Source organism: Leifsonia virtsii, assembly GCF_030433675.1.
In the GTDB taxonomy this organism is placed as follows: domain Bacteria; phylum Actinomycetota; class Actinomycetes; order Actinomycetales; family Microbacteriaceae; genus Leifsonia; species Leifsonia virtsii.
Window position 1 is genome coordinate 1 of sequence record NZ_JAROCB010000006.1, and the last position, 57,069, is coordinate 57,069.

At 65.5% G+C, this 57,069-nt stretch carries 52 protein-coding genes, 2 pseudogenes and 1 riboswitch (1 of these 55 only partly in view); of the genes and pseudogenes, 21 read left to right on the forward strand and 33 right to left on the reverse strand.

Translation table 11 applies throughout. The features are described 5' to 3' along the window. Positions 1-198 (forward strand): annotated as a pseudogene (locus tag P5G59_RS19115) (single-stranded DNA-binding protein); the annotation flags it as partial. Positions 199-291: 93 nt separating this feature from the next. Here the strand turns inward: P5G59_RS19115 and P5G59_RS19120 are convergent. Together P5G59_RS19120 and P5G59_RS19125 are read right to left on the reverse strand one after the other, a co-directional pair. Then, positions 292-2,511 (reverse strand): cell wall-binding repeat-containing protein, encoded by a 2,220-nt coding sequence (locus P5G59_RS19120; protein ID WP_301220616.1) that lies wholly within the window; start codon positions 2,509-2,511, stop codon positions 292-294. Positions 2,512-2,607: 96 nt separating this feature from the next. Further along, positions 2,608-2,826, reverse strand: coding sequence for a hypothetical protein (locus P5G59_RS19125; RefSeq protein WP_301220617.1), 219 nt, complete (start codon positions 2,824-2,826; stop codon positions 2,608-2,610). Positions 2,827-2,929: 103 nt separating this feature from the next. Between P5G59_RS19125 and P5G59_RS19130 the strand changes: the two genes are divergently transcribed. Both P5G59_RS19130 and P5G59_RS19135 read left to right on the forward strand, forming a co-directional pair. Next, positions 2,930-3,451: a hypothetical protein gene (locus P5G59_RS19130; protein ID WP_301220618.1), complete on the forward strand. Its 522-nt coding sequence runs from the start codon at positions 2,930-2,932 to the stop codon at positions 3,449-3,451. Positions 3,452-3,580: 129 nt separating this feature from the next. Then, positions 3,581-4,828 carry a hypothetical protein gene (locus tag P5G59_RS19135; RefSeq protein WP_301220619.1) on the forward strand — a complete coding sequence of 416 codons (1,248 nt, stop codon included), beginning with the start codon at positions 3,581-3,583 and terminating at the stop codon, positions 4,826-4,828. A 137-nt stretch (positions 4,829-4,965) separates the two neighbouring features. On the opposite strand, the gene P5G59_RS19140 is transcribed toward P5G59_RS19135, so the two are convergent. The 12 genes from P5G59_RS19140 to P5G59_RS19195 all read right to left on the reverse strand — a co-directional run bounded on the left by P5G59_RS19140 (position 4,966) and on the right by P5G59_RS19195 (position 18,653). Further along, positions 4,966-5,706, reverse strand: coding sequence for a hypothetical protein (locus P5G59_RS19140; RefSeq protein WP_301220620.1), 741 nt, complete (start codon positions 5,704-5,706; stop codon positions 4,966-4,968). Then, a complete protein-coding gene (locus P5G59_RS19145; RefSeq protein WP_301220621.1) occupies positions 5,703-7,712 on the reverse strand; it encodes a hypothetical protein in 2,010 nt (669 codons plus the stop codon). The genes P5G59_RS19140 and P5G59_RS19145 overlap by 4 nt, the downstream gene beginning before the upstream one ends. A gap of 5 nt (positions 7,713-7,717) precedes the next feature. After that, a complete protein-coding gene (locus P5G59_RS19150) occupies positions 7,718-9,337 on the reverse strand; it encodes an RCC1 domain-containing protein (protein ID WP_301220622.1) in 1,620 nt (539 codons plus the stop codon). After that, a complete protein-coding gene (locus P5G59_RS19155; protein ID WP_301220623.1) occupies positions 9,334-10,137 on the reverse strand; it encodes a hypothetical protein in 804 nt (267 codons plus the stop codon). Before P5G59_RS19155 ends, P5G59_RS19150 begins: the two co-directional genes overlap by 4 nt. A 50-nt stretch (positions 10,138-10,187) precedes the next feature. After that, positions 10,188-10,574, reverse strand: coding sequence for a hypothetical protein (locus P5G59_RS19160; RefSeq protein ID WP_301220624.1), 387 nt, complete (start codon positions 10,572-10,574; stop codon positions 10,188-10,190). Between the two features lie 72 nt (positions 10,575-10,646). Then, positions 10,647-11,117, reverse strand: coding sequence for a prepilin peptidase (locus P5G59_RS19165; RefSeq protein ID WP_301220625.1), 471 nt, complete (start codon positions 11,115-11,117; stop codon positions 10,647-10,649). Beyond that, positions 11,110-12,297 carry a type II secretion system F family protein gene (locus P5G59_RS19170; RefSeq protein ID WP_301220626.1) on the reverse strand — a complete coding sequence of 396 codons (1,188 nt, stop codon included), beginning with the start codon at positions 12,295-12,297 and terminating at the stop codon, positions 11,110-11,112. Before P5G59_RS19170 ends, P5G59_RS19165 begins: the two co-directional genes overlap by 8 nt. Before the next feature lie 16 nt (positions 12,298-12,313). After that, the gene (locus tag P5G59_RS19175; RefSeq protein WP_301220627.1) at positions 12,314-13,369 is read right to left on the reverse strand and encodes a type IV pilus twitching motility protein PilT; all 1,056 of its coding nucleotides are present in this window, start codon (positions 13,367-13,369) and stop codon (positions 12,314-12,316) included. Then, positions 13,366-14,571, reverse strand: a complete 1,206-nt coding sequence (locus P5G59_RS19180; RefSeq protein WP_301220628.1) for an ATPase, T2SS/T4P/T4SS family — start codon at positions 14,569-14,571, stop codon at positions 13,366-13,368. Before P5G59_RS19180 ends, P5G59_RS19175 begins: the two co-directional genes overlap by 4 nt. A gap of 77 nt (positions 14,572-14,648) precedes the next feature. Beyond that, on the reverse strand, positions 14,649-17,309 hold the full coding sequence (locus tag P5G59_RS19185; RefSeq protein ID WP_301220629.1) for a hypothetical protein: 2,661 nt from the start codon (positions 17,307-17,309) through the stop codon (positions 14,649-14,651). Positions 17,310-17,532: 223 nt separating this feature from the next. Then, positions 17,533-18,375: a hypothetical protein gene (locus P5G59_RS19190; protein ID WP_301220630.1), complete on the reverse strand. Its 843-nt coding sequence runs from the start codon at positions 18,373-18,375 to the stop codon at positions 17,533-17,535. Beyond that, positions 18,372-18,653: a hypothetical protein gene (locus tag P5G59_RS19195; RefSeq protein ID WP_301220632.1), complete on the reverse strand. Its 282-nt coding sequence runs from the start codon at positions 18,651-18,653 to the stop codon at positions 18,372-18,374. The genes P5G59_RS19190 and P5G59_RS19195 overlap by 4 nt, the downstream gene beginning before the upstream one ends. A gap of 296 nt (positions 18,654-18,949) precedes the next feature. Between P5G59_RS19195 and P5G59_RS19200 the strand changes: the two genes are divergently transcribed. From P5G59_RS19200 to P5G59_RS19230, 7 genes are all read left to right on the forward strand, one after another. Then, positions 18,950-19,609 (forward strand): helix-turn-helix domain-containing protein, encoded by a 660-nt coding sequence (locus P5G59_RS19200; RefSeq protein WP_301220633.1) that lies wholly within the window; start codon positions 18,950-18,952, stop codon positions 19,607-19,609. Between the two features lie 8 nt (positions 19,610-19,617). After that, on the forward strand, positions 19,618-20,139 hold the full coding sequence (locus tag P5G59_RS19205) for a hypothetical protein (protein WP_301220634.1): 522 nt from the start codon (positions 19,618-19,620) through the stop codon (positions 20,137-20,139). Beyond that, positions 20,139-21,104, forward strand: coding sequence for a hypothetical protein (locus P5G59_RS19210; RefSeq protein WP_301220635.1), 966 nt, complete (start codon positions 20,139-20,141; stop codon positions 21,102-21,104). The genes P5G59_RS19205 and P5G59_RS19210 overlap by 1 nt, the downstream gene beginning before the upstream one ends. Beyond that, on the forward strand, positions 21,101-22,240 hold the full coding sequence (locus P5G59_RS19215) for an alpha/beta hydrolase family protein (protein WP_301220636.1): 1,140 nt from the start codon (positions 21,101-21,103) through the stop codon (positions 22,238-22,240). Before P5G59_RS19210 ends, P5G59_RS19215 begins: the two co-directional genes overlap by 4 nt. Before the next feature lie 156 nt (positions 22,241-22,396). Beyond that, positions 22,397-22,645, forward strand: coding sequence for a hypothetical protein (locus P5G59_RS19220; protein WP_301220637.1), 249 nt, complete (start codon positions 22,397-22,399; stop codon positions 22,643-22,645). Between the two features lie 595 nt (positions 22,646-23,240). Continuing rightward, positions 23,241-24,887, forward strand: a complete 1,647-nt coding sequence (locus P5G59_RS19225; protein WP_301220638.1) for a hypothetical protein — start codon at positions 23,241-23,243, stop codon at positions 24,885-24,887. Positions 24,888-25,076: 189 nt separating this feature from the next. Further along, entirely contained in the window at positions 25,077-26,015 is a 939-nt protein-coding gene (locus tag P5G59_RS19230) for a ParA family protein (protein WP_301220639.1), read from the forward strand. 527 nt (positions 26,016-26,542) lie between these two features. Here the strand turns inward: P5G59_RS19230 and P5G59_RS19235 are convergent. The 8 genes from P5G59_RS19235 to ligD form a co-directional block, all read right to left on the reverse strand. Next, positions 26,543-27,043, reverse strand: a complete 501-nt coding sequence (locus P5G59_RS19235; protein ID WP_301220640.1) for a hypothetical protein — start codon at positions 27,041-27,043, stop codon at positions 26,543-26,545. A 392-nt stretch (positions 27,044-27,435) separates the two neighbouring features. Continuing rightward, the gene (locus P5G59_RS19240) at positions 27,436-28,770 is read right to left on the reverse strand and encodes an APC family permease (RefSeq protein WP_301220641.1); all 1,335 of its coding nucleotides are present in this window, start codon (positions 28,768-28,770) and stop codon (positions 27,436-27,438) included. A gap of 932 nt (positions 28,771-29,702) precedes the next feature. Further along, positions 29,703-30,485, reverse strand: a complete 783-nt coding sequence (locus P5G59_RS19245; RefSeq protein ID WP_115697618.1) for an MgtC/SapB family protein — start codon at positions 30,483-30,485, stop codon at positions 29,703-29,705. 40 nt (positions 30,486-30,525) lie between these two features. After that, positions 30,526-31,776, reverse strand: coding sequence for a magnesium transporter MgtE N-terminal domain-containing protein (locus P5G59_RS19250; protein WP_301220642.1), 1,251 nt, complete (start codon positions 31,774-31,776; stop codon positions 30,526-30,528). A gap of 35 nt (positions 31,777-31,811) precedes the next feature. Beyond that, a complete protein-coding gene (locus P5G59_RS19255; RefSeq protein WP_115697616.1) occupies positions 31,812-33,443 on the reverse strand; it encodes an Nramp family divalent metal transporter in 1,632 nt (543 codons plus the stop codon). A gap of 239 nt (positions 33,444-33,682) precedes the next feature. Beyond that, positions 33,683-33,852: riboswitch (M-box (ykoK) riboswitch) on the reverse strand. A gap of 468 nt (positions 33,853-34,320) precedes the next feature. After that, the gene (locus P5G59_RS19260; RefSeq protein ID WP_301220643.1) at positions 34,321-36,663 is read right to left on the reverse strand and encodes a tyrosine-type recombinase/integrase; all 2,343 of its coding nucleotides are present in this window, start codon (positions 36,661-36,663) and stop codon (positions 34,321-34,323) included. Between the two features lie 154 nt (positions 36,664-36,817). Then, complete coding sequence (locus P5G59_RS19265; RefSeq protein WP_301220644.1) at positions 36,818-38,035, reverse strand: tyrosine-type recombinase/integrase; 1,218 nt, start codon at positions 38,033-38,035, stop codon at positions 36,818-36,820. Between the two features lie 94 nt (positions 38,036-38,129). Then, the gene (gene ligD, locus P5G59_RS19270) at positions 38,130-39,617 is read right to left on the reverse strand and encodes a non-homologous end-joining DNA ligase (RefSeq protein ID WP_301220645.1); all 1,488 of its coding nucleotides are present in this window, start codon (positions 39,615-39,617) and stop codon (positions 38,130-38,132) included. A 344-nt stretch (positions 39,618-39,961) separates the two neighbouring features. Between ligD and P5G59_RS19275 the strand changes: the two genes are divergently transcribed. Beyond that, a complete protein-coding gene (locus P5G59_RS19275; protein WP_301220646.1) occupies positions 39,962-40,726 on the forward strand; it encodes a DUF5677 domain-containing protein in 765 nt (254 codons plus the stop codon). A 105-nt stretch (positions 40,727-40,831) separates the two neighbouring features. On the opposite strand, the gene P5G59_RS19280 is transcribed toward P5G59_RS19275, so the two are convergent. Beyond that, positions 40,832-41,176 carry a hypothetical protein gene (locus P5G59_RS19280; RefSeq protein ID WP_301220647.1) on the reverse strand — a complete coding sequence of 115 codons (345 nt, stop codon included), beginning with the start codon at positions 41,174-41,176 and terminating at the stop codon, positions 40,832-40,834. Positions 41,177-41,410: 234 nt separating this feature from the next. On the opposite strand from P5G59_RS19280, the gene P5G59_RS19285 reads away from it, so the two are divergent. The 4 genes from P5G59_RS19285 to P5G59_RS19300 all read left to right on the forward strand — a co-directional run bounded on the left by P5G59_RS19285 (position 41,411) and on the right by P5G59_RS19300 (position 43,515). Continuing rightward, positions 41,411-42,031 carry a hypothetical protein gene (locus tag P5G59_RS19285; RefSeq protein ID WP_301220648.1) on the forward strand — a complete coding sequence of 207 codons (621 nt, stop codon included), beginning with the start codon at positions 41,411-41,413 and terminating at the stop codon, positions 42,029-42,031. 75 nt (positions 42,032-42,106) lie between these two features. Continuing rightward, a complete protein-coding gene (locus P5G59_RS19290) occupies positions 42,107-42,421 on the forward strand; it encodes a hypothetical protein (protein WP_208042430.1) in 315 nt (104 codons plus the stop codon). Positions 42,422-42,598: 177 nt separating this feature from the next. Then, the gene (locus P5G59_RS19295) at positions 42,599-43,021 is read left to right on the forward strand and encodes a hypothetical protein (protein WP_301220649.1); all 423 of its coding nucleotides are present in this window, start codon (positions 42,599-42,601) and stop codon (positions 43,019-43,021) included. A gap of 257 nt (positions 43,022-43,278) precedes the next feature. Then, positions 43,279-43,515 carry a hypothetical protein gene (locus P5G59_RS19300; protein ID WP_301220650.1) on the forward strand — a complete coding sequence of 79 codons (237 nt, stop codon included), beginning with the start codon at positions 43,279-43,281 and terminating at the stop codon, positions 43,513-43,515. A gap of 87 nt (positions 43,516-43,602) precedes the next feature. On the opposite strand, the gene P5G59_RS19305 is transcribed toward P5G59_RS19300, so the two are convergent. After that, positions 43,603-44,253, reverse strand: a complete 651-nt coding sequence (locus tag P5G59_RS19305) for a hypothetical protein (RefSeq protein ID WP_301220651.1) — start codon at positions 44,251-44,253, stop codon at positions 43,603-43,605. Between the two features lie 34 nt (positions 44,254-44,287). Next, positions 44,288-44,638: a hypothetical protein gene (locus P5G59_RS19310; RefSeq protein WP_301220652.1), complete on the reverse strand. Its 351-nt coding sequence runs from the start codon at positions 44,636-44,638 to the stop codon at positions 44,288-44,290. Positions 44,639-44,740: 102 nt separating this feature from the next. Between P5G59_RS19310 and P5G59_RS19315 the strand changes: the two genes are divergently transcribed. The 3 genes from P5G59_RS19315 to P5G59_RS19325 all read left to right on the forward strand — a co-directional run bounded on the left by P5G59_RS19315 (position 44,741) and on the right by P5G59_RS19325 (position 46,252). Then, on the forward strand, positions 44,741-45,022 hold the full coding sequence (locus tag P5G59_RS19315) for a hypothetical protein (RefSeq protein WP_301220653.1): 282 nt from the start codon (positions 44,741-44,743) through the stop codon (positions 45,020-45,022). A 68-nt stretch (positions 45,023-45,090) separates the two neighbouring features. Next, positions 45,091-45,915 (forward strand): DUF2188 domain-containing protein, encoded by an 825-nt coding sequence (locus tag P5G59_RS19320; RefSeq protein WP_301220654.1) that lies wholly within the window; start codon positions 45,091-45,093, stop codon positions 45,913-45,915. Between the two features lie 43 nt (positions 45,916-45,958). Further along, positions 45,959-46,252 carry a hypothetical protein gene (locus P5G59_RS19325; protein WP_301220655.1) on the forward strand — a complete coding sequence of 98 codons (294 nt, stop codon included), beginning with the start codon at positions 45,959-45,961 and terminating at the stop codon, positions 46,250-46,252. A gap of 3 nt (positions 46,253-46,255) precedes the next feature. Here the strand turns inward: P5G59_RS19325 and P5G59_RS19330 are convergent, their stop codons facing one another. Continuing rightward, positions 46,256-46,975 carry an RES family NAD+ phosphorylase gene (locus tag P5G59_RS19330; RefSeq protein WP_301220656.1) on the reverse strand — a complete coding sequence of 240 codons (720 nt, stop codon included), beginning with the start codon at positions 46,973-46,975 and terminating at the stop codon, positions 46,256-46,258. Then, positions 46,972-47,364, reverse strand: coding sequence for a hypothetical protein (locus P5G59_RS19335; RefSeq protein ID WP_301220657.1), 393 nt, complete (start codon positions 47,362-47,364; stop codon positions 46,972-46,974). The genes P5G59_RS19330 and P5G59_RS19335 overlap by 4 nt, the downstream gene beginning before the upstream one ends. 29 nt (positions 47,365-47,393) lie before the next feature. On the opposite strand from P5G59_RS19335, the gene P5G59_RS19340 reads away from it, so the two are divergent. Continuing rightward, positions 47,394-48,839, forward strand: coding sequence for a relaxase/mobilization nuclease domain-containing protein (locus P5G59_RS19340; RefSeq protein ID WP_301220658.1), 1,446 nt, complete (start codon positions 47,394-47,396; stop codon positions 48,837-48,839). An 18-nt stretch (positions 48,840-48,857) separates the two neighbouring features. Continuing rightward, complete coding sequence (locus P5G59_RS19345; protein WP_301220659.1) at positions 48,858-49,739, forward strand: hypothetical protein; 882 nt, start codon at positions 48,858-48,860, stop codon at positions 49,737-49,739. Positions 49,740-49,784: 45 nt separating this feature from the next. Here the strand turns inward: P5G59_RS19345 and P5G59_RS19350 are convergent. The 6 genes and pseudogenes from P5G59_RS19350 to cmtR form a co-directional block, all read right to left on the reverse strand. Then, positions 49,785-50,075 (reverse strand): annotated as a pseudogene (locus tag P5G59_RS19350) (integrase core domain-containing protein); the annotation flags it as partial. Positions 50,076-50,187: 112 nt separating this feature from the next. Further along, complete coding sequence (locus P5G59_RS19355; protein WP_301220746.1) at positions 50,188-52,089, reverse strand: bifunctional copper resistance protein CopD/cytochrome c oxidase assembly protein; 1,902 nt, start codon at positions 52,087-52,089, stop codon at positions 50,188-50,190. A 508-nt stretch (positions 52,090-52,597) separates the two neighbouring features. After that, positions 52,598-53,869: a sodium:proton exchanger gene (locus tag P5G59_RS19360; RefSeq protein ID WP_301220660.1), complete on the reverse strand. Its 1,272-nt coding sequence runs from the start codon at positions 53,867-53,869 to the stop codon at positions 52,598-52,600. Positions 53,870-53,907: 38 nt separating this feature from the next. Next, positions 53,908-54,468 (reverse strand): signal peptidase II, encoded by a 561-nt coding sequence (locus P5G59_RS19365; RefSeq protein ID WP_301220661.1) that lies wholly within the window; start codon positions 54,466-54,468, stop codon positions 53,908-53,910. Between the two features lie 25 nt (positions 54,469-54,493). Next, positions 54,494-56,407 carry a heavy metal translocating P-type ATPase gene (locus tag P5G59_RS19370; protein ID WP_301220662.1) on the reverse strand — a complete coding sequence of 638 codons (1,914 nt, stop codon included), beginning with the start codon at positions 56,405-56,407 and terminating at the stop codon, positions 54,494-54,496. Then, entirely contained in the window at positions 56,407-56,766 is a 360-nt protein-coding gene (gene cmtR, locus P5G59_RS19375) for a Cd(II)/Pb(II)-sensing metalloregulatory transcriptional regulator CmtR (protein WP_301220663.1), read from the reverse strand. Before cmtR ends, P5G59_RS19370 begins: the two co-directional genes overlap by 1 nt. Positions 56,767-56,919: 153 nt before the next feature. Here cmtR and P5G59_RS19380 point away from each other — a divergent pair, with 153 nt between their 5' ends. Continuing rightward, positions 56,920-57,069 carry the 5' portion of a TFIIB-type zinc ribbon-containing protein gene (locus P5G59_RS19380; protein ID WP_301220664.1) on the forward strand. It continues 120 nt past the right edge of the window, so only the first 150 of its 270 coding nucleotides appear in the window; the start codon lies at positions 56,920-56,922; the stop codon falls past the right edge of the window.

The window sequence follows — 57,069 nt, forward strand, 5'->3', positions numbered from 1 at the left end:
CGCTCCTACGAGACGAAGGAAGGCGAGAAGCGCACCAGCATCGAGCTCGAGATCGACGAGATCGGCCCGTCGCTGCGTTACGCCACCGCTCAGATCACCCGCGCCCAGTCGTCCGGCGGCCCAGAGGCCAACGCACCAGACGAGGAACCCTGGGACCGTTGGAACCAGGCACCATCAGACGAGCCGCTTCCGTACTGAGTGAATAACTGGAAGGGTCCAAGCGCCCGGTGCCCAACGGCACCGGGCGCTCCTTCATGAGCGCCTCGGGGTATCAGATAGGCGCGTACCGACTCAGAACCCGCTGAAGCAATAGAAGAACCGGAAGTAGGTTCCGTTCAGGTTGTAGGTCCAGGGGAAGCTGAAGTCATAGGTCTCGTAGGCGTTGCCCTGGGGGCCGGGATCGTGAGCTCCGAACTGGACCGGGTCGGTGCACTGTGCGAACGGCACGTAGTAGCTGTTCAGGCCCACGTAGGCGGCCTGTGACGGCTTGTCCGGGATGGGCACAGCCCCGGAGGTCGCGCCACCGATGTTGGCGCCGCAGGCGCTCAGGTTAGCCACCTCTGTACTGAGCGACGCGTTGCCTCCAAGCAGGGTGACGCTCTTGATGCCCCAGCTCTGGATGTCGGCCAAAGTGCGCTGCGGGATGCACCAGCCGGGCACCGTGAACAGCGCCGAACCCTCCTTCGCTGCCAACGCTCCCCCGGCCAGCGCGTCGGGGAAGTTCAGTCCGTTGGCCAAGTACACGTTTTTGGGCGGGTTCGCTGCGCTGTACTTGCCCTCGTTAAGCATCTGCGAGGTGGCGAAGCGGTCAGAGCCATCGTTCTCGGTCACGTTGGCGATGCTGCGCAGATCGTTGACCAGGTAGGGCGGCATGCTGATGCCCCCACCCGCCGTGACGATATTGAAAGGTGCCATCGAGCGGATCAGGTTCATCGTCTCTGCATCGATGTGCCCCAGGTTGGTGTTGATCAGCACCACCGGCGAACTGGTGGACCCGGAGATAGCGGAGGCGGACAGCGCGTCGGGGAAGTTCAGGCCCGAGGCGACGTACACGGTGTCGTTGTTGCCAGGGAAGGCGTAGGAGAGCAGAGCCTTGTTGGTGGCAAACCGGTCCCCGCCGGTGACGCGGGTGATCGACGGAGCCAGTTTGGAAAGCGCGGAGTACACGCTGCCGCTCACGCTGTTCGGACCGCCCACCACGACGATCTGGCTGGGATGGAGTCGCCGTATCTCCGCTGCGGTGGCATCAGGAAGGGACCAGCTTGTGGTGAGGAGCAGCGGGCCGCCCTGCTTGACCGCGGCAGGGCCGGCGCCCAGCGCGTCGGGGTAGCCCAGACCGGAGGCGACGTAGACCACCGGCGCGGTACCGGGATAGGACTGTTGGGAGATGCTCACCGCAGTGGTGAAGCGATCCCCTCCACTGACTCGCGCGGTCGTCGGCGGCGTCGTGGAGGCCAACGTAAGTCGAGTCACCGATGCGGAGCCGCCGTTGGCGACCAACGCCGCGTTCCCAGTCGGCGAGATGGCGATGTCCCGCGGGTACTTGCCGGCGGCGAGCGGAGCGCCCTCCTTCATCCTGGCCAGGTTGATCACCGAGACGGTGCCGGCGACCAGGTTGGTGATGTAGGCGCTCTGGCCGTCGGGAGTCAGCGCCAGCTGTCCTCGGTCGGCTCCGCCGTTGGGCGTGGGGAAGTAGGTCGCAGGGGCGTAGCTGATTGTCTGGATCACGCGAGCGCTGGCGACGTCGATTACCGACAGCGAGGCGGTGTAGGAGTTGCTGGACGCGCCCTGCTCCGAGACGTATGCCTTGCTCCCGTCAGGAGAGAACTTCACGTCCTGCGGATACCAGGGCAACGTGATCGTGCCGGTGACCGTGTTGCTCGCCGTGCTGATCGCCGAGATGGTGGAGTCCACGTGGTTGAGCGCGTACAGCTGGGTGCCGTCAGGTGATAGCGCCAGTGCCGTGGGCCACTCACCCACCGGGATGGTAGCGGTGACGGCATTGCTGCTCAGGTTCACCACCGACACCGTCTTGGTCCCCTGCTGAGTGGTCCCCGGCGAGCCATTGCTCACGTAGGCGGTCGAACCATCAGCGGTGAGTGCGATCCGCTCGGGATACTTGAACCCAGTGATGGTGGCAGTGACCGTCTTGGTGGCGGTGTCGATCACCGAGACGGTGTGGCTGCTGTAGTTGGCCACGTAAACTCTGGCGCCGCTCTTGCTGACGCTCACGCCGTGGGGGTTGATCCCCACCGGGATGGTGGCTGCAACCTGCCCGGTGTTCGGGTTGATCACCGACACGCTGCCCGGGTTCTCCGCGTCGAGGTCGTTGGTGACATACGCGGCCGAGCCATCAGGCGAGAACGCCACCGACGCAGGATTGTTGCCCACCGTGAAGGTTCCCGTGTCGGCGCTGGCTGGAGCCGAGGCAATCACTCCTGCGACCAGCAGCAGCGCGGTGGCAGCGATGATCGAGCCTGCCTTGGACAGCGAACCTGTCAACGGTTGCACGTGGGCCTTCCTGTGAGACGAGCAGCTCTCTCCGTCTGCTCTCGAATGATTCTGATGGCGTACTCGAGTGCGGGGCACGTTCGCGGCCTTCGAGACTCAGGTCTCGGAGTCAGCTTCGCTTGTCGGTGCCTCTCCCGGAATCGGCTCCCCCAAGACCTTGCTCGCGCGAAGCAGTCCCGCCGTTCGCAAGAACGGCGATGGCTTCTCCTCCGCGCGCTGCGCGGCGCGCTCGATGAACGCCTGCTGCACAGCGCTCATTCGCACATGGTTGTCGGCGGAAAGCCGCTCATCGTCCTTCTTCGGTGGCCGTGGCATGACGCGAGTATATCCGTAGACCAAAAACGTTGACACTATTCGAGTTATTGGTCTACGGTTTCGGTTATTGGTCTACAGAAACGAAAGGAAGGGGCCACCACGGATGACAGCACACACGAAGATCGCCGAGCCGCTCCCGGGTCGTGGAGGGGCTATTCAGCTCGTCCATTACTTCCCGACTCGTGATGGCTGGTCCTCCGAGATCGTGGAGGGGAAGTACCTCTCGGCTACTACCTCGACGATCAGGATCAGACGCGACGACAAAACAGTGGATTTGGACCGCCGACAGTGGGCGGTCTGCATTTCGGATCCGCCGATCGAGGCTGCCCCTGCGGGTGATGCGCCGAAGTCAACGGCGGAGACGACCGCCGACCCGTTGGCACCCGCGCCCTCCTGCCCGGCCGTTCGTACCCGTTTCGTGGATGACCCCGACGTCGAGGACATTCGGCCGGTCGGGTCTCACGGGAAGCAGCGGGCCGGCACGCGCCGGTGCGGGCAGTGCGGCGCCGTGGTGACGGTAACGCAACGACTTGCTGGAGGTGAGCCGGCTTCCGCCTGGCTCTACGAGGCGCACACCGTCCCGCGCACGGACGCCGAGCAGGAAAAGGAGTCCGCTACCGCCTGACGACCTTACCGACCCCGGACCAGCGACCGAGAGTGAGAACAAACCACCTCGGTCTCACCACAGCATCAGCCCGCTTCGGGCGAATCCGTGAGCGCCGAGCGCTCTAACCTAACCAAGGGGGAAATCACCTTGAGCACTGAGAACACCGAGGCCGCGCGTCCGCGAGGTCTGAACCGGCTCTGGACAGGGGCACACTCGCATCGCGGGTCCGCGATCGCGGCGGGTGCGAGCGCTGTGGTCATCATCGCGGCGGCCGCCGTCGGCATCCCGGCGGGCATCAGCACCGTGCAGCACTCCGACGCCGATGCGGCCTATCAGGCTGCCCGCGTTAAGGCGGTCACGCAGTACCGGCAGGACCTCAAGGCGCAGAAGGAGTTTGCCACCGCTCTCGCGGCCGCCGGTGCCCTACAGAAGCAGCTGACGCAGATTCACGACGAGGCCAAGGCCGGGAAGTACCTGCCGGATGCGCAGGTTAAGGCGCTGGATGCACAGCTCGCTCAGTTGAAGATGTACGCCGCCTTCAAGGCCGGAGCTCCGGTCCAGGACCCGCGCCCAGCTGGTAAGCCGTCCTCGACGACCGCGCAGCTTCGGAGTGAGACAGCACGGCTGACGGCGCTGTTCGATCGTCAGGCCGGTGCGGCGGGCAACACGCTGAAGGGCGGCCCTGGGATTACTGCCCAGGTCAAGACGACCAATCGAGCACTCGCTCAGATCGTCACGGGCCTGGACAAATCGGCCAACGTGGCCGCCGTCCCCGCCCTCGATGTCGACGCGAAGGGCATCATCACGGCATTGGCGAAGGCGGGTCAGGGCGAAAAGGACGCACTGGCGAATGCTGCGGCCGCGGCGAAGAAGGCCGTGACGGACGGCAAGAGCCCTGCACCTCTGCTGCTGGACTTCCTGGCCAAGGCCAAGGCAGTGCACGACTCGCATGACAAGACAGTCGCGGCAGAGGCGGCAGCGGCAGCGCAGGCCGCGGCCGAGGCGGCTGCTCGGGCTGGTCAGTCCAGCTACACAGATCCCAGCACGGGAGAGGTTCGCCAAACCCCACGCGGGAGCGGCGGCGGCGGCCGTGGCGGATCGGGCGGCGGAGGTTCCACCGGTGGCGGAGGTTCCACAGGGGGTGGCGGTTCTGCCGGCGGCGGCGGTTCCACGGGCGGTGGCGGCGGCGGTGGCGGCTATACGCCTCCGCCGGTGGACCACACCCCGCACGTCAACGCGGGCGGCGCATACACGCCCGGCTGCGATGGAGCCTTCAGCTACTCGCAGACCACCTCGAGCGGCGGGGCGATCAGCATCAACGTCGGCTACCCGTACAGCTACAGCACGTTCTCGACCTCCGACGGGTGGGGCCTCTCGGTCTACGCTTGCATCTAGGCCGCATCCCTCCCCCTTGGGATGCTCTCGGCGCCCCGCCCTCCCCCGGGCGGGGCGCCGCTTTTTCTCGTCCACACGCCAGAACCCCGCGAGCTTGATGAGCCCGCGGGGTTCTTCCGATGGTCTGGCGTTCGCGCTTAGGGAGCCACGGCCGCGACCATCACCACCGTGCGGCCGTCCTCCGTCGACGCCGACGCGAACGACACCTCAGTGCCTGTCGACGCCAGCAGCAGTTGCCGCACGTCCGCGGGGCCATCCTTCTGCGCAGAGCCGAACAGCAGGATCTTCTCGTCGATGCCGCCGGCGCCGGCGATCAAGGCGACTGGTCTCCCGCACAGCGTCGTGACGCCGAACGCAGACTTCCCGTCGTAATCGTGAGTATGTTCGCGCACCCAGCTCTCCATGCACGTGTCGGGCACTAACGTCGCGGCGACGGGTTGTGCCGCGGATCCGCTCACCATCGCGCGCGCCATCAGCAGGTCCTTCGTGAAGGAGTCGGCGAACAGCGCCGTCGTCGAGCGCGCCGGCGATGCGGGATCAGCCGCACCTGCCGGCATCGTGCGGTTGGCGGCCACCTGCGGCTGCGGTGGCGGCGTGTAGGCCGCCTCCGGGTCCTGACCGGACTTCGCGTTCGCCTCCTCGCGCTTCTTCTCGTCGGCCGCCGCCTCCTGCCTCATCTTCAGCTCCGCGGCCGCGCGTTTCTCCTTCGTCTCGCCGACCGGGTGGTGCTGCGCGTACACACGGTCGGCCGCCGACTGGGCACCCAGCGCGCCCACGCCGAAGAAGAGACCTCCTGCGGCGATCGCCACCGCGGCGGCGGCTCCAGCCACCGTGAAGGCTTTCCCCCGCGGCGACATTCCCTTCCTGTGCGCGCTCACGGGAGCACCGTCACCGTCACGCCCGCACCGACCGGACTCATCGGACTGACGTATCCCCACGGAGTGGCGCAGTTGTACTGCGCGTTCGTGTACGTCACGTTGCGGGCTACCGCGTTGGGAAGCTGCCAGTAATCCCCGAACCCGAAGTTGTGCCAATACTGGCCGCCGCCCCAGTCGGTGGACATCCAGCCGTTCGAGTTGAGGTTCGATCCGGCGGCGCAATAGGTGACGTAGTTCACCGCGAGCGACGAGCAGCCGCTGGGGGCGTTGCACGTCGAGTGCGTCCAGTAGACCGGGGCCGTGTACGTGTAGATGTTGTAGGCATTCCACACCGGCGCGCCGGGCTGCGCCATGGGGGTGATCCACTCGCGCGATTGCACCTGCACGACGGGGCTGTAGAGCCCGGTGGGCGACGCGCATCGGGTCTGAAGCCCCATCCCGTAGGGGTAGCCCTGGAGCGCGTATGAGGGCCCCCAGTTCACCTGGGTGAGGTTCGCGGTCCACGGGCCCTGGTACTGAATGGCGTTGTTGTACGTCTTGCTCGTGGTGCCTGCATGGTTCTCAAGCTGCGACGCCTGCAGCGTCGTTCCCGCCGGGCACGTGCCGGTGAAGTTCCACTTCACATTGCCCGAGACGTAGTTGCCGTTGTAGCCCGTGCGTGTGTAGGTCATGTTGGCCCCCGCGGGGGTGGTCGGCCAGGCCGTGGCGATCGTGGCGGGCGCTGACTTCACGACGTCCTGGCTGACGGTCGCGTTGACCCAGAACGTGATCGTGGCACCGTACGTCGTACCGGTCGTAAAGGTCATCGTTGCGGTGAGCGCTGTGGTGTTGGCCATGTCGTTGTCGGTGCCGAAGTTGGTCGCCCACTCCGGCCGGTACATGGTCGAGAGGCTGGAGACCGCCGACCAGCTGAGAACATACTGCTCGGGCGTGGCGCCCTGCTTGACGGTCAGTAGAGGCGTCGGCACCGATTGGTGATAGTCACGCTGATCCTGCACGGTCATGCTGTTGTCGCCGCAGGATGCAACGGCAAGGACGGTGCCCTCGCTGCCGTTCTGCACGCCTGCGAGTTCCACGGCGTATGCGGCTCCCGTGAGCGGGACCACCGTGATGGTGGAGACTGGCGGCAGGCCGGTGGGGGCGGTGGGGGTGTAGGTGATGGTCAACGTGGTGGTTCCTGCCGCGCAGACGCCCCCGGTGATGGTGATGGTGGCACCTTCTCGGACGCCGGAGTAGGCGGCTCCCGCGCTCGTCGAGCGTCCGATCCCGGTGATGGTCAGCTGTGACGGCGCGACGACGGGTGTCGCCGGGGGGACGTAGTGAAGACTCGGGTCCGCCTGCGGCACGTTGGTGATCCGGGTGGTGCCGACGTACTGGCGGCTCTTCGCGTACGTGCCGACGCGATCGGCAGCGGTCGAAAGGTCCAGGGTGACGCGGTAGGGGCGCAGGTCCGTCCAGTCGGCGTCTGAGACGGTGGAGGGGCGGGATCCGCTCGCGAGGGTGGGGTTGCCGGCGATGTCGAAGGTGATCGTTCGGCCGCCGAGGTTCTCCACGGCGAAGGTCACCGTGCTCAGCTCCCCTACCTCGAGCGTGCCGTCGGTGCTTGGGAAGGTCGCCGCCGGGGTGCTGGCCGTGCAGGCGCCCGCCGTCGTCGTCTCCTTAGTGAAGACTGCCTTGTGGCCTCCTGCTTCGCCCGCCTCCCACACCTTGACGCCGCAGCTCCCGGCTGCGGTGGTTGTGAGGATGGCGATCGCACTATCGCCTAGGCCTTTCACCACGGTTGAGGCCTGCACGTCCTTCTCGAACTGCAGGCTATTGACGTTATACCGGCCGTTGGTGGCGGCCGTGGCGGAGACTGACGCGATCAGCGTCGCGACGACGACGAACAGTATCGCCGCGACGGTGAAGACCTTGACGCCGATTGGGAGCGCCACAACCTCCTCGCGAAGATTCAGCTCGCCGCGACGGTCGGTCAGCAGGGTGCGGAGGTGAGTTCTGAGCTTCATGTCGTTCACTTCCAGGTCGGGGCGGTGAAGCCGTCGGGTCGGGGCATGCGGATGGGCGTTCCGGGGGTCGTCGCGTCGAGGGTGGCGGGCCACAAACCCGTGCCCCCGCTGCCGATGCTCCAGAGCACGTTGTCGGCGTCGAGGAGGGCCGTAGCGGTCGATGCCGGCGTCAGCTGCAGCGGGCGGAGCGTGCGTAGGTTAGGAATCAGGGTCGGGGTGGAGAGGACCGTTGGCGTGGGCAGTCCGAGGATCCCGCCGGCGTTGTCGCCCCATGCCCAGACGCGCCCGTTGACGTCGGTCGCGAAGGCGCGCGATCCGGCGGCCGCGATCGCGGTGTAGACGCCCGGCGCGGCGACTGCGGTGGGGACGGTGCGGGTTGTGAGGGTGCCGTCGCCCACCTGCCCCTTGGCGTTGATCCCCCACGCCCAGAGTTTGCCGGTGGTGTCGACCGCGTAGGCGGTGTTCGCGCCGGCCGCGATGGCAGTGAACTGCGAAGCGAGCGTGACCAGCTTCGGGGTGGGGGACGCGGTTCCGGGAGTTCCGTATCCGAGCTGACCGCTGGTGTTCGACCCCCAGGCCCACAGCCGCCGGGTGGTGGAGATCGCGTAGGTGTTGGTGCCGCTTGTGGCCACGGCCGTGAAGCGCTCGGTCGTGGGCACCTGGACGGGAGCGCTGTAGCTCTTGCCAGCGCCGTCGCCGATCTGGGCGTTGGAACCATCGCCCCAGGCGAAGAGGACACCTGCGGTGTCGATGGCGAACGTCGTGGCACCAGCGCTGCTGATGGCGACGAAGCGGTGGTTCGGGATCTTGGTCGGCGTGCACGTGCTGGTTGTAGTGCCGATGCCCAGCTGGCCCCGCGTGTTGTCGCCGACTGCCCAGGCCTGGCCGGAGGAGTCGAGGAAGAACGTGGAACCGTTGCCGCTGATGATGCTGCGGACGGTGACCCCTCCAAAGCTCAGCTTGGTGGGGGCTAGCGGCGAGGTGGTGGCATTGCCGATTCCCGTCTCGCACTTGCTGTTCGGACCGTAGGCCCAGAGCTGGCCGGTGTTGTCGATGCCGCCGTTGGTGGTTGCCAGAACCCACTGAGTGCCTGCTGTCGGACCCTGCATCTGGTCGGGGGTGACCTTGGTGATGCTGCCGGAGGCGACGCCCCAGACCGTGAAGGTGTGTCCTTCGCTGGTCTCCACCCAGGTGGGGCGGCCACGGTCATCGAGGGCCGTGATGTGGGTGACGTCGGACGCTTTGATGGTGATGTCGCGGGTGATCGTGGTCTCAGCGTCGAGCGAGTCAGCCTGAACGCGCAGGGTCTGGACTGCCCCGTCGGCGCTGGGCGTGACGGTCAGGATCTGCGTGCAGATTCCCGGGTTCACGGAGCATTCGCGTCCCGTCGTAGTGGACGCAGGCTGAGCGAGGTTGGCGTCGAGTTCGGCCGCATAGTGGTTTGCACGGCTCTCGACCGCGAGGGTCAGCTGTCGGAGCTGCGCGCTGGTGTTGTTCTGGGCGGCCGTCTGATAGGTACTCACGGCCAGCGCGCCGAGGCCGAGGAGGGCAATCAGCCCGAGCCCGACGGCCGGGATGCTGCTTCCGCGTCGGTCGGCGAGAAGGCGGCGGACGTTTGCGATCATTGAGTGGCTCCAGCGTCGTAGACGAGAACGGTGTCGGCCGCGGCTGGACCGTCGGCGACGACGAAAGTGACGGGGGCGCCGGCCAGGACGGGGACCGTTCCGAAGTAGTTGGTGGGGGCGTTGGTGAGCGGGATGGTCGTAAGCCGGACACCTCCTTGCATGATGCGCAGCTCGCCACTGGGCCGCGTCGACCACGCGTGCACGAGGTAGCGCCACGCACGATTCGTCGTGGGCTGTGCTGTCGCGAGCACGCCGCCGGTGGGCACCGGGACTGCCTCTTTCTTCACCGATGGATCGACCTGGCCGATCGGTGCAGCCATGGACGGGTCCATGCGGAGGATCGCGGCTGGGACGAGGGTCGTGACGTCGTCAGCACGGAACGAGCTCGCCAGAACGCACTGCGGGTCGGAGACGGAATCGGACGTCTTGCACGCGGTGGACGGAACTCTCACGCTGCGGGAGAGCATCGCCCGGTAGGTGGTGCCGCCGGGGGCGGGCTCACTCCAGGTCACCGCGGTCGCGTGCGTGCCGGAGGGAAGGGTGAGGTCGACGCTGCGCGGGGCGGCGACGGTGCCCCAAAGGGTAGAGGAGCGGCGGTCGTCGACGAGCGCCGTAGCGGCGCTGAGGCGTTCGGCCGAGCTGGTGGTCGCGGTCATGATGGCGGTGGTGGTGGGGGCGGCGATCGCCGCAGTCACGGAGACGATCGACACGACGATGAGCGCGATCAGGACGTCGCGGAATCCGCCTCGACGGTCGGTAAACAGCCGTCGGGCGGTGGTGAAGCCGAGCATTGAGTGCATGCGATCCTCCGGAGGGTGGGGGCGCGGCGGACCGCGCCCCCCAACGGTGGTTACGGGATGGTCGGGCAGGCGACGCCGGCGGTTGCGGCGTCAGGAGCGGTGCCCTCGATCACATCGGTGGCGCCCTTGTAGCTGTAGAAGGTCTTGCCGCTGTCGCTGCGGGCAGTGATGCAGTAGTGGCCGTCGGTGGTGCTGACATCCCACTTGCCCTTGTCCTTCACCAGCGGGTCCGTGCCGGTGGTGAGCTGAGCACGGGTTGCGTATGAGCCACCGCTAAGGATGTAGGTGTCCTCGGCGAGTTCCACGTTGTTGATGAGGGTCTTCGCTGAGCCGTCGCTCGAGTTCGCCATGATGGCCGGGAGGCTCACGATGCCGGCTGCGGCGGCTACGACGCCCACGATGATCGCGGCGATGATCCATTTGAGATTGGTTTCCATGGTTGTTTCTCCGTTTCAGGGATTGGTTAGTTGACGTCGGGTCGGTCAGGTCGATTGGTCGTGGTTGCCTCCTCAGCCCGTTCCAGCCAGCAGCGCGGCGGCACCGACGGCCGCGGCGATCGCCATGGCCGGTGCGTGAGGCAGCGCGTCGTCGCGATGAGGCCGGATCGTGTAGGTGAGAAGAAGGTGAGCGCCCAGGGCGAGGAGCACGACGCCCAGACCCAGCGCGAGACTGGAAGCACCGAACGGAAGTGCCAGTAGCGGGGCCGCCTTCACGTCGCCTCCGCCGAATCCGCCGGCGAACCACCCGGTCAGGTAGAAGCCGAAGGCGGTGGCGGCCGCCAACGCCGCAGTGATGACCTGGGTGGCTGAGACTCCGTCGTGTCCCAGCGCGCCGACAACGAGCGCACCGAGACCGACGACTACCTTGCCGTGGATGAGCCCGGTTCGGATGTCTACTGCGGCGAGGACCAGAAAGCCAGCGGCCGCGACGGCCGCGGCGGTGAAGGGCACTCCGGTGCCGCCGGCGAGCAGCTCACCCAATCTGTCCTCCGAGCTGTGTGAGGGACAGGCCGATCGGGATGGCGATGGCAAGGCTCATCGCTGAGACGACCGCGAGGACGGTGTTCTCGATTGCTTTGGTGAGTCGGCGAGTGGTCTTCTGCAGGGCCCGCAGCGACTGCTCGCGGTACTCGTCACCCAGCTTCTCGAGCACTTCGTTCTTCTGCCGCTGCGAAGAGGTCAGAGACAACCGGCGGGCGAGCATCCAGGGGAACAGCGGCGAGTTGGCGACCGCGGCGAAGTTGAGCCTCTCCCGCTTCTCGCCGGGTTCGAGCGGCGCTCCGGCGTCCCGTCCTTCCAGACGGTCGGCATGTGCGTTGATGTGCTCGGCCACCGCGGCGTTGCCGCACGCCGCGGCCGCGGCGCGGAGGGCCTGGACCTCGCTGCGTCCGGCCGAGAGTGCGGATCCGGCCACATCACAAAAGCGGGAGGCGGCGTCGAGTTTGAGAACTTCTCCGTATCCGCGAATGCGCAGGGATGCGCGGTCGATCTTCGCCACCAGGCGCGCATTCTTGCGTCCGCCGCTGAGCCAGTAGAACCAGAAACCGCCACCGACGACGGTGGCCACGACGGCCACGACGAGGAGCACCCAGAAGGAGATGGAGAGGACGGCGAGGACGACGGGGAACCCCGGTCCCATGATGTCGGCGTTGGATCCGAGCATCGGGCCGAGGTAGAGGGCGAACACGCCGAACACGAGGAACGTCATCCCCGCGAGCCCTGCTGGCGGGAGAACAGAAAGGACGGCGTCCCGCTTGATGTTGGACTCGCGCTTGAGCTGCTTGGCGGAGCGACGGAGGACCTTGACCATGTCGGGAGTGGTCTTGGCGGAGGAGATCATCTCCCGCGCGGTGCGGGGAAGGATCTGGTCTTGATCGGCCAGCGCCTCACGCATCCGCTTGCCCTCCCCCATCAACTGCAGGGCGGCCGCGTAGGCGTTGCCCGCGTTGGTGCCGGCGTACTGGTCTGCCATGTCTTGCAGGGCCGACTTCTCCGGCGACCCTGCCTCGAGCAGGTCGGCCAGCGCGTCGAAGGTCTCGGCGATGTCCTCACGCTGCAGCCGCTTCTTCTTCGGACTGCGCTTGGAGGAGGCAGCACGGGGCTGTTCGGCGGGAGCGGTCACCGGGTTGAGTGCCGTGCGAGGTGTGAGCGTGTCGGTCATGTCTGGACTGTCCTTTTCAGGCCGCGTAGGCGTAGAGGTCGTCGAAATGGCTGGGATCTTTGAGAGCGCCGCGCGCCTGGTCGTGGGTGATCCGCCCGTCGCGCACCAGGTTGGCCAGCGAGGTTTCCATGCCGACGCTGCCTTCGTGGGCGCCGTTGCCCAGCAGGTGCTGGGTGACCAGGTGCACGTCGGAGGACTCACCGTCTCCGGCGATCAGAAGCGAGAACTCGGGCGAGTTCAGGGCGATCTCTTGCGCGAGGACGCGGCGGCCGTCGGTGCCTGGAAGGAGCTGTTGGGTGACGATCGCCTGCAACGCCTGGGTGAGCTGCACGCGAATCAGTGGCTGCTCGGCGCGGGGGAATCGGGCGACGAACCCCGAGATGGTCTCGGCGGCGTTTCCGGCGTGAGTTGTGGTGATCACCAGGTGACCGGACAGGGCCATCTCGAGCGCCGCGCGCGCGGTCTCGACGTCGAGGATTTCGCCGAGCACGAAGACGCGCGGGTTGGAGCGCTTGGCGTCCTCGATGCCCGCGGCGAAAGATGCGACGTGAGTACCGACTTCGCGCTGGATGACCAGACGATCAGTCGATTCGTAGCGGTATTCGATGGGGTCTTCGACCGTGTAGATCAGCAGGTCGCGCAGCTCGTTGAGGCAGGCGGCGGTGGTCGTGCTCTTGCCCGAGTTCGTCTCGCCGGAGAACACGACCAGGCCGCGCTGTCGACGAACAAGTTCGCGCATCATCGGGGAAAGTCCGAGCTGGTCGGGCGTGGGAATGGTGCGCGAGATGAGCCGGATGGTCGCACTCGGACCGTCCGCACCGATCCTCGCGGCGATGCGGCCGCGATACCGGCTGCCGGGGATGTCGAGCGATGCCCGGGCCTGCAGGCGGGCCTCCAGGTCGGGGATGTCGAGGCTGTTCACCAGATCGCCGACCGGGAAGGCCAGATCGGGAATGAGCTCGGTGTGTTTCCCGATGGAACGCAGCACTCCCCCGGGCACCAGGTGGAGATCGGAGTAGCCGGCGGCACCGGATTCGTCCATGACATTGCGAAGGAGGGCGGTGTCGATCATGCGAAGCTCCGTCCGAAGGCGCGGAGTGCTTCGTCCTGATCGGTGCGTCCGCTCTCGATGAGCGAGCGCACGTTGTGGTCGAAGCCGGTGGACAACCCGTCAGCCACCTCGCGGATTCGGGCGGCGGACTGGCCTGCGATGAACGCGTCGATGAGGGTGTCATCCATCCGCAGGATGTCGTGGACGGCCTGCAGACCGGCGTACCGGGTCGCTCGGTGCGACGAGAGGGTGCGCACCAAGCGCTGAGAGATGACGGCGGTGACAACGTCGAGCACAGAGAGAGGGCTGTTGCCGCCGAGTTCGATCAGTCGGCGCAGCGCGGTGAGGTTGTCCCCCGCGTGAATTGTGGTGATCACTCGCACGCCGGTGCGGGCCATGTCGGCGGCCGCGCGGGCGGTCTCAGCGTCCCGGATCTCGCCGATGAACAGGATGTCCGAGTCGGAGCGTACGAGGTGCCGCATTCGGTCGGCGAAGGTGGCGCGCATGTCGGGGTTGTCGACGACCTCGAGCTGCTCGACTCCTTCGAGGACTCGCTCCACGGGATCCTCGACGGAGGTGATGGATCGGGTGAACTCGAAGCGCTCTTCGCCATGGCGCCAGTAGCTGGTGCGGGATGCGTCGCGCAGGTGGCACACGATGCTGTGCGCGGTGTTGGACTTGCCCTCCCGGGTGCGGCCGGCGATGACGATGAGACCGTGCGGCTTGGCGAGTGCCTGGTCGAGGGCCTCCCGGTTGGTCGCGGTCATCGAGAGCGCGTCGAGGGTTCGCGGCTTCCCCAGCTGCGGGAGGCGGATGACGATATTGTCGCCGTCATCGAAGAGCGGCAGGTGGACGACGCGGGCCCGGTAAGGGTAGTTGTCGACCGGCAGTTCGATCTGCCCATCAGCGGACTCCTGCGAGCCGCTGGTGTCGATCTCCGCAGCGGCTTTCAGGAGGTTGATGGTCGCCTCGGCCTCGTCGGCGTCGTCGATCGCTGCGACCTCGTGGATGTCCAGCTCATGGCGCGCGCGCATCGACAGGCGGCCCGAGGCTCCATCGCGGACGGCGTGCAGGTCGGAGACTCCTGCCTCGACGAGTCGGCGCAGGCCCTCGCCCGGCCAGTCGGCTGGCGTGAGGTCGGTGAGGTTCTCGCGGAGCGCCGCCAGCGGGTCGATGTACGCGACGTCGTCCGCGCTGATGGAGGTGGGGGTTACCAGGGTCATAGTCGGTCCTTCGGTGGCTGGTTGGACGGGTGAAGGGGGCGCGGGCGTGTGTGAGGGGCGCCCGCGCCCCGGTCTGGTTACTTCGTGGTCGTGCGCTTGGTGCGTCGAGTGACCGCGAAGAGCACGATCCCGGCGGCCAAGAGGATGCCGCCGAAGGCACTGCCGATCCACACGGCACCTGCCTCGTCAGAGCCGGTCTTGGCCAGTGCCGTGACGGTCGTGGTTTCCCCGTCGGCGCCGCACTTGCCCTGGTGGGTGATTTCACCGCGCGCGTTTCGGACGATCTCCACCCAGAAGAAGGTGCCCGCCTCGGTGAAGGTGTAGTCGTCGGACGTGTACTCGCCGGTGGCAGGCAGCGGCTGGGGCTTGCCGACCTTGACTTCGTTCGCGGCCGCGCACACCGGGGTGGATCCTTGCTGCTTGTAGACAGCGAACTCGATGGTGGCGTCCTTCGGGATCACGCCCGTCACCACCGCGGTGTCATGACCCTTCTGGCCGATGCTGAGCAGCGGCGTGGCCTTGGTAACGACGTCGTCCTCGGCGACGACCGTCTTCTCCTTCTGGTCGCCGCACTCCCCCGTGTTGATGACGGTGCCGTCACCCGTGCGGAAGGTGGCCACCCAGTAGTAGACGCCGACCTTCTTGAAGATCACATCGGCGGACGGGAACCGTCCCGCCTGGTCGACGGGGACCGGCTTGTTGTAGAAGTACGCCGGGTCGCGCTCGATCGGTGCGTCGGGAGTCGCCGTCGGCGTCGGTGTTCCGGCGGCCGCCGCGTTCGGGGCAACGGGCTGGTCGGACTCAGGGATGTATCCGGTGTTGAACACCTCGTTGTCCGCCTCGCACACCGGCTGGTCGCCGAGGTCGTGCTGCAGGTAGGCGGCGAAAGTCACCGTGTTCGGGCAGCTCGTTGCACCGTCAGCGGGCTGGGTGGTGCCGCAGTAGGAGGCGGGGATCTGGCCGTCGACGATGGCGGTGTCGTTCGTCTCGTCGCCGAGCGCGACCGAAGCGATCGCCTCCGTCGACACTGTGGGCGGGGAGACCTTGGTGACCTCACCCTTGGTCGCCCACCCGTCGGTCCAGTCCGCGAAGTACCCGGCTCCAGGGCCGTCCTGGATGATCGTCCACACGTTCACCAGGTAGCCGGCAGCAGTCGGCGGAGCGGTGATCTCGTCGGAGTGGTAGTCACCAGGTGCGGTCACCGTGACGTCGGTCGTGTGGAATAGCTTCGCGTCGGCCGGGATGCTGTCACCAGGAGTGGGAGCGGTGTCGCCTTCCACCCAGTACGTCTTGTTCTGGAAGTGCGCAGGAATGGGTGCGCCGCCGATGGTCGGCCACGGTCCCTGGTCGAGCGAGACGGTCAGAGTGTCCGAGGCGGCATGCCCGAACCCGATCTCGTCCGCGGCCGCCGTCGAGACGCCGGAGAGCTTGGCGGCGACGACGTGCGCTTCCGCCTGTAGGCCGAACTGATCAGCCCAACGGTATCCGTCCGGCATGAACAGCTGTGCTCCGACGGAGGAGTCGGTGGCGTCGATGTCCCACACCCACTGGTAGAAACCGGGTGCGTGGTTGGCTGCGAGCACGGAGGGTGCCGTGTACGTACCCGGGCCGTTGAGTGTCACCGTGGCGGTTCCGGCGACGGATGCCCCGGCCGGCACGGTCGCGGACGGGGTCGGCTGGTCGGCGAACGGGCCATAGAGCGTGCCCTTGGCGACGACGGGAATGTAGCGACCCGACGTCGTCTGCCGCCAGGGCTGCGAACCGGTGGCGACGTCGGCCTGCAGCGTGTCGGTGAAGCTGCTGCCCTCGTCGACGAACCGGCTCTGCACAGAGGTCGTGACGACGGGAGAGAACAGCGTCGAACGCTCGACCGGGTCGCTGGCGGTGATGGTGTAGTTGCCGCGCTGCGGGGTCGTCGTGCCGGCCTTGATGACGCGCTGCTGGCCGCCGGTGTAGTAGATCGTGACGTTGCCGTCGTAGGTCCACCCGGCGGGCGCGTTGACGTTGCCCGTGGCGCTGATCTTGTAGAACGGGGTGCCGTCAGTCGGGACACCCTTCACCGGGTAGGTCCCGTTGCCGACGCCGTTCTTGGCGCTGCTTCCGGAATCGGTGAAGATGCCGTTGCTCAGCTGCAGGTTGACGGTGGCTCCGGCCGGGAGGTTCACCACGCGCAGCGAACCGGTGTAGTTGTTGTTGTCGACGCTGAAGCTCATGGAGCCGGTGAAGGCGGGAACGTTCTGGCGCTGGTTGTACTGGGTCTCTGTCTGGTCCCAGATGTAGTTGAACGCGCCGAGCACCGCCTGGTTGCCGTCGATGTAGTGGACGCCGGTGTTGTAGCCCTGGCCGTTGTAGTGGGCCCAGGTGGACGTGTACGCGTAGACGTAGGCGTTCACCGCGGCCGCCTGGGTGGCGTCGGCGGTCTGACCCCACGTGGTGAGCGCGTAGTTGAGCCGCTGCAGCACGGAACTGCTCAGCGCGTCGCCCATCTCGGTAGTCAGCGCGCCGACGAGGGAAGCTCCCCCGGTCGCGCCGCTGGGCCAGTCAGCGGAGGAGTCCATGCAGTAAGCGCGAGAGCCGTCGGGGACGACGTAGTTGCCCAGGTAGCCGCCCTCCGGTGTGATCCCGCTATAGCCGGCACCGGTGGACGCTGCCTCCGCAGGAGCGAGCGTTCCCATACCGATAGCGCCGACGACGGCGAACGCGCCCACGCTAAGGGCGAACCGCTGCAGTCGCTTCATCATCGGCGACTTGCGGTGACGTCGACGGGGAAGCGGCGCGTGCTTACCGGCCGTGCGTGTCAGAGCGGCGCGGATCCCACGCCCCTTCGGATGTTCGTTCGCGGATTGCATGCTGCGACTGGTCCTCTCCTGCCGCGGAAATCCGCGGCGGTCAGGGCCGGAGCGGGTTCATCCGGCCTTCACTACCTAGAGGGTCCAAGCGCGCAGTGAGCTTCGGTCAGCCTCAGAGTGCGAAGTCGGCGACGCCGGCAAGCACGGACTCTTGACGTACCCGACCCTGGAAGACGCGTAGGGCGCTGAGGTGGGTCTCGGACTTGCGCGGGTTGAAGTCCCGGTCCGTCAGGAAGGCGTATAGCAAGGAGGTCTCCTGCGGGTTCGGTCGCCCGCCCCAGCTGATGTTCGCCACTGCGCGGAGCTCGACTGTGCTGACCGGTGAGAACAGCTCTGCCGCCTCGGCGATGCGCTCGCCCTCGTGACCTTGTCGCGTCGACGGGTTGTCCGCCATCCAGCCCACGACGTCGGGCAAGTGCTTGGCCAGCTTGGCGGGTGTGCGCGGTTCGAGGGTCGCGACGGTCAGATCAACGGCTTCGTCGATGGTCGCACCCTCGCGCGTGCCGTATGACGCCGGGTCCGGGAAGCTGGAGTGGGGAATGCGCAGCTCAGGGTTTTCCAGCCAATCGAACTGGGGGCGTTGGGAGATCTTCCGTCCGGTGGGGTGAATCTCGCGGTCAACTGCCACGCGTTGGCGCAATCGCGGGCGCCCGGTCTCAATGCCGATCCATTCGCGCACCAGCGAGGCGGCGTAAGCGAACGGGGACGCGGCGTTCTCGACGAGCGCCCGGCACTGCTCGGGGCTCGTCGCGAAGGAGACGAGGATCAGATTGACCAGATCGTCCTCGTCCCGTGCCTGGTAGGGGTGGCCGAGCTTCTGGGCGAGGTTGATCGCGTTAGGGATCAGGTGTCGTCGGATGTGGTCGAGGAAGTCGATCAGCTGGGCCGAGTTCAAGAATGCGGTCGGGTTCTCCCCCAACGCGGCGACGGCCGCTCGGAACGCGTCCGGGTTCATGACGCCAGCGCGGTGGGGCGACCGCTGACAAGCTCGCTGATCATGTCGACCTTGGCCAGCACGTCGTAGGCCACGGCGACTGCGGCGCGGAAGTCTTCGACGCTGGTGGGATCGGCTTTGATCGCGGCCGCGACGTCGTGAACGTCGACGCCTTTGTAGGTGCTTCCGCACTTGAGAATCGGGTCGAGGACACGATTGACCAGCAGCGTCGCGCGCCGGTCCAGCACGGCTGGCTCGGGAACCACAGCCTTGGAGTAGACGTCGCGCGCGCGCCTCATAGCACGCTCCCCGTTTAGGGGATCGTCAAGGTTCGGTAGTTCCGACAGAATCTTTGTGCGCTCTGTAGCGCTTACACGGGGGTCATCAGCCCACGCGTGCACCTGTCGATGGCGAGGAGAAATCTCCTCTACGTCGCCGATCTCACGAGGATCGGCGGACAGGCTGAAACCGTCAATGTCCGTAAATAGGTCCGGCTGATGTCCCCTCACGGGGACGATAATAGCTGGAGCTGGGGACATTTGGACGCCAATAGGGACTTTCTGCCGGTTAGGCCCTATTTCGGTACCCTCCAGGGATGGGCAGAGGGAGCGCCGCGCCGTCGACAGAGTTCTCGATGCGTGTTGTCTCCAACATCGAGCACCGACGCCAGGAAGTGGGCAAGACCCACCAGCAGTTGTTCACCGACGCCGGCCTCAGCAAGAACTACTACTGGAAGCGGCTCAATCATGAGCTCACTTTCACCACGAACGACATCGACGCTCTCGCCCGCGTGCTGGGCGTCGAGCCCGAGGACCTCACCTCCAAGAGGATGGTCGGCAACCGAGCGCTGCGGCTCAGTGGTCCGGAACTCGCCCGGCGCGTTCGGCTGCTCGCAGAGGCGCCCACAGCCCATGGCGACGAATTTCGTATCTCCGACCTCGTGGACTTCCTCCGCTCGCAAGAAATTGAATTCACTCCCGAGCGTTGGGCCTCCCTGAGCGAGGAGACCGCCTCCGTGACGAGCCAAAGCGAGAAACTACTGGTCGAGATAGCGGCGTTCTTTGACGTCGATAGGGTCTATCTCACGAATTTCGCGCAGGAAGACGTCACCGAGCACGTCGAGGCACAGCTCGTCCTCCGCAGAACGCTGAAACAGATCGGAGGCGCGACCGTCTCGGCGCGCGCGCTTGGCAATGTTCCCGCCAGCGCACTCCTTCAGATAGCGAAAGACATTTCAGCCACAGACCAGAAGTAGAGCCATCAATGAGCGTCAATTCGGGGACGCCCCATGGTCGAACGCCTGCAGACATCGCGAAGAACGCACAGCGGAAGTTCGACAGCCTCAATCTCAACACCACTACCTCCACCCTCGTCGACATCGTTGGCCTCGTCGTCGATCGACTTGGCAAACCGATCGCGATCGAGCCCATCGGCGACAAGAGCTGGGCAACGGTCACCGGCCTCTGGGTCGATACCGCCGAACGGCATCGCATCCTCATCCGCAAGACGGACACCCCGCTGTATCAGACGCACGTCGTTCTGCACGAGCTTGCACACATCCTGTTCGAGCACCCAGGATGCAAGACCGCCCGAGCCACCGCTCCGGGCGTGCCGATCGACGCGACCTCGGCCGAGGTCCGAGCCCGCAAAGTGATCGCCTCCAGCTCCAGCGAAAGCGCGGTCTCAGACGCCGTACTCGAGGGAGAAGCAGAACATCTCGCCTTCCTCCTGTCACGGGTCCTTCTGCGGCCCAAGAACGACTCCGACGAGCGGGTTTTCGGCTGATGCACGAACTGAAAACAGTCGCGACCATCATCCTCGCTGCAGTCTTCGTGCTCCGCACTGCCTCAGCGATCCGCGAGCCGCGCAGCCGACTGTCCTGGCTCGCCTCCGGCGTCGGAACCCTCGCGCTGCTCACCCTCGGCACCGTCATCCCTCAGCGCACCATCGACGGGTGGCTGGGCGGCGAGAACTGGATCAACCTCGCCCAGAACGTCCTTTGCACCGTCGCCTTCTGGCTGGTCACTCAGGCGGCAATCTCCCAAGACGGTCAGCGCCGGCGACTGCGCTGGTGGCCGCTCGTGCTTGCGTTGATCGCCTTCATCATCCCGTTCCTCTTCATCACCGAACGTGGCGCGACGGACTCGAGCTTCATTCCTCATCACACCGGTCAGACGGCGATGTGGCTCTACGCGTCGATCTACATGGCAACGATCGCCGCGATCTCGTTCGAGCTGCTTCGAGGGGTGGCGACCCGACCCGCTCGCGCCTACTGGTTCTTCCGAGTCGGCGCAGCTCTCGTCATCCTGGCCAGCGTCGACGAGATCGTCTATCTGACGCTCGCGCGCTTCCAGATGGCATCGCTCGCAGTGATCCTGCTCCTCAACAAGGCCTTCGACCCGTTCTTCTACATCGGAGTCATCCTGATCGTCGTAGGAATCGCGTCATTCACCGCTGCCCGGTCCGTGCGAGCGCTGCGGCTTCAAGTAAAGCTGTTCCTGCTGGGGCGCATACTGGCACGTCGTGGACTTCAAAGCCCTCGCTCTGTCCCCTCCACCGACACCTTGGGAAGGGTCTACGACCACGTGATCACGATCCGTGATCTGGAGACCATGGACGAGATCACGCTCAGCCGGACGGAAGTGATGCTCGTGGATGGTTCCGAACGCCTCGTGGCGAGCAGCCTGCACAACGCGCCCCGCGAGTCGATGGTCGAGTCCCTCACGATCACGAACGGAGCTCCGGCATGACGTGGATCCTCATCGCCGTCGTCGCGATCATCATCCTGGTCGCCGTAGCCACCGTTGGTCTGGCCGTTCTCCTGGCACGCCGAGTCGTGATGCCGCGGGCAGCCAAGCTCACCACCATCCGTGGCGTCGACCTCGACGCCGGAACCATCACCCTCGAGGCGGATCGTAAGACCTCGCACGCTGGAAAATTCGGGCTCTGGACTGACGGCGACGGTCACGCTTTGGTCGGCGACGTCGTTCGTCAAGACGAGGCTGACGGGAGCGTGACCCGTCAGCTGCTCGAAATCGACGGGGAGGGCCTTTCACAGGCCGCCCAGGGCCGATGGACTGGGCACGTCCTCCGCTCGCCCGCCGTCCTAGGTCGCAACGATCGCGAGGTCCTCATCCCCGTCGATGGCGGTACCGCGCCCGCCTGGCTCATCGAGCCGGAAGGAACGCCGTCGACGACCTGGGCGATTCACATCCACGGCGTGCGAACGACGCGAATTACCGCCCTCCGCACGGTGCCGGCAGCAGACCAGCTCGGCATGACCTCACTCGTCGTTTCCTTCCGCAGCGACACGGAGGGGCCGGATGTGGCCAACGGGGCATCCATGCTCGGCACCACCGAGTGGCCTGACGTCGACGCAGCCATCACGTACGCGCTCGAGCAAGGGGCGGAACGCGTCATCCTCTTCGCCTGGTCCATGGGCGCCAGCATCGCGCTGCTTCTGACTGAGCGATCCCAGCATCGAGCAGCGATCACCGGCCTAGTGCTCGTCGCACCATCCACCGACTGGCGAGCCGTCATCCGCCACGGGGCACGCAAGGCACACCTGCCTCGATTCCTCGCCTCAGCTGCCGCAGCAGCCCTGGGGGGACGCCTCAGCAGCCGAATCGTCGGCCTCCCCTCCCCCATCGACCTCGACGCCCTCGACTGGACACGCAGCACCCGCCTGCAAAAGCCCACGCTCGTCATCCACTCCGACGGTGACACTGAGATCCCCGTGAGCCTCAGTCGGGCATTCGCGGCCGCCAACCCGCGGCAGGTCACTCTGGTCGAAATCAACGGCGCAGAGCACGCATGGGAGTACAACCTCAACCCCGAGCTGTTCAACTCGACTATCACCGGGTGGGTCCACTCCACGACACGCTAACGGGGGTCGTGAATAGAGACAGTGGCAGTCTCTATATCCGGTAATGTGCTCACCATGCATAACTCCGGAGCTAGAGAAACGCCGGATTCCGCCGTCTCCGCCAACACGCCCGCGAGCCTGCCGTTAACAACGGAGTTAACTCGGGATACTCGTCGCATGACCCAGGTAGCGAACACACCGCGCAAGCGTAACCGTGGGCGCGCAGGCGAAAAGCGCGTACGCCGCGAAGCCTTCCTTTCCGAAGACTTCAACGAGGACCTGAACGACGCGCTGGAAGCCTCTGGCGGAGTTTCGTTCGCCCTCTATGTCCAGGGTGTGCTCAACAGCCTCCGCGACGCTGACGGCAAGCTCCCTGTGGTCAACATGACCCTCGACAGCCAGGAGGCCCATAAGGCAGTCGCTTAACGAGAAAGGGCCGCCTCACGGCGGCCCGTCCCAGGTTTTCACTCTGGAGCTCAAACCCATCCTCGCCAAAGTTTCGGCTTGAGCTTCTTCCCAAATAAATCCGGATCGGCCCGGAGGCTTTTCCGTACCCTCTGAGAGGAGTTGGCAGCATCGTAACCCAGATTTCGGGTTCCTGCACGTGCGCACGCGATCCGCGTGTCGGCGTGTCGGCCACAAAGCGCTCCGTTGCCCGTCTCGTCGACGTCGAGCTCCAGCTGTCCCTCTCCCCCGTTTCTTCCCCGTCCCGAGTTGCCACGACGTTGTGCGCGGCCGCTGACGGGTCACGTCCTGCACGCTCGGTCGACCTGGTCGACGGCGCGTGCGCGCAGCTCCTCACGGTGAGGAGGACGGTCCACCTGATCTAGCGCAGAGACCGCGGCCGGCGCCAGACGCCCGCCCTCACCCGTACGGGTCGGACCGCATCGCGGCTCCGGCACATCGCATCGAAGGAACGCCGAGTCACAGTCGGCGATTTTGGTGCGCCCGAAAACAGAGCCGAGCACATACCGGCAGCTTTGCTGCGCCCATTTTCTGGCCGTGGAGGTCACCAGAAGCCATGAGAACACCAGTCGCACCCGTGCGCGGCCGCCATGGCGCGGCCAATGCCGGCGACCGCTCATGGCTGCCCACGCCCGGCGAAGTCGCCGAGGCCCTCCATGCCCAGGAAGCCCGCGATACCCTGCGGCCGCCGTCCCTCAGAAGCGAACCGGCGCCGCGCAGCTGGGCGATCCACGTCCCGGCCGAGGAATGGGCGAAGATCCCCGCGTGGTGGTCGGGAGGGCACTGGTTCGACGCGCTCCTGGACTGGACGCTCACCCCCGAGCGGGAGAAGGCGCGGCAGCGCTGGCACGTTGCCGACGCCACGCTGCTGGCGATCGCACACGTGCTCCGGTACGCCGCAGAACCCGCCACCGGCCGGCACGTCACTCTCTCCTACGCCACGATCCGCGCCCGCGTCCTGGCCAACACCGAGGCTGCCGAGGGCCGCACGATCCGGTTGAAAGCCGACGAGAGCGTCCGCCTAGCCATCCGCACCCTCGAGGCCGGCGGATTTGTCCACGTCCACGCCACCGGCCGGAACCTGCTCTCCCGGGAGGAGAAGGCCGAAGCGTTCGAGACGCACGGCGCCCACCAGGAGCAGGCTGCGAACGTCATGGCGTTGACGCTCCCCGCCCTGCAGGCTGTGGATAACTCGGCACCTGTAGATCCCATTTTGGGCCTAACCGCTTCCAACCCATCAAAACCTTCTTCCTCGGTAGATCTAGAACAACAATCCCCAAGGGGAATGGAGCGCGCTCCGCGCGCCAGGCCCAATAGGAACAAGGTTTTAGCTGACAATCCGTCAACTCCCGTCCCCGAGAAGGGGCGATCCATCGACAGACTCCGTCTTGTCGCGCACCTGGACCGCCACTACGGCGGCGTACTCGCCGGTCCCCGACTCGGAAGGTCAGGAAAGCTCCTCACCCGCCACATCGGCCAGCTCGATCACGCCCTCACCGCCGCAGGTGTCGACCTCGACGCCTGGACGTGGTGGCAGATCGCAGACCTCGTCGACGCCCGCCACTCCGGCGACAAGACCACAGCGCAGCAGCGCATCGCCGCAGCGGCCGACCCGCTGCGCTACTTCATCTGGATGGTCAAGCAAGTCATCACCCCCGGCGAACAGCCCCGCACCATCATCCGCACCACCCCCGTCGACCACGCCACCCCCTCCCCCGCCCGAGCCGAGGAATCCCAGCGGCCGGCGCCGCTCCCACCGGTTGAGCGTGAGCGGGTGGACGCCACCATCCGCGAGATCCACCGCCAGGCCGCCGACGACCTCCAAACCCAGCGCACGCGACGGGCACTCGACCGCAGGCGCATCACTGACGTCCTCCTCGGCGAAGGCATGCACCCCTCCGACTTCCCCACCGTCGTCCGCAAACTCCACACCGAAGTCCAGCAGGTGCACGACCTCCTCACCAACCGCGGCTGGCAGCTCGACCACCACGAACTCGACCACGGCAACGTCCTCTGGACCAATCCCCGCAGCTCTGCAGACGTCGAGGACCACGAAGACCTCAACGCCATCAGCACGATCCGTTTCACTCCCCCAGGCACCGCCGACGACCGCGAAACTTATGTGCTCAATACCGCCGGTCAAGAACACACTGACAGTCGCATCAACCTAGGCGCCCTCATCCGCGCTGCGGTCTCGATGTAGGGCAGATGCTCGGATTGACAAGCAAGCTAAGCAACACAAGCAAGCAATGAAAGCCAAACAATAAACACAAGACAAGAAAGACTTGTGTTTATTGTGTTCCTTGCCTTATCGTCAGATCGGCGAGTCGCACTGACAAGAAAAGCAAGAAAGACAAGACTTGAAAGGCAAGTGTTTCGGATGAGGAGACTGATGGGACCCCGTGTTCTAAGGCGGAAGCTGCTCGAGCTGTCGAAGCGCTCCCGAGTGTTCATGTTCGGCAACCACAAGGGGGGAGTGGGCAAGACCACGGTTGTGTTGCAATTGGCGGCCGCGCTGGCACGGATGGGCTTCCGGATCCTTGTAATCGACATGGACCCGCAGGCCAACCTGACTCGGCGCATGGGCCTTGAGTACGACGAGAATGATCCGTTCTCTACCGTGTCAGAGGCGGTCAAAGAGAACAGGGAAGGCGTGGGGGCAGGAGTCGTTCTGGGCGTCAACTGGAACGACGAACGCACGGGCCAGCCGACCTCCGAGGCGGAACTGATCGACATCATCCCAGCGCGATTTGACCTCATCAACCGTGAGCAGGAGGCCGGCGCCGTTGGTGCGGTACGCCGACTGAAGAAGGCTCTGACCGGGTGGACGAGCCATTACGACTTCATCCTCATCGACACTCGGCCAGACCTTGGCCACCTAGTGCAGCTCGCCATGGCGGCGGCCGACGAGGTGGTCCTGGTGTTCGAACCCGACTACGACACTGTGGCCGGCGCAATCCGAATGCAGGAGTTCGTCGAAGAGCACGGGGAAGACCTAGGCAACCCAGAGCTTCGAGTCGGCATGGCGTTCGTAAACCGATATGACCGCAGCTCCGAGCAGGACTACCAGCTCGCTGGACTGCCGGAATCGCTGAAGTCCAAGCTGGTCGAGCTGGACGCAGGCGGTGCAGTCGTCGGTCTGGACGACGGGGGAGAGGACTACCGGCTCCCCAGGTACATACCCCGTATCGCACGCATCAAAGAAGCCGACGGGGCAGGTGTATCCGTCAGCGAGTACCGCAACCGCAAGGGCCGTGAGACGACCGCAATCTTCGACCGGTTGGCTGAGAAGTTTGTCGAACGAGTCATTCGAGAGGCGGAAGCCGCATGAGCCCTCAGCGACGCAGACCAGGTGATGTCCAATTCCCCACCCTTCCTCCGGCGGTGGAACCCATCAACACCGGCACGGAAGTAGTGGACGAAGAGCCGGGCGCGGTCCCTGCTGCACAACAGAGTGCAGCCCCACAGGCCCCTGATGCCGGGCAGTTGACGTCGGGGGAGGCAAGGGACGTTTCGGGGCCCGCAGCAGGGGAGCAGGCGACTCCGCGGTCCAAGAAGACCACCAGTCGTACCCCGAAGCTCCCAGAGCCAGGTGCGGATGAAGACCCGAACGCCAAGGTGCCGACGACACTCCAGCTCAGGGCGTGGATCCGACAGCGGGCGCAGACTGCGGTCTTGCGAACGGCAGGCATTGAAGGTGGCTACACCTCCATGCAGGCTTTCGTAGAGGGAGCCATGCTGCGGGAGCTCGACCGCCTGCAGCGTGAGTTCAATAACGGCGAGCCATACCCGCCCAATCAGCAGGGCTTCCGTACGGGGCGGCCACTCGGAAGTTAACTGGAAGCGGGCCCTCGACGTCTAGCGGATGTCTCGGGGGTCCGCTTCCGGCCGCGCCCGGACGAATCGGGCCGCGTGTCGGATCGTTCCCCCTACAACAGCGGTGTCGGCGGAGATCTCGACTGTGAGTGGTGCGATGAGGGTTAGCTGGGTCTCCCGTTTCGGCTGGAAGCGGTCATAAGTACGAGAAGAGATCACGGTGGGCCACGGGTGGCCTTCGGCCGCCGGCTGCAGCAGCGGTACGAGGGCGCGCGCTGCGCCGGGCTTGATCGGTGCGGTGCGCCCGATGATGCGCAGCTCGCCGTCCTCGTAGCGGCCGAGGATCAGTTCGCCGGGCTGTGTGAGCGACCCGGTGACGGCGCCGGCGACGACCTCGAAGGTGTCGCGGTGCTTGACCTTGATCCTTATCTGCACCATCTCCCTACGCGCAAGGGCTGCATTCTTGGGCGGATCGCCCTGGCGTCCAAAGGTCGGGCCGCGGGTGGGAGCGCCATGTAAAGTGCCCGCACCCACGGTCGCCATCCAGCTCGACGCCGGGGGGTATGCGAGGACCTCGATATAGCAGCCCGAAAGTAAGTCCCTGGCGCAGACCGTTGGGAAGACCCCGGTTCCCGTCGTCCCAGCGTTGGTGTCCCGCGTGATGGCGGTCGATCAAGGCGGACGACGCGCAACACGGTGCGGTCGGCCGCGTCGACCACCGTGATCGCAGGGGCCCGCATCAAGCGCCGACGACGGTGTTCGCGGCCGCCAGGACGCGGGGGCCAGCCTCCTCGAAGGGATCCTCGTACAGCACGCGCGCGGGCGAGCGGTCACCCAGATGCGGGTTCATCCTTTGGAACAAGATCGGCACGTCCTGGATCGCGGCGTGGCCGCGGTAGGTCCGGTCACGCCAGTCAACGTTATCCGGCAGGACATCACGACTCCGGTTCGTATTGCTCGGCTTCGGCGGACGCGTTGCGGATCCCGGCCGGTCGACCGTTCCGAACCCACAGGGCAAACAACGCCCCGGCGACCACCAATGCGGCAGCGAGGCTGATGATGGGCCAGCCCCGTGCCAGGTTGGCGATCAGCGTGAAAGCGACCACCACGGCGCCCAGAAGGTTGAGAGTCAGAGAACCGTAGTTTCGCTCATGCCAGGAGAATCTCGCCATCGCAATGAGGCCGGCGAGAAAGCTCAGGAACACCGAGACCGCGTAGAAGAGCACCAGCTCCTGGTCGTTGCCGCCGGCAACCGCGGTGATGGCCCCAGGTAGCACGATGAAGACCGCCACTCCCCAATACGGCGTGTGGTGGCGGTTCACTCGACCAAAGACTTTCGGCAGGATTCCGCGCGCGTTCGCGTTGCGGGTGTCTGCGCCGGCCAAAGCCTTCAACAAGCCGGGGCCGGCCTGGAACGAGGAGCTCGCCGCAGAAAGCAAGAGCAACGCCGTGACGAGCTGGAAGGCCGCGAACACCGGTGCCGGGGCGGCGACGCGAGCCAACTCCGCGATCTGGGTGGATTCGGCTGGCGGGATTCCAACCCGCAGGTGGCTGGCTTCGGCGGCGATTCCGAGCGTGATGGTTCCGACCACCAGAAGAGTCAGCATGAGGGTCACCTGGCCGAATCGGCGGCGGCCGTCGTTGTCCAGTTGACCGAGCTGGGCGATCGCCGACGAGGGCGCTTCGACCCCGGTCGCGAGAGCCATCGCGACCGGGAACGCCAGAATGATCGCCAGCGGCACCGCGTGTCCTGGCGTGTTGGTGATCGTGCCAGTGGGTTGGGGGTGGGCGAACAGTCCGAAGATCAGGACAGCGACGGCGACCACGATGAACGCGATCGTCAATACGGCGAAAAGGAGTCGGCCGAGGTGGCCGAACCAGGTCAGCGCGCCGACGATGACCACGAGGCCCAACGCGAGGGCAAGCCGGTAGGGAGCCAGCGCAGGAAGGTAGGCGATCATCGCCGAGGCGCCGGCCGACGCGCTGATCGCGATCGTCAGGACGAAGTCGACCACCAGGGCACCCACAGGAATGAACGACCAGCCATCCCCGAAGGCTTCACCGACGGCGGCCGACGCGCCGCCCCCGTGCGGATAACGTGCTACCAGTTGGCGGTAGTTGACGATCACCAACGCGATGATCGCCACCACCAGACTCATCGTCGGAAGCAGGAGCGCGAGGTCGCCGTTCAAGGCGCGCAGGGCAGCCTCGACCGCGTACGCCACGGATGAGACGGGATCGGCCATCACCGCGAAAGCGAAAGCGAGCAACAGCAGGCCGCGAGACTCAAGCCGCGTGAAGCCACGGGCCGGTGGGACTGCGTGGACTCGGATGTGCTGGGCATCTGGCTCCTAGGCTGGATCGGAAACGATCCCACGGATCGCTTCGCCGACCAGACTTCCCGGCACGCCAGCGAACACGATACTCGCCTCAACGACGCGATAGGATAAGGGAGGCGACGCGGGCGACGTCCAGGATCGCTTGACGTCAACTGCCAGTCGATCTCCCCAGATATAAGCGGTTCGATGAACTTCACATCCACTTGCAGGGCGCGGGCGGGGTCTTGCAAAATGTGGTCGCCACCCCGACAGACCCGACAGGGGAAGTCTCGAACTGCCTGGCCGGCGACACCGACCCGGACTGCGCCGTAGACGTGACCGTCGACCCACCGGCGGCGCGACCGACAGGTCCGCCCGCCGCGTCGACTCCGCGCTGGTGAGCGGTCATGCTTTGCCTAGTTGCCCCTACGGCAGCTCAACAGTTGACCGACGACCGACATCGCCGTACCCATCGGGGCTTTCCACGTCTGTCGGCTTATTTGTGCTTCCGACGGCCGATCGGAGCCGTCTCCGCGCTGGGCCAGCGGTCTCGGCCTTGCAGCGCGGCTGATCGGCGTCGAACGCTGAATTACGGTCTCGTGGCAGGAGACCTGGGAACCGGTCGGACCGGGCGTCTTCAAAGCGGCAGTCGCGTCACTGGGGGCGGCTGAGAGGGACCTTCTTCGCCGCACCGTTCCTTTGGATAGCACTACCGACGGGAGTGGCGCTCCACGTGGCGCGTATCACGGTGAGCGCGCCGCACGCGGATGGCGTCGATGAGAGCGAGGCTGCCCGTCAACACGAGAAGGGCAAGGGCGATGCTGAGGGGAATGATCGCATGGAGGTCCATGCTCACATGGTCCAGTCGATCGGAACAGCGGTCATCAGGCGTCGCCTCGTCTTTTCCACAGCGATCGGACTCCGAAACGGCCCGTCCCCTCGAGGGACTGAACCGGAATCGGTTCGGGATCCTCGGACTGCCATGAGACTTCCCGGATGCGAGGTTCGGCCGAGAGTTGGGTGACGGCGGAATCCAGCAGTGCCGACCCGTTTCCCTCGACCAGGATCTCGGCGTTGAGCCGTGACAGTTCGTGTCCCTTTTCGCTGCCCTCGAGGTGGCTGCTCATCGCTTGGACGATCACATCCGGCGCGGACAAGATCTCCGATAGTCTCGCACGCACCTCGGGCTCTTTCTCGTCTTCCACGAGCACTGTGATCACATATGCACCGATTGTGTCGGTTTTCGCGGCTGGCGCCCGGTCGACAAGCCGACCGAGAGGCCTCAAGAGCAGGTGGATCGAAAGCACGATACCTGTCGTAATGAGCGCCGGGACCACATGGCCGGCGGCGGCCTGGCAACCAACTGCGGCCGAGCACCATAGTGTCGCGGCAGTGTTGAGCCCCTGCACCGTAAATCCCTGCCGGAGGATCACCCCACCGCCGAGGAAGCCAACGCCGGAGACCACATACGCCGCGATCTGAAGAGGTGCTTGCGGGGTGCCGACTTGAATCCCGAACAAAACGAAGGACGCCGCACCAAGCGCGACCAGAGCCTGCGTTCTTAACCCTGCCGTACGGGAGCGGTACTGGCGTTCCAGTCCGATAAGCATCCCGCAGCCCGCTGCCAACAGCAGCCGCAGGAGATAGTCGATATCGGTGAGGGTCATGACGGGACGCCCTTCTGCGCTCTGAGGTTAGCTTCGATGGTTAGCTGGTGTGGCGGCGTCGTTCCCGTTGCTGCCAGTCGTCGGGTATGGCTTCCTCGAGGGCGTCGTCGACGGTGATGATGCCGACGATCTCGTCCGCGTCATCGACCACCGGCAGACTCAGCAGGTCGTAGTCGGACATGAGGGTCACGACGGTCACGACGTCATCGGATGGGACCACGCTCACCGCCCCCGCTTCCGCAATATCCTTCAGCGACGACGTCGAATCCGCCTGCACCAGGGCGACGAGGGTGACCGCGCCACTCAACCTTTGTTCATCCTCGGTCAGATACACCGTCGTCAGCGCCTGCGGTTGCTGGGTGCGAGCGGTCCGCACGGCGGCTATGGCCTGTTCGACGGTCGCGGAGGCGGGGAGGGCGACGTATTCGATGCCCATCATCCCGCCCGCGCTGCGGCCCTGGTATCGCATCAGTCGCAGCACGTCCCGGCGCTGGGGCTCCGGCAGCGCGTCGACGACCGCCTGCCGCCGCTCCTGCGGGAGATCAAGCACCGCATCGACGACATCGTCCGCGTGCATCCGGCTGAGCACGGCCGCGATGTCGGCGGTGTCGCGGCTCTTGAGCACTTTCGCCTGCTCGTCGTCGTCGAGCTCCTCGATGACGTCGGCTTCGAGTTCCGGGTCTTCGTGCAGATGCTGAAACAGATCGTCGCGCTCGGGTTGCGTGGCGTCCTCGATCAGGTCCGCGATCTCTGCTGCCCGCAGTCCGTCGAACCTCTTCCAGCGGGCGCGGAGAGTCGCTGAGGGCGCGTGACCGATCAGGACGTCGAAGCCCTTCCAATCGCGCAACGACGATTCCCCGGCCCGGCGCCGTCCCAGCCAGTTCGGTGGCGTCACATCGAGCCCCGTCGCCGCCCACCCGGTCGGCGTGCGTTCCAGGCAGACGTCGTACGCGCGGACCAGGCGCGCGTTGCCCACGTCGACCAGCCGATGGCCGAGCACCGCCTCCTTCAGCAGTACCTCCCCCGGGCGGCGCTCGAACGGGCGAAGATCCAGGCGTGCGCTGCTGAGTACCGCGCCGTCGTCGGTGAGATCGCTCACGTCCGCGGCCGGGATGAACACGGAGGTCGATCCCACCCTCGCGACCAGCCCGGCGACCGAGGGATACCCCTCGAGGCCCAGCCGCACCACGATGTCCGAGAGTGCGCCGATGACGTTACCCCGTCCGTCTCTCACCGGCTTGCGGACGAGTCCGGACAGCATGCGGTGCTCGATGGTTGTCGATCCGTTCACAGCACTCAACTCCCTTCAGTTCCGATGGGATCGGTTCAGTGGCCCAGCGCCAGCTGCACCACGCGCACGATCACGAGGATCATAGCCAGCAGCAGATAGCCGCGCAGGACGGTCAAACCCAAGCGCCTCCCCGTGGACAACCGCGGAGGGTTCAGCAGCGTCAGCGGTGGCATCCGCCACGCCGCGCGCTCGGCCCGCGACACACGCTCGGCCCGCGCAACCGGGTGACGCAAGCGCCACACCGCGAACCCGGCTCCGACCGCGACCGACACCGCTGCACCGACCACCAGGATGGTGATGATCCCGCCACCGGAGATGCTCGGGAAGATCACGCTGACCGTGAGCACCAGCGAAAGGATCACCAGCACCGCGATCACCGCCGAGGTGAACACATTCAGCCACCGGCCGTTCACCCACGGGCCGAGGACCTCTTTGTCGTTGCACAGCAGAAGGAGGAACACTGTCGCCGACGGCAGCAACACACCTGCCAGCACCTGCACGCCGACGGTGATCAGACCGAGCGGGCTTCCGGGCAGCACCACGATCACCGCGGCGACCACGAGCAGGCCGGCAAAGGTGGAGTAGAAGCCTTTCGCGTCCCGGATCTTGCGGTGCAGCGAGTGCTTCAGCCCGAGCGTGTCGCCCAGCGCGTATGAGGTCGACAGCCCGACCGCGGCGGCTCCGATGATCGATGCGTCGATCAGTGCGACCGCGAACAGCATCCCCGCGATCCGGCCCACATACTTCCCGAGGCCTTCCGCGACCCCCAGCGCGTCGGTGAAGTTGCCGAACTCCGGACGGCCCGCGAACACCGCAGCGGGCACGGACATCAGGATGGCACCCCCGATCACGACGATCACGATCCCGATCCACACGTCGATCTTCTCGTACGACATGAACCGCGGGGTGATCCTCTTGTCGATGACGTATGACTGCTGGAAGAACAACTGCCACGGCGCCACGGTGGTTCCCACGATGCCGATGATCAACAGCACGACCGTGGACACGTCGGCGCCCGCAGGAATCCCCGGCACCAGGAACCCGTGCGCGACCTCCGCGAACGACGGGTGGGCCATGATCGCGAGCGGGATGAGGATCAGCGACCCGAAGATCAAGAACATGCACAGTCGCTCGAACCTGCGGAACGAGCCCGTACTGGCCGCGGCGATGATCACAGCCGCCGCGATGATCACGCCCGGGACCTGGGGCAGCCCGAGGTAGCTCAACCCCAGGCTGATGCCGATGAACTCGGTCACGATCGTCAGCGCGTTCAGGATGAACAGGTCGATCACGCTGAACGCGCCCCAGAACTTTCCAAACCGTTCCAGGATCAGCCGGGCGTGACCCACACCGGTGACCGCGCCGAGCCTGAGCACCATCTCCTGGTTCACGTACAGCACCGGAACCAGCAGCAGAAGCGTCCACAACAACGACGTCCCGTAGTTCTGGCCCGCCTGAGTGTAGGTGCCGAACGCGCCGGCATCGTTATCGCCGACCATCACGATCAGCCCTGGCCCGACAATAGCGAGCAGCGTCTTCATCTTCGCTGACAGCTTCACCCGGGGCGCGTCATCCCCGACCGGGATCGTGCCGAAGGCGCCCTGGATATCGCCGACGTGCGCGGAGTCCAACGCGGCGTGCTGCGAAGGGGTCTGCATAGAGGTCATGAGTCGTCGCTTTCGTGCCCGGCACCCGGGCGTGAGCAATCACCCTTCCGCCGCGTGCGCGACGAAAAGAAGAAGAAGAAAAGAAGGGGCGCCCTAGCCCGACAGGCTAGAGACGAGCACTCTCCAGACGGAGCGCGAAGCGGAGGCGGGCCTTGTTAAACGCCTGACTATCATGGTCGTCCATCCCGCACCTCCCAGCTCGCGCACCCGAGCACCTCCAGGGACAGCCGCCAAGCGGCCTCGCCTCTCCACGTAAGACCTTTGGCACTCCGCGACGTCACCCGAACTCTCGGGAGCCAATCGGGGCGACCCCTTAATCCGGGGAAGCCTGTCCTGACCCGAGGCGTCTCTCGACATTTGGGGTCGCTGGCATCTGTTCGCGAAGGAGCCTCAGCTAACGATCGGCACCAACAGGCTGATTGTAAATACGAGAACCCAACCCACAGCAGCGGATTAAGCCCTCTTTCGCCCTTGCAGAAACAACCTTACATGCGCGCCTCCGGCGACGCCAGCAAGCCACGCCGAACCTAACCTGGCGCTTGGCGGAAAGATAATCGATTCGCGGTCGAGACCAGCAGCGCAAGCTGCTTCAGCTGCAGCTATCGACTGCCAACCGAAGCTGTCCGATCTGCGCAGTCGAGCGCCATTCCCGCCAAGAATTCGCACCGTCGCTCACGACTTGGCCCGGGATCGGGCCCACCGCGGCGATCGTCGTCAGGCCGTCGTCGGTCACCATGTGCTGCACCCCATCGGCCGGGGGTAGGGCAGACTCAGATCGTCCACGGACGCAGGATGCCGCAAAGTCGGCGACCACGCGGACTCACAGTCTCCAGGCGTTCCTCCGGGCTAAGGTAGACCTCGAGCGGAAACTGGACAATCAGTTAGTGCTTGGCCGGCCGAAGGCTGGGATCGGCAGGTCGACAGGGCCGCTTGGATTCATCCGACGGGCCTTCTCGCGTTTGAGTCGCAGATGATCGAGGGTTACTTCGAGGCCCTCGATCTCGCCCTGCCAGCCTTCGGCTTCTGCGCGCTCCCGTCGGACGATGAGGTCTGATTCGAGGTCGTCGAGTCGGGCGATCATCTGTGGCTCGACGTGAAGCATCGGGCAGCGTACGCAGGCGTGTTCGTGGGCGCATGGCGTTCCGTAGGGCCGGCCGCAGGCTCCGAGCTCGACCTTGCGTCTGTCGAAGTGCTCCTCGAACTCCTGCCATTCGGAGACCGTTGTATCGCGGTACTCGTCCTGAGGCCGCAGTCGCCGGCGTCGGGTCAGGTGGAGCTGGTAGTGGCGGACCACGTCCTCGTCGAACACTGCGACATAGCCGCGTGTCGTTTGGAGGCTTGCGTGACCGAGGAGGGCCGCGCCGATGTGGATAGGTAGGCCGTTGTTCACGAGGTCCGTCGCGAACAGGCGTCGGAAGTCGTGTGGGGTGAAGGTCAGTCCCTCGAATTGCGGGTGGCGGTCTGCGACCTCTTGGCACGCTCGGCGGATCAATCTGGCGACAGTCGTTGGACTCATCACACCGGGTGTCGGGCCGCTACTGCGTTGGAATAGGAACGGCATCGGCTCGGTGTGCTGTCGCTCGTGTGGGTCCCACCTGCGCACGAGCGGGATCGCTCCGAGCTTGTCGGTCTGCCGACGAATGACCTGGGCGATCACGTGGAGAAGTTCGGGCGACATCGGGATGACCCGTTCCCGGTCTGTCTTGGACGGTGTCACGACGAGCAGCGCGACGATTTCGCCGTTTGGCCGCCGATACTGCCGGACGGACAGGTGGGAGAGCTCCAATAGTTCCTCGTGGCGGATGCCAGTCAGGCGTAACACCTCGATGATCGCCCAGGTCCAGAATGCCCGCGCTTCCTCGCTCTGGATGTCGATTGCAGGGCCGCCGTCGGCCGGCTCGATCCGGAGCAGGCCAGCGTCAGCGTCGGGCTCGAGGGCTGCACCGCGACGTGAGCGCGGACCGGCGTGGGGGAACTTGGCGGCGCTCGGAGGCGGCGAGACCCGGATGTAGCGGACGCTGTTCACTTCGAAGTCGGCTCCAGCGGATGCCTCGGCCGCGGCGAGCAACGCGCTCATCTGGTCACGTACCACCACAACGTGATCGACCAGCAGCTCCAGCAGGGGTTGACGAGTGCGTGTCCGGTCGGCGATCCGCTCAGCGAGACGGCGTCTGCCGGCGCTGTAGCCGCGGCTGGCGATGGGCGGGATTGGGCAGCGGGCGACCCAGGGTCCCCATCGTGCCGGGTCCTCGAGCGCCCAGCTCTGGATGTCGAGGTAGAGTGCGCGGACGGCGATGAGGAGGTCCCAGATGCTCTGGCGGGGACGCCGCCCCTCCGCGGTCTGCACGGTGTCGACCTCGGCACGCCACGCTTCGTATGTGGCCTCGTCAAGATCCAGGTCGACTTGGTCGGGGTTCACACGCTCGATCACGCACCAGAAGTTGCGGGTCAAGGCCCGGACCAGACTGCTGAGGGTGGAGTAGTCCATCCCCAGTGCCCCGCGGTGGGTGATGTAGTCGATGAGGAGCTGGCGTACCCCGGCGTTTGAAACGCCGTAAGAGTCGACCAACTCTGCCACGCTCTTTCGCCCGCCCACCGTGGCGATGCGCATAGTCACGGGGGTGCCTTCCGGGAACTTGCCGGCGTCGAACAGCACCTGCCAGACCAGGGCTCCCGCCAACTTGCGGGTGTTCTTGTCCCAGGCAGTGCTGACCTTGCGCAATCCCAGGCCGAAGTGCATCAAGCCGCTGGGGGAGATGTCGGAGGCGGGGATGGCCTGGACCGCGAGCATGTAGGACAAGTCGGTGAGGGTCTGATTGCGCGACTTCGCGCTTACCGGAGCAGCCTCGATCGCAGTGACCAGAGCAGTCAGGTCCGGGTCGCCGGGTTGGCTCGCGAGGAAGATCTTGAAGAAGTCCGACACCGCGTTGGTCCGCAGTACGCGCAACGTCGGAACCAGGACCCGGAGTGCGACGAACCAGGAGAAGCCGCTGGTCATCGTCCAGCTTGCGGCCGGTGTTGGGTTGAGCGACCGGATCGCGGTTGTTGAGGTGCCCAAACCGCTGGCGTCCCACCTCTCCTGCCAGGTGTCTCCCGGGAAGGTGCTCAGGTGCTCGGCGAACCGCCGGATGGAGCGCGAGCGCTTGTCGAGCTGGATAGCCGACCGCGGAATGACGGAACAGGCAGCCTTGACCAACGCTTCGACCGGTGCCGCGCTCAAGTCTCCGAGCGGGTGCGGTAGGCGAGGCTGGGGTGCCAACGGTTCAACGACATCTGCTTTGCCCCACGACTTCTTCGAGGACGGCTTAGAGCCGAGGTCGCCGTCTTGCGGTGCCTCTCTCCGGCTCCAGACACCGGTCGTGGACACGATCGCCCTACTCACCGGCATGCCCGAAGATGATCGCAATGTCCTCAGCGGCGTAACCGGACGCGAACCGTGGGGGCGGAGGTGCGGGGCGGGCGTAGTGTTCGTGTACCTTGTCGATGACTTCGTCAATGCGCGGCGTGGTGTAGATGCTCGTGGTCCTCAGGTCAGCGTGGCCGAGCACGACCTGCACCTCCGGCATGGTTAGCACGCCGCTGTTCACCATCCGCATCGCAGCCGTGTGCCGCAGATCGTGCAACGTCCAGTTCGTACCAAGCCTGCCGTTCGCGCGCTGCAGCACACGGCGGGCGGCGCCATAGGTGAGTGGGCGCGGCTCTCCCCGAACCGTCCTCCAGAGCGGTCCGCTGGAGGCGTCACCGAAGGTGCGAAGGTACCGGCTGAGCCACGTCAAGGCCTCGGGAGATAGCGGGACCATCCGCCGCTCGCGCGAGCCCTTCGACACGACTGACATCCGCTGCCGGGCCCAATCCACGTCCTCGAGCTGGGCTCCCAGCAGCTCCTCGGCCCGCGCACCAGAGCTCACGTAGCAAGCGACCAACGCCCGATCACGGTCACTCGGCATCTGCGCGAAGAACTCCTCCCACATTGCATCCGGGATCGACCGCGGCGCGCGCGGCTGTGCGCGCTGCCTGTAGGCCCCACGCCTGTAAGCCTGGCGAGGCTCAAGAGGGCTGCGGTGAGCGAGCGCGCGACGACGAGCAGGCGACTCCGGGACCGGGTTGATCACCGGGCCGCGGCCCCAGTGCGCGTGGAAGTCGTAAAATCCGCGGACGGCGGCCAGGGTGAGGTTGATGGTCGCCGCACCGTAGCCCAAGCCGAGGTTCGGCTTGCCCGTCTTGAGGTTCACTGCGGGCGTACCGGCCTGGCGGCGACGCTGGGGGTTCGGCGCGACGCGAAGCCAGCTCACCAGAGCGGCTGTCTCTGCCTCAGTCGCCCGTTCCCAGCCGACGTCGAGCTGCCAGAGCACGCGGAACCAAGTGAGAGCGGCGTAGCAGTACGACCTGATCGTGCGCGGACTGTGGTCGCCGACAACCATGTTGCGCACCCACGCACTGACCGGCTCGACGACCCGGCCCTTCCCATCGAGCAGCATGTATGGCTCAGCCGCGCCAAGCTCGACTTTCACGCTGCCCACTCGCGCCAGTGGCACATCGCCTAATCGCAGGCCGCGGCTCACGGGGTCTTCCGAGATGTCCGGTTCGCTCACAGTAGTGCTCCTCGCCGCGGCCGCCAATGGTCGCACCACCGGTCTACCAACAGGAGACGGTCTCCTCTGATGGCGCGCTGGTGGTGCAGTTAACTCACCAGTCGCGCTGGCCTCCTCGGTACGGCTGCGCGCCGCCCTTCACGACCAGGCCCTCGATGCCACTCTCCGGCAGCTCGTCGAACCAGACTCGCGCGACCGACAGGTCAGTGGATGCGTCGATCACAGCGAGCGGCGTCCGCCAGCTGGCTGCAGTCTGTTCGAGGACGCGACGTCGTTCGTCGTAGGGGAGGGGGCGAAGATCGCGGCCGCCGGCGGCGAGAATGTCGAAGACGATGTACTCGACCGGTTCGTCGTCGACAAGCTGCTGCAGGCGGCGCTTGCTCGACGAATACCGCCGTTGCAGCGCATCGAAGTCTAGGCGGTCGTCGTTCCAGCGAACGAGCTCACCGTCGAGTACGACGCCGGGGGAGACCTGCGCGGTGATCGCTTCGGCGACATCCGGGAAAGAGTCCGTCAAATTCGTCTTTTGCCGTGACCAGAGAGTTACGCGGTCGATGTCGACGACTGCTGCGGTACGCCAGCCGTCGAGCTTCGGCTCGTATCGGCTTCCTCCGGGCAGTGCCGCGGCCTCTGGGAGGCGTTCGGCGGCTTTAGCGAGTGCTAGGTCGATCTGCTCGCGTAGCGCCTCAGGCGGCCGTACAGCGGGGGAGGGGTCTAGGCCTGCGAGCAAGTCGCCGACCTCTTCGAAGCGATCAAGCACGTCGGTGTAGCTGAGCTGGGACAGATTCGGGGCCGCGATCTCGTCCCACGTGCGCGGCGCCGCCGCGAAGGGGCGCGGTGTCCCGCGCATCGAGTACGGGGAGATCGTGGTCTTCTTTCCGTTGTTCTGCGACCAATCGATGAAGACCTTTCCGACGCGATGCTCTTTCAGCATCCTCGACACGACCTCGTCGGGATGATCTGCCTCGAGCGCGCGAGCGAGCTCGTGCGCAACGTTAGAAACCTGGTCGGAGGTCAGTCGGCCGTCGAGGGGAACGTAGACGTGGATGCCCTTGCTCCCGGAGGTGACCGGGAAAGTCGGCAGCCCCATGTCGTCAAGGAGGGCCTTGGCCCAGAGAGCGACCTCGGCGCACTCGGACAGACCGGCGCCCTCGCCGGGATCGAAGTCCAGCACCATCCTGGTCGGCCGGCGCTCAGTGTCGAACCGCCACTGCGGGACGTGCAGCTCGAGCGCCGCGCTCTGGGCAAGCCAGACGATGGTCGCTCGGTCGGCGACGACGGGGTAACGCTTCTCCCCACCGGAGTGGAGGATCGCTTCACGCAGTACCCAATCGGGAACGCCCACGCCAAGGTCCTTCTCGAAGAAGGACTCGACGGGTGCGGCCGCGGTGCCTACACCGTCCGGCCAGCGCTTGCGGGTCACCGGCCGCTCTGCGAGGTGGGGGAGGAGAGCCGGCACGATGCTCGCGTAGTAGTGGATGACGTCGCCCTTGGTGGTCCCGGTTTCTGGATACAGCACCTTCTCCAGGTTGGTTAGACGCAGGCGGCGGCCGTCGACGTCGACGAGCGGGGTCGCAACCATGGCATGACCGTACCGCCGTGTCCCTCTGCAGACGAGGGCCCCACTACGCTGTCGCGCGTGGCTCTAGTCGCCTTTCCGCCGGCCGCGGCCGACGTTCCGCTCATCCACGCTGCGCTGGGTGGGCCGCCTCCCGCGCGATGGATCAACCCCGATCACATCACGAGTCTCATCCCCGTTACCCGGCAGGGCGAGAACGACGTTGAACTCGTGGTCGACTACAAGCTGCAGGGTCTGCCGGAGGGTCGGTGGCACCTCGGCCGATATCCCGACGTCGACCAGGCTCACGCAGCTTGGGGGCAACTCATCCAGCACATCGCTGCCCACTCCAATGATCCGAGGCGTCAATGAACGATCCCTCTGAACCTCGACCGACCGAGGGCGACTGGATCGCCTGGATCCGAGAGGCGTCCGAGCTCATCGACCGCGACGACTTTGTCGTGAGAGTCTCCGACGAACTTGTGTTCAAGCAGCTCTGGGGTATCTGCGTCCAAACGATCAGGCACGCGCGCGCCTATGTGTTGCTGGTCGACGCAGAGTTCGAACGCGAGGCGATGGTGCTCGCGCGAGCGGCGCTGGAGCACGCGGTCACGGCCCAGTGGGCGTTCCATCGGAACGACGGACTCTCAAAGCTGCGGGTCTCGATGATCCGCGATGAGAAGGAGAACATCGAGATGGTCGGTAAATGGTTCAGCGACGATGGGCTGCTCGCCACGGCCGCAGCGATCACGGTCCCGCAGGGGAGGGGCCTGCCATCGTTCACTGACATGATGCGCGATCTCGACGAAGAGCGCTTCCTCGAGAACTCCTACGGCAGCCTGTCTCTCGCAGTGCATGTACGCTCCACCACCCAGACCTCATACTTCGCCGGCGAGGCCGAGGACCTGTTGCTACGCCACGAACCCTCGCATGCGCTGCGAGGCCCGGCGACGAACATGGCCGCGATGGCAGCCATGCTCGCCGTCGCGATCATCATGGAGCTGGTCGATGATCAGGCGGCGCTCACCCGGATCAATGAGGAGTCGGAGAGGCTGAACCTGCCGCCCACGCTGCGCCCAGGGATATCTGAGGCGAAGCGCCGCCCCGGTCCGGGGGAGAACACTCCCTGGTAGGGCTAAATCTTCACGCAGTTTGCCAATGCGCGGGTTCGAGGCCGGCCCGCCATCGAGCCTTGTCGTAGCCAACGCAAAGCTCAGCCCTCGCTCGCGGGCTGAGCGCTAGAGTTCGGCCCGCTTCCGGTCGAGGTCGATTCCACTCCGCGAGTTGAAGTCGGTCGGCTCAGTGACCGTGTATGGGGGAGCCTCGACCGTGGCTAGGCGTGGTGGTCGATGGTTAAGGTACAAGCTCTCCCATGTCTCGACGCCGTCGACGACAGGCTGGGCGGCAGCTTTGACCTTCCGCCCACGCACCGCCGAAATGATCCGGATGATCGTGCCGATCGCGACGACGGTCCAGAACGCGATCGCGAGATAGAGGCCCGTCGGCGCGCCCACGACAAAAGCCCAGGACGCCAGCGCAGCCGCGAGCACGAGCCCAATGAGAACCCAAATTGTGGGGCGCATTCATCCTCCTCTCTTCCAGAGTAACTCTCGAAGGGGCGAGTGGGTAGACGGCGGAGTCTAGCGAAAGCGAACCGATTTCACAGGACTCGTTTTCGGTGACCGTGATCCATAGCCTGACCAAAGGTTCCGTAAGTCGACCGGCGGGGGTTCGGTCGCTGGATGTGATGGAATCTCGCTCGGGAGCGGCAGCTCACGAGGCGGTCGATGCTGCGCGGGATCCGTAAGGAGCAAGGAATGCAAGTAAGAACGAGGAAGTTCGCCCTTGGTGTCGCTGTTGTGGCGGCAGCGATCAGCACGCTGGCAATCGCGCCCGCAGCCAATGCCTCGCCGGCGCCGGCAGCAGCCACCCAGGCGGTCACTGCAGACGCAGCGCCGCCTACAGTCGCCCTGGACCCGTCGACGTTCTCCGGTCCGCTGGTGATCGCCGTTCCGTCCGGCCACGAGGTCGTCGTGAACGTCAAGGCGGGGGACGCTCCGAAGGTCATCGCTGATGTCCAGGCCGCGGACCGGGCAGGCAAGACTCAGACGCTCGGAAAGGTCATGGCGCCGATGTCTGGCTGCGGGGAAACGGTGCGTTCGGTCGCCGGCCCTGGGACTTGGTGGACGAGCGTTCAGGGGTGCGCGGTCGCCGGATACAACGGGTACAACCGGCAGTACCACTGGGAGAACGGTTCGGACGTCGAGCTGTGCACCAACGGGCGCGGCTACAACTCCAGTCACGCGGCCGCCTGGTACTCGACAGGCTGCTCCGGTGGGGACTACAGCGTTCCGTGGGGCAACGTGTTGGCCTACACCCAGATGCAGGGATTCTCGCTGTCCGGCGTAACCGGGGCTGCATACCTTTGGCGCGCCTGACCCACATAGGGTGAAAGGAGCCGGCTCGTTGAAGAAATGGCGAGCCGGCTCCCGACCGTAGGAGGAACCGAAACGATGAACTCGTCCAAGCTTCGACCCAATGTCGTTCTCTGGTGGGGTGTCGGCCTGGCCGTTGTCGGCGCTCTGCTCGTGATCTTTGTCCCGAGCCTCAGCTACTACCTCGTCGACTCCAGCAACTCGGCCGGGGGAGTAAGTAATGGCCTGCTCTCGTTCGTGGAGATCCTTGTCCGCGTGCTCGGAGCCATCCTGCCCACACTCGGCATCGTCCTCATCGGCGCTTCGATCGTCATGGCCTACCTCCGACAGCTGCTGCGGCCCACCTTGGGCGCTATGGTGACCGCGCGACGGCAGTCGATGGAGACGGATTAGGTCTAGGAGTCGCCGTCTGCGGTCCGCATCAGCTTCTGAAATAGTTCCCCGGGCGCCGACTCGAGAAACCCACGCCACGGCGTGGGTTTCTGCGTTCGCCGTGCGAACTCGGCGAGACATTGAGGCGCTTCCGGATAGAGTCCCGCTGTGCCCTGGGTATCAGTAAACGGTGCGGGGATGCTCCTGCAGACTCTGCCGATCGCCATTCTCATCATCGCAGTAGAGGCGCGTGCAACGGCGCGTCAACCGCGAGTGAAAATCGGCAGGTTCATGTATTCGCGCTATTCGGCTCTCTCGGTCGGATTCGGTGCGTTCGCAGGCGCTATGGCAGCCTCATTGTGCTGGACTGCCGTCAACGATGGCCGCGCGATTCTTGGGTGGCAGGCCTGGGTTGTGCAGATTGGGGCCATGCTTGGATTCCTGAGCGCCGGCTACGTCATCATCGAGCTCATCTTTCAGCTGATCGCTGCAGAACACACCGGTCTTGACGCCGTTGAGAGGGGTGCGACACCCGCATCTGGCCGGCCCGCGAATGAGCGCAGCGGCAAGGGCCATCCCACCCCGCGCCGGGAGCAGCGGAAGAAGGGCAAGCGCGGTTGAGATCCCGCAAGCCATAGGGGTGAGCCCAGCCGGTCGTCGGGCCGCCGCACAGAGTGCGCATGACTACACCTCATGTACGACACCGAAAGGACGGCCGCCACTTGGCCGTCGCCACACGCTCTTCCCGGAGGGCCGCCAGCGAGCTCGTGGCCAACATGGCCAACATTGTCACCATCCTTACCGCCGTGGGAGTCCCGCCCCTCATCCCAGCAGTTATGTCTGTCCCCCCTGCAACGCCGGTGAGTATCGTCGAGCAGATGGGCGACGTCGACGGCCTTGAAGAGTTTGGCGGACTCGCGCGCTGGCGCAACGCGCTGCTGCGCTTCCCCGGCGGGCGTACAGAGCCTTATCGCATCGTCGCGATGGACGGCCGCCTCCCGAGCGAGTTCAAGCGCCCGCTGAACGAATCACGGACCACCTATGAGACTTTCGTCCTCACGAGCAATGACACGGACGTTGCCGTGTATGACTGGCGCGACATCGAGGAAGGGTAGACCGGGTCAGCCTCACGAGTGCGGCTTCGAGTGCAGCGCTTGACCACCGCGCTCGGACGGCGACCCAACGCTCCTCGCCCACCTGGCTCATTCGTCAAGGCGGAGGTAGCGCGCCTCGACGTCGTGGTGGATCTGGTCCCGCAGACATTCGGCCGCATAGATGAGCTGATTGAGCTGCAGGATGACGGCGAACCGGACGGTGGCCGTGTCCGAGACGTTCGCCAATCGCTGCGCTCGCTCCGGATCATCATGGAAGGCAACACCGTAGATGTAGTCCATGGCGATTTGATCATCGCCGAGGAGGCGCCCGGGGCCGAGCCCGTTGTCTTCCTCCAGGCGACCGGAGTACATCACCGGGGAGGTCAGCTTTCCGTCCCTCACCACGGCGTTGACTAACTGCGACAGTTCGGTCAGTTTACGAGCGCGCTCTGGCCCAACCAGCGATTTGTAGGCCTTGAGAACTGAGGGCAGATAGCAGGTGTCCTTCTGAGCGAACAACGCTCGACAGTCAACGATGGCGCTTTCCAGGATGCGCCGCTCCAGGTCGGGGGTCTCCAGGTCCGAGACCGCGAAGGTTCCATCACCCTGTGACTCCCAGGTGATAACGAGACCGAGAGTGCGGCCGTACTTTTCCCGGAGTGCGATGATCGGATTGTCGGGAAACCGATCAGCGACCCGTTCGAGGAAGACCCGGATCCGCGCCCGGTGGGTTGCCGCAGCGCTGTCGGATATCGCCATGCTGCGACGATATCGCCGTGCTGGCGGCACGCGGTCACTGTCGCTGCTCTGTTGGCTCACCCGTGCGTGGATCAAGACCGGCTCTCCAACGCTCCCGCTGTTCCTCCGGAGTCACGATCGAACCGTCTGGTGCTGTCGCTGGTGAAATGAACGCGCGCTCTTCGAGCGCCAGCTCACAAGCTCGGGTAGCGGCTCCAAGTTCGTCGTAGTAGCCCAATTGCCACCTTTCCGAACGTTTGAGGGTCCAGTGGTCGACTCGGTACTTCATGAGTGTCTCGTGCGTGAGCTGGCTGACCGCAGGTCCGTATTCGATGACGAAGTGGATCCTGCTGGCGACGTCGTCGACGACCAACCAAACCTTCTCGCCTGTGCGCAGGACTCTCATCGCAACCTCCCCCAAGATTCGAACATATGTTCTAATGAGTCGCAAGGAGGGAGGTGGGCATTGGGTCAGAATCGGCGCTATCCCGGGGCGGGGATGGACCGGGTGATCGAGCAGATCGTCACCCGCCCTCGACCGGTCTGGTTGACGAACGAGGAAGTCGATCTCGAACATGATCCGGCGGTGGAGTCACCGGCTCCTGCGCCGGCCGTCGCGTTTGTCCGGTTCCACGAGGCGGTCATCCGTCCGGAGGTCGAGGTTCTTGCATGGAACGAACATGCGGTGCGGATCCGCTTCACCACACGGGACGGGCAAAAGCACGAGGGATGGGTGTGGAAGGACGCCGTGCGTAGTCGACCCAGAAGGCAGGTGCCGCCGCGGCGCTGAGACCGTGCGCTGTGCGCTGTGCGCTGCAGCTGCGCGCCCGGCCCTTCTAGGTAATGAGGGGAGGTGCCATGACAGCTCGACGCTTCGGACCGGTGGAAATCATCGATGCGGGCACTCGCGATTCTCGCGAGACATTCGCCTGGCTGTACGTGGAGCTCGACCGAGTGCGTGCCGCGTCTGCGTGGGTTTGGCATCGAGCGTTCGTCGATCCCGCCGTACCGCTGTTGGACGGTGTCGAGCGGCTTCCGTGCCATCGGCCTGCGCCAGGTTTCGGCGGTCAGGATCTCGCCCGGCGCCCCGTGCCGATCGCCGTCGACCGGCTCACCGACGACGGCTTAGTCCTCTACGCGTTCGGCGTCCGACTCGCTGCTGTCGAGCGAGCGGTGTTGGAGCGCGCCCTGGAGGGCGCCCGCATCGAGCTCGAAGCCTTGCGAGCGATTCCTGATCGCGCAACCCGGCAGAGACGGGCTGCGATCGGCTTCCGCAAAGACCAGCCCGCTCGACCTTCCTCGCCGCTGCTCTCAGCTGCTCCGATTCCGTGGCCAGATGTGCCGGTGCGCGTCCCGGGGACCGACCGGTATCTGGCACCCGGGATCGAGTCCGCCCGCGCTGACGTACGCCCCAGGCGGCTAGAAGAGTCAAATGAGGCGGCGTACGGTGCGGGCATGCCCAGAGGAGACGTAGAGACCTTCCATGAGAACGGTGCCTGGCACAACCGCATCGAGGGCACGGGCGAGACCATCGGGGGAGCGCACAACACCCGCGACGCCGCGATCGCAGCCGGCCGCGCGGAAGCCGAGCGCCGCAAGGTCGAGCACATCGTGCACAACCTCAACGGTCAGATCGGCGACCGCTCCAGCCACGGCAACGACCCCCGCAATATCCCCGGCTAGACAGCCCCGGATCGCCGTCGGTCGTGCAACGTAGCCTGGCCTCATGCGCATCAGGGGCCTGATCCAGTCCACCGTCGTGACGGAAATCACCGCAGAGGCGGACGACGCCCAAGCGGCACGCGCGATGATCGAGGAACAGGTGCCCGACGGGTACGAACTGATCCAGGTCCACAACGCCATGCCCCGTGGCGGCCGCGTAATCGCCACCGGCCGGATTCGCCCTGCAGCCGTCGACGAACTCGACGCCACACGCTCCGATTACCAGAGTGCCCGAGCTGCCCTCCTGGCCAAGATGCCGGCGGACCACCGCCTGCTCAGCGTCCTCTCGCTGGACTGAGCGCTAGTCCTTCCAGCGAAGGTTATGGAGGCGAAACGCGTCCACAAGTTCCGGTGTCTCCGGGTGCAGCTCGAACGTCTCCTCGTTCGTCAGGTGTCCGCTGGTCACGCCATCCGCTGCCCGCTCGAAGATCGCCCACATGCGGTACTCATCACCGAAGCGTGAGGTGAACTGGATCCCGTCGACCAGGTCGTTCTGGTTCTCGTCACGCAGCTCGAAGATCCATCTGGCGATCGAGCGAGTGAGATCCCGCCGCCGCGCATCTTTCAAGACCGAGGTGTCGAGCTGGATCGGGGTCAGCTTGAAGCGGGCGAACGGGAAGTTGGCTTGGATCGCCGCAAGGCTCTCGCTGTGAGTGACGGAGCAGTACCGGCCGGTCTGGTCTGCCTTGCCCCCGAAGCGCTCCTCGAGCCACCCGTAACCGACGGTGCCGGAGGGGGCGTCCGGATAGAGCTCCACTTCACCGGCCTCGTCCTCGATCTCGTCGAGTTCGGCGTCCGTCTGCGGCTCGGGCCGGAACTGTGCGAGCACTTCCAGCAGGCAGGCTAGCAAGCTCTCGCCGGTGTAGAGCGTCCGGAATAGCTCGGCCAGTTGATCGTCCCAGCGGCCGTTGAACCGGCCTGCGTCGTTCGCGTAGCGCCAGTCAGCCCATGCCCAAGGGTCGGGGCGGTAACCCACCCGCCAGACTTGCTCGGAGACCTCCGCGATCGCCAGCCCCATCATCCGATGAAGGCGAACGCCTTGGCGGCCGCCATCACCTCCGGGCCGACCTCGTTCGGGTCGCCCTCGCGCAGCACTCGCGCCGGAGAGGCGTCATTGAGGGCAGGGTTCATGCCCTTGAACCAGGACTGGACCGTGACGGCCTCGTTCCGCTCGCGAAGCAAAGCGGCGATCTGGTAGGCGACGAACAGGCGGTCGCGGTCGGTCTCGCCGGGCTCCCGCGGGCCGACCGCCCACTCTGCCACGGGCTTCGTCGACTTGACGTTGCCGATGTAGGCCACCAGTCGCACGCCGATGATGTCGCGGAGCTTGGTCACCAGCTCAGGGAAGGTTGAACGTACCGCGTCGTCGTACGCGCGCATTCCTGGCTTCTGCGTCGTTGTGGTGGTCATATCGCCAGGCTACTCGCACAGACTGTGAGATGGGTAGCAATTTCCGTATGAAAAACGCCCACGGAAGCGATACCGGAATCGCCCTGAGAACTGCCACGACGCCCGCGGATGTGTGGCACTGCTCCCTGTCACTCCGAGCCGACGAGGGCCAGCTGAGCGACGAGAAGTGGGGCGCGATCGCGCAAGACTTCGTGGACCGGATGGGATTCACCGAGGCCAGCGGCAAGGCCGAGTGTCGGTGGGTGGCCGTGCGTCACGGTCTGTCGACCAACGGCAATGACCACATTCACATCGCGGTCTCTTTGGTGCGCGAGGACGGCACCAAGGCGAGCACCCACAACGACTTCAAGAAGGCGCAGGACACCTGCCGCGACCTCGAGCGCGAGTACGGGCTGAAGCAGCTCAGCAGCCGCGAGCACGGACTGGGGGAGCGGGGCATCAAGCCCGCCGAACAGGAACGAGCACGACGCACTGGCGCGGTCGAGGTCGACGCGCATCGGCTCGAGCGGGCCGTCCGTGCGGCGGCGGCCGCGTCGCTGGATGAGGGAGAGTTCGTGCGTCGCGTGCGCCGGGCCGGTGTCCTCATTCGGCCCCGTTTCGCGGCGGGCCGCGATGACGTGGTGGCCGGCTATTCGGTGGCGGTGCGCACCAAGCACGGCACCGCTCCGGTTTGGTACGGAGGGGGCCGGCTGGCACGTGATCTGACGCTTCCGCGGCTGCGCGAGGGGTGGCCTGACAGTCCGCTGTCGGCGCAGAGTGCGGTCGACGAGTGGAAGGCGACCAGCCGCAATCCGTGGCAGTACCGGCCGGTCGCGCCGGGCCGTGAAGAGCACGAACCGGCACCGGCGATGTGGCAGCAGTATTCGAAAGAGGTGCGCCAGCTGCGCGAGCAACTGCGTAGCATCCCGGTCGAGGACCGGGCCGCGTGGGCGCACGTCGCGCGTGACGCGGCCGGAGCGTTCGCCGCGTGGTCGCAGCGTGTGGAGACTACGCCCGGACCGCTCGCTGAAACCTCCCGTGAGCTGGCACGATCGGCGCAGATCAAGGCGCACACGTCGAAGCCGAAGAAGGTCAGCATGGGCAGCGCGGGCGGCGCCGCCATGCTGCTGATGCAGGCCGCGAGCCAGGGTCAAGGGACGATGGCCGAGGCGATCCTGATGCGGCAGTTGGCACGGCTCACCGTGGCGATCATCGACATGCACAAGGCTATCGGTGACGAGGCCTGCGCGGCGCAGATCTCGCGCACCCTGAACACGCAGATGGCCACGGTCGCATCCCGGCTTCCGGAGGTTCCGCGGAAGGGACAGACGGGGCCGGCGACTGACGTCGACGAGCGCGCCCCCGAGTCTGTGCGGATCGCGCAGACGGGCTTGAGCGCACCGCGGCCTGGGTCGCCGCTACCGACAAAGGTCGAACCCGCAAAGCTCTACAAGCCCGCGACGGGACCAGATCAAGACCGCGGCATCGGAAGATAAAACGGAAGGTGGCAGATCATGGCTGAGGACAACGACGGCATCGCAGACGCCCTCGACGGGCAGCTGCGGATCGCGCTCACGGTCGCGGCGCAGATGGGCGCCCGACTGGCTCGGCTGCGCGAAGAACTCGCCCGCACCCGGCAGGCGCAGACCGAGCAGCAGAACCGCGAGCTTCAGGTGCGTTTCGACGCCGAGCGGGCCGCCGCCCGTGCCGAACTGGCTCCGGTCTACGAGCGCAGCTGGTGGGTCACCGCGAGCGTCGAGCAGATCGCAGGCGTGCACGAGATGGTGACCGCCTGGCACGGCATCGACCCGGAGGCCGACCGTGCAGGGGAGCGCATCGCCCAGGAGTTGCAGGAGCGTTATGGCCTCGACGTTCGCAACCTCGACGCGGATCCCGCCGCGGTGCGTGAGGCGATCGCCCAGGCGGAGCGTGCTCGAGCGGACGCAGCTGCACAGCGCGGCGAGAGCGCCGTCGATGTGGTCGAAGCGGGCGCGTTCCTCGCTGCAGCAGAGACCATGGATCGCGCAGCCGAGGAACGCACGCGTGAGGCGAACGAGCAGGATCAGCGCATCCTCAACGGCGACGCCGGCGACGTCGACCAGGTGCGCGCGGACGCGGAGAGCAACCGTGACGCAGCAGACGACCTCACCGCACGCGCGGACGTCGACCGCGGGAACGCCGCCGACGCTTTCGACAGCGCCGAGCGTCGCGCGCAGCTCGCCGCATCGCTCGAAGGCAAGGTCAACCCTGCCGTGATCGACGCCCGCCTCACCGCAGCCGCAGACCAGGCCCGACACCCGCGCGAGGCGGTCTCCACCGCCCCAAAGCGTGCGGCAAGAGCGCGACGTGTATCCACTGGCCAGGGGCAGCAGCGCGAGCGTCAACTGGGCCGCTGAAGCGACACGCTCGAAGCGACCAACATAAGGCAATCGCCAACAGCACTAGCTATCGATCGCTAGTTGTAGTTCCCCGAGGTTGTGAACGCGGGCTGAGGGGACTTGGCCTCCGATTCCCGTGTGGGGTCGGTGGTGATTGTAGTGATGGAGCCAGATGTCGTAGGTGGCTGCTCTGGCTTCGTCGCTGAGGTAGGCGGCGGCGTAGGCCCATTCGGTGGCGAGGGTGCGGTTGAATCGCTCGACCTTGCCGTTAGTCTGCGGCCGGTATGGGCGGGTGAATTGGTGTTGGACGCTTGCGCCGAGCGCGGCAGTGAACGCGTGCGACCGGTAGCAGGACTCGGCCATGAGCGTAAGTGGAAGCGCCGCCGAGGATGAGTGCGGTGCATGCTGCAGCGAGCCCGTTGGCGATTCTTTCCTCCCCGCGCTTGGGAATAGGGCGGGCGAAGCGCTAGGGGTTGCGCCGTGCGAGCGCAGCGACTCGCTCGTTGTAGGCGTTCAGTTCGGCGTCTCCCGTCCGGTCGGCGTTGCGGTCCTGCCGCTTCGTCTCGCGCTCGTCGCTGCGGCTCCATTGGATGGCGACCACGATCGCCAGGATGACCGTCGGGATCTCGCCGATGCTCCACGCGATGCCGCCGCCCGCCTGCTGGTCGACCAGCGGCGAGTCGCCCCAGGTGCGGCCCATCGCGCCGAACCAGTCGGCGAGGAGCAGACCGTGCATCTGCATGATCGACAGGCCGAAGAAGGCGTGGAACGCCATGGTGAGCAGTAGCAGGAGCAGCCGGAACGGGTACGCCAGCCGGTACTTGACCGGGTCGATGCCGATCAGCGACTGCACGAACAGGTACCCCGTGATGAGGAAGTGGACGATCATCCACTCGTGCCCGATGTGGTCGGTGGTCGCCCAGCGGATCACGGGCGTGTAGTAGAAGACCCACAGCGAGCCGGCGAAGAGGATCGCCGCGACGATCGGGTTGGAGATGACCGCGGCGAAGCGGGAGTGGACGGCCAGCAGCAGCCATTCCCGGCCGCCGCGTGACCCGTCACGACGCTTGCGGATGGCGCGTGCGGCAAGCGTGATCGGCGCACCGGGTACGAGCAGCAGCGGGACGCCCATCGTCAGCACCATGTGGGCCGACATGTGCGCCGAGAAGAGGTACTTCTCGTAGACGTTGACGCCGCCGTTGGTGATGTAGAAGAGCAGGACGATGCCCAGCGTCCACAGGATCGTGCGGTAGATGGGCCATTTGTCGCCGCGTCGCCGCAGCCGCCACACGGCGGCGAAGTAGAAGAAGAGGGCGAACGCGCAGGCGAGCACCCACAGCAGATCGAAGTTCCACGAAGTGAACAGCCGCTCGAACGAGAGCGCGGGCGGCAGCTTCTCGCCGGTCAGGATCTCGGCGGGCGTCGGAGTGGCAGCGCGCGTCTCGGGGGCCGGCGTGACGGTGCGGGCGAGCGCCGCGGCCACACCCGAGGCGATGCCCATGAAGGCAAGCTCCGCCACGACGATCCACCAGAAGCTGCGCGTCTCGCCCGTCGTCTTCAGCCGGCCGATCAGGTAGCGGCGCTGCGTCAGGCCGAACAGGCCGAGCGCCACCAGCGCAGCCACCTTGACGAGCACGAGGATGCCGTACGGCGTCGCCAGCTCGGCGAGCGTGCCCACGCGCAGCTCCGCATTCACATAGCCGGAGGCGGCCACGACGATGAAGCAGATGAGAGCGACCGTGGAGTAGCGCTCCAAGACCGTGAGCAGCCTTCCCTTGCCGAAGGTGTGCTTGACAACGATCAGCGTCACCAGACCGCCGAGCCAGATCGCGGCGAACAGCACGTGCAGGCCGAACGACGTCACCGCGGCATCGTGCCCGGCCGCCTCGGCACTGTGACCCTGCTGCGCCATCGGGACGACGGTCGCCATCGCCAGCAGAGTGACGAACACGATCGCCGTCTGGTTGCGAACCGCGAAGCACAGCACGGTGACCGCCGCGGCGATCAGGGTGATGCCCAGCCATGCCTGGCCGAGCGAGACGCTGGTGATGAACGAGCTCAGCCCGTTGCTGAACGTGGCGTCGAACGACCACGGCACGTTCGAGACGCTGACGAAGGTGAACAGTCCGGTCGCGGCGGAGGCGACCGTCATGACCGCAGCGCTCCCAGCCGCGAAGTCGAGCGCAGTGCCGTACTCGTCACGGTCGGGGCTGAACGCGAAGCACGCCAGCACCAGTGCACCGACCGTGCCGGCCAGGCTGAGATTGACCACCAGCGTCGCGGCCGGGAGACCCCAGCGCACCAGCGCGCCCGGATCGGCCAGGAGCGGAGCGGACGCTCCGCCGCCGAACGCGAGGGCGGCCATCATCGCCACCGCAGCCGTCAGCAGCAGCGCGGCGGGGCCGATCACGCGGAAGACTCGTGGCACCCGTCCACCTTATGCAGCGACTTGGTGAGTAACGCGCGCGTCACTCACCAAGACTTATCCGAATAGGCGGGGATGGATGACGCCCGCATGGCCCAATGCCGCTTTTAGCGTCAGTCGCTGGTGACGTCGAGTGTGTACTCGGCGAACTGAGGGCTGTGAAATCGACTTTCCGCGACGTGCCAACGTCAGCGCCGGTGATCCGAGAGCCAGCGTCTAGGAGCCCCACGGCGGTAGCTCGGTTTGTACTACTTGAACCCTGATATCGGGGACGCCGAGCGGATGGTTTCAGCATCATCAGAATCGCTGGCCTCTGTTTTGTCGCGATGTACGAGTCAATGATGGGAGCCTCGCGAAGCAAAAGGATTCGTCGTAGTGACTCATCGCACCTACCCGTGGTAGAGGTGGCGGCTTGTGAGAGGTGCCAGCATCGGATCAGTGCCGGCGACCTCTAATTGTCCTCCGCTTTGCGCGACCCTGGGCGCGGACGGACTCCGGCACGGAGGAGGGGGGGCACGTCGTGACGGTGTACAAGGAGGAAGGCCACTGCCACGAGGACGTAAACGACCGACATGGCATAGCGTGCGTGCTCGTCTGGGAGGACGAATTGTGCGGTGAACAAGCCAAGTAGGAGAAGCGCTTTTCCGCCGGTCAGTCTCAGGTTTACCAGGACTGCAATTCCAAGGATGGTTTGTGCAGTGGTCAGAACGAGTTCTTCTGTTTGGCGTGCATCAAGCGGCAATCCTGCCGCTGCGCCGCCACCGAGGTAGTAAGCGATGGGGAGGCAGGCGATGAGCAGGGTCCATTGGTTGAGTTTCGCGGCCAGGAGGGCTGTCATGCCGTCATTGGCGCGGTTGCGAAGCGCGAAGGTTATGGCAACGAGGACTTCGGGGGATTCGGACGCGATTGGTGCCAGCCACTGAACGAGGAGAAATCGGTCTACCCCTAGTTGGCTGCCGGCTTCCACGAGGGCTTGTCCGAACGGTTCTGCAGCGCTGAGGATTACGATGGCTGCTGCCACAAATAGGCCGGCAACCAGGAGGCGCCGGCGCAGCGGCGGCTGCGCTGCGACGGTAGCGGCGACTCCGGTGAGTTCTTCTTCTGAATCGGTGTTTCCTCGGATCCGCCACAGATACCCCGCAAAGAGCGCACCCAAAACAAGGGTGTCATACCACGCCAGTCGCCCGGTTAGGGGGATGATCAGGGCGTACAGGGTGGCGGCGCCGAGGAACCACAGTTCGATTCGCCGCTGCTTGTCGAGTTGTATTCCGCTGCGGAACCATCCTTTGTATTCGGAGGTGGGGCGGCGGCGGATGGCCCAAATTGCAACAAAGGTCAGGATCGGCCAGGCGACACCGATCAGCAAACGATTTGCGCCGGTCATGTTGGCGGTGGCGTAGGCGGCGTAGGCGGGGTCACTACCGGAGCGGTAGGCGAAGAAGATGTCCACGGCGTATTCCGGCAAGATTGCAACAACCGATAACAGGGCAAGAGCGAGGCTGCCGGAGATGTCTGCGCGAACCGCTTCTGCCGCCCACATCAGGAGCGCTACTGATGCTAGAACTCCCACACCGAACACAATCACGGCAACAGCCGGGGCCAAGGACATGCCGGTGAGCCGAACGGCAACTGCAGGTGTCGCCGCAAGTAGTGCTAGTGAGATCCGGATTGCTGCGGTGCGAGCGGGCAGTACCGCGTTGGATTCCTTAGCCGTCTCACTCACATCCAGGTACCTTTCTCTTGATCAGCATTGGGATCAATTCACACCGAGTCGGCGGCATCACGCGGACCCTTACCGTTGTTCCGGGTGCTCGTGAGCGCGAACAGGGCCGCGACGACCAAGCCCACGACGATGCAGATGTCAGCGATATTGCCGATGAACCAGTTGCCATAGGCGAGGAAATCCACAACGTAACCGCGCCCGAACCCCGGTGAGCGAAATAACCTATCCGCGGCGTGAGAGGTTGCGGCGCCTCCGACAACGCCGATCACGACTGCCCACCGGGCACGCCGGACACGTATCGCTAGGACGACCGCGGCAATGGCTGCAATCACAGAGACGATGGTGAATATCCAGGTGGCACCTGCGCCCAAAGAAAAGGCTCCGCCCGGGTTGTATGTCAGCTGTAGGCCGAAGAGATCGCCGATCAGAGGGGTCCGGTTGCCTGGCGTAAGCATCACTTCCGCAAGTTCCTTGGTTGACTGATCCAGGGCTACCACTAATGCTCCGAGCACAAAGGTGATGAGAACCAACAACCATCGGGCACGACCGGAAACAACGTCCACGCGCGAGCGTCGAGGTGCGTGTGCTGGTTGCGTCATGCAGCGGGCCCTCGCTTCCGCCGCATCATGGTTCCAACCGCGGTCGCCGCGAGCGGGCGGCCCGTAGCCCATTGAGGATGACGATAACCTCGGCCACTTCGTGGACGAGTACGACCGCCGCCAACCCAAGTATCCCGAATGCCGCCAGCGGCAACAGCACGGCGATGATCAGCAACGACAGCAGGATGTTTTGATTGATGATGGCCCTGCCTCGTCGTGCATGGTCTAGCGCGAGGGGGATGAGTCGTAGGTCATGGCCGGTGAAAGCAATGTCGGCCGATTCGATGGCGGCATCCGAGCCGGTGGCGCCCATCGCGATTCCAACGTCCGCGCCGGCCAGGGCCGGGGCGTCATTGATGCCATCGCCGATCATTGCGGTTGGAGCGACGCGGCTCATCGTCGCCACGGCTGCCGCCTTGTCTTCGGGTCGAAGCTCAGCGCGGACGTCCTGAATCCGTGCTTGCGCTGCGAGCGCGTGCGCGGTCCTTTCGTTATCCCCGGTCAGCATCGTGACCTCAACTCCTCGCTCACGGAGAGACTCGATCACCTCTGGCACTTCCGGACGCAGTTCATCGCGGACCCCGATCGCTCCAGCGAACTGATTGTCAAAGTAAATGATCACGACGGTCATGCCCTGGCCCTCGAGATCGCTGACCTCCTGGTCCATCTTTCCCGGCGGAAGCCAGCGGGGACTGCCGATGGATACTGTGATCCCGTCCACGACACCCGTCACGCCGTGTCCGGCTGTTTCAGTTACATCGACAGCTTCGGGCGCGTCTGGATGGCTGGCGGCAATGGCGGCCGCAAGTGGGTGCTTACTATGCATCTCAACACTTGCCGCCCTTCTCAGCAGGTCGGCCGGCTCCGTTCCAGGGACCGTGATGACTTGTGCGATTGTCGGCTGGTTGCGTGTGAGGGTTCCCGTCTTGTCCACAGCGAACCGGCGCACCCCACCGAACCGTTCGAAGGTGGCTCCGGACTTGATCACCACTCCAAACTTGCTGGCAGCGCCGATCGCCGACACAACCGTCACAGGGACCGCAATAGCCAGGGCGCACGGTGACGCAGCAACCAGCACCACTAAGGCCCGGGTAACCCACACCTCTGGATCACCGAACAAGGAACCGATGACCCCGATTAGAACGGCAAGGATCATCACGCCGGGAACAAGCGGCTTGGCGATCCGATCGGCCAGTCGAGCCCGCGCCCCTTTATCGGCCTGAGCCTGCTCCACCAGGTGGACGATTGTGGTCAAAGAGTTATCCGTGCCGGCGGCGCTCACCTCCACCTCCAAGACCCCGGAGGTGTTGATCGACCCGGCTGAAATCGTGTCGCCAGCCGAGACTTCCACCGGAATCGACTCCCCCGTGATCGCCGAGGTATCCAAGGCGCTTCGGCCCGACCGTACGACACCGTCTGTGGCGACCCGGTCTCCGGGACGCACTAGCAACAAGTCGCCGACCGCCAATTCGCGAGCAGAGACTTCGCGAATGAGTTCCCCTTCGCGCAGCGTCGCTGTTTCTGGGACAAGCCTTAGCAAGGCACGCAAACCCGCCCGTGCACGGTCCATTGCTTTGTCCTCGAGCGCTTCAGCGATCGAGTACAAAAAAGCAAGCGCAGCAGCTTCTTCAACAAAGCCGAGGATTACTGCACCCGTGGCGCTGATGCTCATCAAAAGGCCGATTCCCAGCCTGCCTTTGCCGAACAGCTTTCGGAGTGCGCCCGGGACAAACGTTGCGGCACCCAACAACAGCGCGATCCAAAACAGCACCAGGGACGCTAGCTCAAAGCCCGTCCATTGGAGGATCAGGCCGGCCAAGAAGGCGGCCCCGGAACTGATAGGGATGAGGACTTCTCGGTCCCTCCACCAAGGGCCGTCGCCCTCGTCCTCCTCCTCGAAGGAGTCCACGTCATCGACCCGTGACCCTGCGACCGACATTATGCTTGCTCCTCCATTCCCACGTCGTGGCAAGTCGAGCAGCCAGGATCGAGGCACGGCGCGTTTTCATCAACAGCCAGCGTCACGTCAATGAGAGACGCAAGAGCTCGGCCCAGGTGAGGATCGGCGATCTCATAACGCGTTTGACGGCCCTCCGGCTCAGCCACCACGATTCCGCAATCGCGCAGACACGTCAGATGGTTTGAAACGTTGGAGCGTGTAAGGTCGAGTTCTCGCGCCAGCTCAGTGGGGTACGAAGGTCGGTCCAGGAGCGTCATTAGGATCCTCGATCGAGTGGGATCAGCCATCGCCCTCCCCAACCGGTTCATGACATCAAGACGCGAAGCAATAGTCAGCACACGCTGACTATACATCCTTTGCTGAACGATTCGCTCTGCGCTACCGTAGCTTCACCGGGCACAGCACAGGTGAGTACCGCTGCTCTACCTGATCCGTCCGTCCGTCACCCGGGGAAGCTGGATCCCGGAGCTAACTCCAGAAAATGGTGGTTCATGAAGTGCCCAGTTGACGGAGAGACTCTTCTCCTTTCGGAACGCTCAGGGATCGAAATCGATTACTGCCCAGCGTGTCGAGGCGTGTGGTTGGATCGGGGAGAGTTGGACAAGATCGTCGAGCGATCAGAACCGGGTGTGTCATCCCCA

Bases quoted from the DNA above. Each gene is read 5' to 3' on its own strand.
- P5G59_RS19125 (WP_301220617.1), bottom strand. From the start codon at position 2,826: ATGCCACGGCCACCGAAGAAGGACGATGAGCGGCTTTCCGCCGACAAC.
- P5G59_RS19130 (WP_301220618.1), top strand. From the start codon at position 2,930: ATGACAGCACACACGAAGATCGCCGAGCCGCTCCCGGGTCGTGGAGGG.
- P5G59_RS19145 (WP_301220621.1), bottom strand. From the start codon at position 7,712: ATGAAGCTCAGAACTCACCTCCGCACCCTGCTGACCGACCGTCGCGGC.
- P5G59_RS19150 (WP_301220622.1), bottom strand. From the start codon at position 9,337: ATGATCGCAAACGTCCGCCGCCTTCTCGCCGACCGACGCGGAAGCAGC.
- P5G59_RS19155 (WP_301220623.1), bottom strand. From the start codon at position 10,137: ATGCACTCAATGCTCGGCTTCACCACCGCCCGACGGCTGTTTACCGAC.
- P5G59_RS19160 (WP_301220624.1), bottom strand. From the start codon at position 10,574: ATGGAAACCAATCTCAAATGGATCATCGCCGCGATCATCGTGGGCGTC.
- P5G59_RS19170 (WP_301220626.1), bottom strand. From the start codon at position 12,297: ATGACCGACACGCTCACACCTCGCACGGCACTCAACCCGGTGACCGCT.
- P5G59_RS19175 (WP_301220627.1), bottom strand. From the start codon at position 13,369: ATGATCGACACCGCCCTCCTTCGCAATGTCATGGACGAATCCGGTGCC.
- P5G59_RS19180 (WP_301220628.1), bottom strand. From the start codon at position 14,571: ATGACCCTGGTAACCCCCACCTCCATCAGCGCGGACGACGTCGCGTAC.
- P5G59_RS19185 (WP_301220629.1), bottom strand. From the start codon at position 17,309: ATGAAGCGACTGCAGCGGTTCGCCCTTAGCGTGGGCGCGTTCGCCGTC.
- P5G59_RS19190 (WP_301220630.1), bottom strand. From the start codon at position 18,375: ATGAACCCGGACGCGTTCCGAGCGGCCGTCGCCGCGTTGGGGGAGAAC.
- P5G59_RS19195 (WP_301220632.1), bottom strand. From the start codon at position 18,653: ATGAGGCGCGCGCGCGACGTCTACTCCAAGGCTGTGGTTCCCGAGCCA.
- P5G59_RS19200 (WP_301220633.1), top strand. From the start codon at position 18,950: ATGGGCAGAGGGAGCGCCGCGCCGTCGACAGAGTTCTCGATGCGTGTT.
- P5G59_RS19205 (WP_301220634.1), top strand. From the start codon at position 19,618: ATGAGCGTCAATTCGGGGACGCCCCATGGTCGAACGCCTGCAGACATC.
- P5G59_RS19210 (WP_301220635.1), top strand. From the start codon at position 20,139: ATGCACGAACTGAAAACAGTCGCGACCATCATCCTCGCTGCAGTCTTC.
- P5G59_RS19215 (WP_301220636.1), top strand. From the start codon at position 21,101: ATGACGTGGATCCTCATCGCCGTCGTCGCGATCATCATCCTGGTCGCC.
- P5G59_RS19220 (WP_301220637.1), top strand. From the start codon at position 22,397: ATGACCCAGGTAGCGAACACACCGCGCAAGCGTAACCGTGGGCGCGCA.
- P5G59_RS19225 (WP_301220638.1), top strand. From the start codon at position 23,241: ATGAGAACACCAGTCGCACCCGTGCGCGGCCGCCATGGCGCGGCCAAT.
- P5G59_RS19230 (WP_301220639.1), top strand. From the start codon at position 25,077: ATGGGACCCCGTGTTCTAAGGCGGAAGCTGCTCGAGCTGTCGAAGCGC.
- P5G59_RS19235 (WP_301220640.1), bottom strand. From the start codon at position 27,043: ATGGCGACCGTGGGTGCGGGCACTTTACATGGCGCTCCCACCCGCGGC.
- P5G59_RS19245 (WP_115697618.1), bottom strand. From the start codon at position 30,485: ATGACCCTCACCGATATCGACTATCTCCTGCGGCTGCTGTTGGCAGCG.
- P5G59_RS19255 (WP_115697616.1), bottom strand. From the start codon at position 33,443: ATGACCTCTATGCAGACCCCTTCGCAGCACGCCGCGTTGGACTCCGCG.
- ligD (WP_301220645.1), bottom strand. From the start codon at position 39,617: ATGGTTGCGACCCCGCTCGTCGACGTCGACGGCCGCCGCCTGCGTCTA.
- P5G59_RS19275 (WP_301220646.1), top strand. From the start codon at position 39,962: ATGAACGATCCCTCTGAACCTCGACCGACCGAGGGCGACTGGATCGCC.
- P5G59_RS19280 (WP_301220647.1), bottom strand. From the start codon at position 41,176: ATGCGCCCCACAATTTGGGTTCTCATTGGGCTCGTGCTCGCGGCTGCG.
- P5G59_RS19285 (WP_301220648.1), top strand. From the start codon at position 41,411: ATGCAAGTAAGAACGAGGAAGTTCGCCCTTGGTGTCGCTGTTGTGGCG.
- P5G59_RS19290 (WP_208042430.1), top strand. From the start codon at position 42,107: ATGAACTCGTCCAAGCTTCGACCCAATGTCGTTCTCTGGTGGGGTGTC.
- P5G59_RS19295 (WP_301220649.1), top strand. From the start codon at position 42,599: ATGCTCCTGCAGACTCTGCCGATCGCCATTCTCATCATCGCAGTAGAG.
- P5G59_RS19300 (WP_301220650.1), top strand. From the start codon at position 43,279: ATGGGCGACGTCGACGGCCTTGAAGAGTTTGGCGGACTCGCGCGCTGG.
- P5G59_RS19305 (WP_301220651.1), bottom strand. From the start codon at position 44,253: ATGGCGATATCCGACAGCGCTGCGGCAACCCACCGGGCGCGGATCCGG.
- P5G59_RS19310 (WP_301220652.1), bottom strand. From the start codon at position 44,638: ATGAGAGTCCTGCGCACAGGCGAGAAGGTTTGGTTGGTCGTCGACGAC.
- P5G59_RS19320 (WP_301220654.1), top strand. From the start codon at position 45,091: ATGACAGCTCGACGCTTCGGACCGGTGGAAATCATCGATGCGGGCACT.
- P5G59_RS19325 (WP_301220655.1), top strand. From the start codon at position 45,959: ATGCGCATCAGGGGCCTGATCCAGTCCACCGTCGTGACGGAAATCACC.
- P5G59_RS19330 (WP_301220656.1), bottom strand. From the start codon at position 46,975: ATGATGGGGCTGGCGATCGCGGAGGTCTCCGAGCAAGTCTGGCGGGTG.
- P5G59_RS19335 (WP_301220657.1), bottom strand. From the start codon at position 47,364: ATGACCACCACAACGACGCAGAAGCCAGGAATGCGCGCGTACGACGAC.
- P5G59_RS19340 (WP_301220658.1), top strand. From the start codon at position 47,394: ATGGGTAGCAATTTCCGTATGAAAAACGCCCACGGAAGCGATACCGGA.
- P5G59_RS19345 (WP_301220659.1), top strand. From the start codon at position 48,858: ATGGCTGAGGACAACGACGGCATCGCAGACGCCCTCGACGGGCAGCTG.
- P5G59_RS19355 (WP_301220746.1), bottom strand. From the start codon at position 52,089: ATGATGGCCGCCCTCGCGTTCGGCGGCGGAGCGTCCGCTCCGCTCCTG.
- P5G59_RS19365 (WP_301220661.1), bottom strand. From the start codon at position 54,468: ATGACGCAACCAGCACACGCACCTCGACGCTCGCGCGTGGACGTTGTT.
- P5G59_RS19370 (WP_301220662.1), bottom strand. From the start codon at position 56,407: ATGTCGGTCGCAGGGTCACGGGTCGATGACGTGGACTCCTTCGAGGAG.